At 55.2% G+C, this 57,671-nt stretch carries 50 protein-coding genes (2 of these 50 only partly in view); 20 read left to right on the top strand and 30 right to left on the bottom strand.

Translation table 11 applies throughout. From position 1 onward, the window contains the following. Nucleotides 1-219, top strand: the 3' portion of a protein-coding gene (locus Q399_RS0115290) for a beta-N-acetylhexosaminidase (RefSeq protein ID WP_051686054.1). 2,163 nt of this gene lie to the left of the window's left edge; 219 of the gene's 2,382 nt are visible here — the last part of the coding sequence; the start codon falls outside the window, past its left edge; the stop codon is at nt 217-219. A gap of 18 nt (nt 220-237) precedes the next feature. On the opposite strand, the gene Q399_RS0115285 is transcribed toward Q399_RS0115290, so the two are convergent. Further along, the gene (locus tag Q399_RS0115285; RefSeq protein WP_031569883.1) at nt 238-873 is read right to left on the bottom strand and encodes a hypothetical protein; all 636 of its coding nucleotides are present in this window, start codon (nt 871-873) and stop codon (nt 238-240) included. A 238-nt stretch (nt 874-1,111) separates the two neighbouring features. On the opposite strand from Q399_RS0115285, the gene Q399_RS0115280 reads away from it, so the two are divergent. Together Q399_RS0115280 and Q399_RS0115275 are read left to right on the top strand one after the other, a co-directional pair. Then, nucleotides 1,112-2,032, top strand: a complete 921-nt coding sequence (locus Q399_RS0115280) for a tetratricopeptide repeat protein (RefSeq protein WP_157836329.1) — start codon at nt 1,112-1,114, stop codon at nt 2,030-2,032. 74 nt (nt 2,033-2,106) lie between these two features. After that, on the top strand, nt 2,107-2,985 hold the full coding sequence (locus Q399_RS0115275; RefSeq protein ID WP_157836328.1) for a tetratricopeptide repeat protein: 879 nt from the start codon (nt 2,107-2,109) through the stop codon (nt 2,983-2,985). A gap of 64 nt (nt 2,986-3,049) precedes the next feature. Here Q399_RS0115275 and Q399_RS0115270 read toward each other — a convergent pair whose 3' ends face one another. The 4 genes from Q399_RS0115270 to Q399_RS0115250 all read right to left on the bottom strand — a co-directional run bounded on the left by Q399_RS0115270 (nt 3,050) and on the right by Q399_RS0115250 (nt 8,665). Continuing rightward, a complete protein-coding gene (locus Q399_RS0115270; protein WP_031569877.1) occupies nt 3,050-5,356 on the bottom strand; it encodes a TonB-dependent hemoglobin/transferrin/lactoferrin family receptor in 2,307 nt (768 codons plus the stop codon). A gap of 120 nt (nt 5,357-5,476) precedes the next feature. After that, the gene (locus Q399_RS21705; RefSeq protein ID WP_051686052.1) at nt 5,477-6,877 is read right to left on the bottom strand and encodes a DUF2271 domain-containing protein; all 1,401 of its coding nucleotides are present in this window, start codon (nt 6,875-6,877) and stop codon (nt 5,477-5,479) included. 1 nt (nt 6,878) lies between these two features. After that, nucleotides 6,879-7,841: an EF-hand domain-containing protein gene (locus Q399_RS21700; RefSeq protein ID WP_051686051.1), complete on the bottom strand. Its 963-nt coding sequence runs from the start codon at nt 7,839-7,841 to the stop codon at nt 6,879-6,881. Nucleotides 7,842-7,867: 26 nt separating this feature from the next. Further along, nucleotides 7,868-8,665, bottom strand: coding sequence for a DUF4198 domain-containing protein (locus Q399_RS0115250; RefSeq protein ID WP_031569872.1), 798 nt, complete (start codon nt 8,663-8,665; stop codon nt 7,868-7,870). Between the two features lie 220 nt (nt 8,666-8,885). Here Q399_RS0115250 and Q399_RS0115245 point away from each other — a divergent pair, with 220 nt between their 5' ends. The 3 genes from Q399_RS0115245 (at nt 8,886) to Q399_RS0115235 (ending at nt 11,048) form a co-directional block, all read left to right on the top strand. Beyond that, the gene (locus Q399_RS0115245; RefSeq protein ID WP_031569870.1) at nt 8,886-9,437 is read left to right on the top strand and encodes a nucleotidyltransferase family protein; all 552 of its coding nucleotides are present in this window, start codon (nt 8,886-8,888) and stop codon (nt 9,435-9,437) included. A 98-nt stretch (nt 9,438-9,535) separates the two neighbouring features. Next, entirely contained in the window at nt 9,536-9,970 is a 435-nt protein-coding gene (locus Q399_RS0115240; RefSeq protein WP_157836327.1) for a hypothetical protein, read from the top strand. A gap of 52 nt (nt 9,971-10,022) precedes the next feature. Continuing rightward, the gene (locus Q399_RS0115235) at nt 10,023-11,048 is read left to right on the top strand and encodes a S41 family peptidase (RefSeq protein WP_031569868.1); all 1,026 of its coding nucleotides are present in this window, start codon (nt 10,023-10,025) and stop codon (nt 11,046-11,048) included. Between the two features lie 67 nt (nt 11,049-11,115). Here Q399_RS0115235 and Q399_RS0115230 read toward each other — a convergent pair whose 3' ends face one another. From Q399_RS0115230 to Q399_RS0115210, 5 genes are all read right to left on the bottom strand, one after another. Next, on the bottom strand, nt 11,116-11,784 hold the full coding sequence (locus Q399_RS0115230; protein ID WP_031569865.1) for a DUF799 domain-containing protein: 669 nt from the start codon (nt 11,782-11,784) through the stop codon (nt 11,116-11,118). Then, nucleotides 11,781-12,122, bottom strand: coding sequence for a DUF4810 domain-containing protein (locus Q399_RS0115225; RefSeq protein WP_031569863.1), 342 nt, complete (start codon nt 12,120-12,122; stop codon nt 11,781-11,783). Before Q399_RS0115225 ends, Q399_RS0115230 begins: the two co-directional genes overlap by 4 nt. A 26-nt stretch (nt 12,123-12,148) precedes the next feature. After that, nucleotides 12,149-12,820: a CsgG/HfaB family protein gene (locus tag Q399_RS0115220; RefSeq protein WP_031569862.1), complete on the bottom strand. Its 672-nt coding sequence runs from the start codon at nt 12,818-12,820 to the stop codon at nt 12,149-12,151. 174 nt (nt 12,821-12,994) lie between these two features. After that, nucleotides 12,995-13,960 carry a porin gene (locus tag Q399_RS0115215; RefSeq protein ID WP_031569861.1) on the bottom strand — a complete coding sequence of 322 codons (966 nt, stop codon included), beginning with the start codon at nt 13,958-13,960 and terminating at the stop codon, nt 12,995-12,997. Next, nucleotides 13,953-15,263, bottom strand: coding sequence for a dicarboxylate/amino acid:cation symporter (locus Q399_RS0115210; protein WP_051686050.1), 1,311 nt, complete (start codon nt 15,261-15,263; stop codon nt 13,953-13,955). Before Q399_RS0115210 ends, Q399_RS0115215 begins: the two co-directional genes overlap by 8 nt. 77 nt (nt 15,264-15,340) lie before the next feature. On the opposite strand from Q399_RS0115210, the gene Q399_RS0115205 reads away from it, so the two are divergent. Further along, nucleotides 15,341-15,550, top strand: a complete 210-nt coding sequence (locus Q399_RS0115205; protein WP_031569857.1) for a hypothetical protein — start codon at nt 15,341-15,343, stop codon at nt 15,548-15,550. A gap of 96 nt (nt 15,551-15,646) precedes the next feature. On the opposite strand, the gene recQ is transcribed toward Q399_RS0115205, so the two are convergent. The 12 genes from recQ to Q399_RS0115145 all read right to left on the bottom strand — a co-directional run bounded on the left by recQ (nt 15,647) and on the right by Q399_RS0115145 (nt 34,574). Further along, nucleotides 15,647-17,461 carry a DNA helicase RecQ gene (gene recQ, locus Q399_RS0115200; protein WP_245612897.1) on the bottom strand — a complete coding sequence of 605 codons (1,815 nt, stop codon included), beginning with the start codon at nt 17,459-17,461 and terminating at the stop codon, nt 15,647-15,649. 130 nt (nt 17,462-17,591) lie between these two features. Continuing rightward, nucleotides 17,592-18,599: a LacI family DNA-binding transcriptional regulator gene (locus Q399_RS0115195; RefSeq protein ID WP_031569854.1), complete on the bottom strand. Its 1,008-nt coding sequence runs from the start codon at nt 18,597-18,599 to the stop codon at nt 17,592-17,594. Continuing rightward, a complete protein-coding gene (locus tag Q399_RS0115190; protein WP_051686049.1) occupies nt 18,599-19,984 on the bottom strand; it encodes an MFS transporter in 1,386 nt (461 codons plus the stop codon). Before Q399_RS0115190 ends, Q399_RS0115195 begins: the two co-directional genes overlap by 1 nt. 10 nt (nt 19,985-19,994) lie before the next feature. After that, nucleotides 19,995-22,532 (bottom strand): glycoside hydrolase 5 family protein, encoded by a 2,538-nt coding sequence (locus Q399_RS0115185; protein WP_031569850.1) that lies wholly within the window; start codon nt 22,530-22,532, stop codon nt 19,995-19,997. 2 nt (nt 22,533-22,534) lie between these two features. Then, a complete protein-coding gene (locus Q399_RS0115180) occupies nt 22,535-24,097 on the bottom strand; it encodes a sodium/sugar symporter (protein WP_031569847.1) in 1,563 nt (520 codons plus the stop codon). Between the two features lie 115 nt (nt 24,098-24,212). Beyond that, nucleotides 24,213-25,265: an aldose epimerase family protein gene (locus Q399_RS0115175; protein WP_051686047.1), complete on the bottom strand. Its 1,053-nt coding sequence runs from the start codon at nt 25,263-25,265 to the stop codon at nt 24,213-24,215. Continuing rightward, the gene (galK, locus tag Q399_RS0115170) at nt 25,262-26,422 is read right to left on the bottom strand and encodes a galactokinase (protein WP_084164389.1); all 1,161 of its coding nucleotides are present in this window, start codon (nt 26,420-26,422) and stop codon (nt 25,262-25,264) included. The genes Q399_RS0115175 and galK overlap by 4 nt, the downstream gene beginning before the upstream one ends. After that, complete coding sequence (locus tag Q399_RS0115165) at nt 26,419-27,528, bottom strand: UDP-glucose--hexose-1-phosphate uridylyltransferase (RefSeq protein ID WP_051686046.1); 1,110 nt, start codon at nt 27,526-27,528, stop codon at nt 26,419-26,421. The genes galK and Q399_RS0115165 overlap by 4 nt, the downstream gene beginning before the upstream one ends. Next, nucleotides 27,521-28,603, bottom strand: coding sequence for a UDP-glucose 4-epimerase GalE (gene galE, locus Q399_RS0115160; RefSeq protein ID WP_051686045.1), 1,083 nt, complete (start codon nt 28,601-28,603; stop codon nt 27,521-27,523). The genes Q399_RS0115165 and galE overlap by 8 nt, the downstream gene beginning before the upstream one ends. Nucleotides 28,604-28,616: 13 nt before the next feature. Then, nucleotides 28,617-31,046 carry a glycoside hydrolase family 2 protein gene (locus Q399_RS0115155; RefSeq protein WP_084164387.1) on the bottom strand — a complete coding sequence of 810 codons (2,430 nt, stop codon included), beginning with the start codon at nt 31,044-31,046 and terminating at the stop codon, nt 28,617-28,619. 76 nt (nt 31,047-31,122) lie between these two features. Next, entirely contained in the window at nt 31,123-31,830 is a 708-nt protein-coding gene (locus tag Q399_RS0115150) for an SDR family NAD(P)-dependent oxidoreductase (RefSeq protein ID WP_031569837.1), read from the bottom strand. Between the two features lie 86 nt (nt 31,831-31,916). Further along, on the bottom strand, nt 31,917-34,574 hold the full coding sequence (locus Q399_RS0115145) for a TonB-dependent receptor (RefSeq protein WP_031569836.1): 2,658 nt from the start codon (nt 34,572-34,574) through the stop codon (nt 31,917-31,919). 551 nt (nt 34,575-35,125) lie between these two features. Between Q399_RS0115145 and Q399_RS0115140 the strand changes: the two genes are divergently transcribed. The 7 genes from Q399_RS0115140 (at nt 35,126) to Q399_RS0115105 (ending at nt 43,915) form a co-directional block, all read left to right on the top strand. Further along, nucleotides 35,126-35,614, top strand: coding sequence for a fasciclin domain-containing protein (locus Q399_RS0115140; RefSeq protein WP_031569834.1), 489 nt, complete (start codon nt 35,126-35,128; stop codon nt 35,612-35,614). A gap of 301 nt (nt 35,615-35,915) precedes the next feature. Beyond that, complete coding sequence (locus Q399_RS0115130) at nt 35,916-36,905, top strand: GGDEF domain-containing protein (RefSeq protein WP_084164384.1); 990 nt, start codon at nt 35,916-35,918, stop codon at nt 36,903-36,905. Between the two features lie 693 nt (nt 36,906-37,598). Further along, the gene (locus tag Q399_RS0115125) at nt 37,599-38,198 is read left to right on the top strand and encodes a hypothetical protein (protein ID WP_157836325.1); all 600 of its coding nucleotides are present in this window, start codon (nt 37,599-37,601) and stop codon (nt 38,196-38,198) included. Then, the gene (locus Q399_RS0115120; protein ID WP_031569826.1) at nt 38,195-39,370 is read left to right on the top strand and encodes an efflux RND transporter periplasmic adaptor subunit; all 1,176 of its coding nucleotides are present in this window, start codon (nt 38,195-38,197) and stop codon (nt 39,368-39,370) included. The genes Q399_RS0115125 and Q399_RS0115120 overlap by 4 nt, the downstream gene beginning before the upstream one ends. A gap of 2 nt (nt 39,371-39,372) precedes the next feature. Beyond that, a complete protein-coding gene (locus tag Q399_RS0115115) occupies nt 39,373-42,480 on the top strand; it encodes an efflux RND transporter permease subunit (RefSeq protein ID WP_031569824.1) in 3,108 nt (1,035 codons plus the stop codon). Nucleotides 42,481-42,497: 17 nt separating this feature from the next. Further along, complete coding sequence (locus Q399_RS0115110) at nt 42,498-43,016, top strand: hypothetical protein (protein WP_051686043.1); 519 nt, start codon at nt 42,498-42,500, stop codon at nt 43,014-43,016. 95 nt (nt 43,017-43,111) lie between these two features. Next, nucleotides 43,112-43,915, top strand: a complete 804-nt coding sequence (locus Q399_RS0115105) for a substrate-binding periplasmic protein (protein ID WP_157836324.1) — start codon at nt 43,112-43,114, stop codon at nt 43,913-43,915. Here the strand turns inward: Q399_RS0115105 and Q399_RS0115100 are convergent. Further along, nucleotides 43,912-44,838, bottom strand: coding sequence for a tetratricopeptide repeat protein (locus tag Q399_RS0115100; protein ID WP_031569818.1), 927 nt, complete (start codon nt 44,836-44,838; stop codon nt 43,912-43,914). The two genes, Q399_RS0115105 and Q399_RS0115100, sit on opposite strands and share 4 nt — an antisense overlap. A gap of 117 nt (nt 44,839-44,955) precedes the next feature. Continuing rightward, nucleotides 44,956-45,945 carry an SLAC1 family transporter gene (locus Q399_RS0115095; protein ID WP_051686041.1) on the bottom strand — a complete coding sequence of 330 codons (990 nt, stop codon included), beginning with the start codon at nt 45,943-45,945 and terminating at the stop codon, nt 44,956-44,958. Between the two features lie 97 nt (nt 45,946-46,042). Here Q399_RS0115095 and Q399_RS0115090 point away from each other — a divergent pair, with 97 nt between their 5' ends. Together Q399_RS0115090 and Q399_RS0115085 are read left to right on the top strand one after the other, a co-directional pair. Beyond that, on the top strand, nt 46,043-46,936 hold the full coding sequence (locus Q399_RS0115090) for a LysR family transcriptional regulator (protein ID WP_031569814.1): 894 nt from the start codon (nt 46,043-46,045) through the stop codon (nt 46,934-46,936). A gap of 149 nt (nt 46,937-47,085) precedes the next feature. After that, a complete protein-coding gene (locus Q399_RS0115085; RefSeq protein WP_031569812.1) occupies nt 47,086-47,613 on the top strand; it encodes an REP-associated tyrosine transposase in 528 nt (175 codons plus the stop codon). A gap of 119 nt (nt 47,614-47,732) precedes the next feature. Here Q399_RS0115085 and Q399_RS0115080 read toward each other — a convergent pair whose 3' ends face one another. The 4 genes from Q399_RS0115080 to Q399_RS0115065 form a co-directional block, all read right to left on the bottom strand. After that, complete coding sequence (locus Q399_RS0115080) at nt 47,733-49,601, bottom strand: BamA/TamA family outer membrane protein (protein ID WP_031569811.1); 1,869 nt, start codon at nt 49,599-49,601, stop codon at nt 47,733-47,735. Nucleotides 49,602-49,603: 2 nt separating this feature from the next. Continuing rightward, nucleotides 49,604-51,274: a phosphoethanolamine transferase gene (locus tag Q399_RS0115075; RefSeq protein WP_211253350.1), complete on the bottom strand. Its 1,671-nt coding sequence runs from the start codon at nt 51,272-51,274 to the stop codon at nt 49,604-49,606. Continuing rightward, nucleotides 51,267-52,049, bottom strand: a complete 783-nt coding sequence (locus Q399_RS0115070) for a phosphatase PAP2 family protein (protein WP_157836323.1) — start codon at nt 52,047-52,049, stop codon at nt 51,267-51,269. The genes Q399_RS0115075 and Q399_RS0115070 overlap by 8 nt, the downstream gene beginning before the upstream one ends. A gap of 182 nt (nt 52,050-52,231) precedes the next feature. Continuing rightward, nucleotides 52,232-53,059: a polysaccharide deacetylase family protein gene (locus Q399_RS0115065; protein WP_031569803.1), complete on the bottom strand. Its 828-nt coding sequence runs from the start codon at nt 53,057-53,059 to the stop codon at nt 52,232-52,234. A 134-nt stretch (nt 53,060-53,193) separates the two neighbouring features. On the opposite strand from Q399_RS0115065, the gene Q399_RS0115060 reads away from it, so the two are divergent. The 3 genes from Q399_RS0115060 (at nt 53,194) to Q399_RS0115050 (ending at nt 55,595) form a co-directional block, all read left to right on the top strand. After that, nucleotides 53,194-53,658: a hypothetical protein gene (locus Q399_RS0115060; protein WP_031569801.1), complete on the top strand. Its 465-nt coding sequence runs from the start codon at nt 53,194-53,196 to the stop codon at nt 53,656-53,658. A 143-nt stretch (nt 53,659-53,801) separates the two neighbouring features. Then, the gene (locus Q399_RS0115055; protein WP_031569800.1) at nt 53,802-55,148 is read left to right on the top strand and encodes a hypothetical protein; all 1,347 of its coding nucleotides are present in this window, start codon (nt 53,802-53,804) and stop codon (nt 55,146-55,148) included. A gap of 75 nt (nt 55,149-55,223) precedes the next feature. Then, nucleotides 55,224-55,595, top strand: a complete 372-nt coding sequence (locus Q399_RS0115050; protein WP_031569799.1) for a VOC family protein — start codon at nt 55,224-55,226, stop codon at nt 55,593-55,595. 3 nt (nt 55,596-55,598) lie between these two features. Here Q399_RS0115050 and Q399_RS0115045 read toward each other — a convergent pair whose 3' ends face one another. Both Q399_RS0115045 and Q399_RS0115040 read right to left on the bottom strand, forming a co-directional pair. Then, nucleotides 55,599-56,192 (bottom strand): class I SAM-dependent DNA methyltransferase, encoded by a 594-nt coding sequence (locus Q399_RS0115045; protein ID WP_031569798.1) that lies wholly within the window; start codon nt 56,190-56,192, stop codon nt 55,599-55,601. Beyond that, on the bottom strand, nt 56,189-57,151 hold the full coding sequence (locus Q399_RS0115040; RefSeq protein WP_084164380.1) for a LysR family transcriptional regulator: 963 nt from the start codon (nt 57,149-57,151) through the stop codon (nt 56,189-56,191). The genes Q399_RS0115045 and Q399_RS0115040 overlap by 4 nt, the downstream gene beginning before the upstream one ends. 142 nt (nt 57,152-57,293) lie before the next feature. On the opposite strand from Q399_RS0115040, the gene ampC reads away from it, so the two are divergent. Then, a protein-coding gene (gene ampC, locus Q399_RS0115035; RefSeq protein WP_031569796.1) for a class C beta-lactamase crosses the window boundary here: on the top strand, nt 57,294-57,671 show its start. 771 nt of this gene lie beyond the right edge of the window; 378 of the gene's 1,149 nt are visible here — the first part of the coding sequence; its start codon is at nt 57,294-57,296; its stop codon lies beyond the right edge, outside the window.

Genomic DNA, 57,671 nt, shown 5'->3' with positions numbered 1-57,671 from the left:
CAGCAACAACAGCAGCTGAGTAGCGTCGCAGCCAAATCGGCAGAACTGCAGCGGTTGCTGGTACAGCAACAGCAGTTTAGTCAAATCATCAGCGCGAAGTTGTCAGCAGCAGAGCAGGCCGAAGCTTTGCTGCAGCTATTAAAGCCGCAGGCGGAACTGCTGTTTGCACCAGCCGCGGCAGCACTCGACTGGGCCGACCGCTGCGCGGCAGCGCTTTAGTCCGAGCGAAAGTGCAGTTTACTGTATAACTGTATTGGCGCTGAGGCTCAGCACCAGGCTGTTATAAAGCTCGCCATTACTTTGAAAGTTATAAAAACTGCCGGAGCCAAAGCGTAGCGGTTTACTGTGTTGCAGAAACTCGTTGAACAACTGGTCTGGTTGCTGCACCGGCGCCACCACCAGACAAAAATACTCACCGCAATCAATCCGGCTGAGCGCAGACTGGCGGAAAGTTTGTACCTTCGTTTGCAGTAATTCGGTCAGTTGCCGCTCGGCGGCAAGCGATGCATCACTGCGCGGCTCTGCCCGCAGCGCTTTGGCAAAACTATCGATGCGGCCTGCGTCATTCAGCTGTTTCATACCATTGAGTTTTAGTACCAGTTCCCCGCCGTCAAACTGGACAAAATCGGCTGGCTGCGGCACTGATTTGTCGCTTACGAATCCTTCCGAAATACTGCCACCGACCGCAGCACCCAGCACTGTCGGCTGCGGCGTTTGGGTTTGCGCTTCAGCTGCAGATCGGGGCTGAATTGAAGTATTGCTGACAGCAACTGTTGCAGGTAACGACGGATATTTTTCATTCATTTGCAGATAAAAAAAGCTGCAAGTACTGAGAAACAGCAGACCAGCGAGCACAAGATATAAGATTTTCACCACAGAAGTCCTTGTCGGGAATGGCACAGCAGACCGGTTGCAATTGGCAGAAACGCCACAGCACCATAACAAAACATTGATAAAAAGAAAATTAAAGAAAGTTTCGATATGTTTCTTTGTTCAGGCAAAGAACGCTTTGACTTTCACAGTGATTGACCAAACAGCTGCCAGCAGGTAAAACAGCAAAAACTTAATTGATTCATTGTGTCGTATGAAGCTGTGTTGGCTGCTGTTCTGTATGTTGTGGTCTGTGATGATGACAGTGGCTCAGGCGGCTGAGCACCTCAACGATCATGAAGCTTTTTGCCAAAGCGCGGCGCGGCAGGATTGCCTGGCATTGCTGCAGCAACAGTTGGACAGCGCTAAGCCTTTTTCGGTGCGCTGGTATCAGCTGAAATCCTATCAGCTCGATTACCTGTTTGATAAACATCTGGACCAGCAACTGGCGCAACAAACGACCCAGTTATTGCAACTGGAAGACATGCCACCGGTGTTTCGCACGCAGCTGTATTTCTATCAGGCCAAAATTCTGCACAGCAATGGCCAATTGTTGCAGGCGCAGCATTACGCTGATTTGGCTGCTGCAGACCTGGCGCAATTATTTCAGGCCTTTGCTGACCCGCTGCGATTGGTGGAGCTGGCCAATCTGCAAACCGTGATGGGGCAACAAACGCAGGCCTGGCAGCTGTTGATGCAGGCAGAAGCCCGCTTTGCCAAAAGCAAAGATCCGGTATTTTTGTTTGAGCTTTATACCAACAAAGCGCTGGTGCAGCAGGCAAACGGGCAGATGGCAGACGCTGCCTATGCGCGCAAACTGGCATTAGACACCATTTTACCCAGCGGCGACGACGGCAAAATCAGCGTCGCTTACGGCAATCTGGGCCGGACTTATCAGTTACTCGGCCAATATGGGTTGGCGCAGCAATATTACCAGCAGGCCTTAGCGCGGATGAATCCGGGGGCGGACGATGTGCGCCGGCAAATGCGCTTATTGCGCCTTAGTCAGGTCCATTGTCAGTTGCAGGATCTGGCTGGCGCAAGGCAGATATTCAGTCAGGTCGAGCCGCAGCTGGTCGAGACGACTTACCAGTCACTTTATCAATACCTGCACCAGCAGCTTGTTGCCAGCAAGGCAATAGCGCAGTGCGACGCCGATTGACGATGATCGTTGGCTGAGGTACAACCAGACTGATGAAATTAAACCTAATTCCCCTCACACTAATGTGCAGCAGTTTGCTGCCAGGCGTTCAAGCGGCTGAGCACCTGAGTGATCATGAAGAGTTTTGCCTGCAGCAACCGGCCACGCCCTGTGCCGAATTGTTGCAGCAGGCGCTTTCGCAGACACCGCTGCATACGTTGCTGTGGTTTAAGCTGCAGTCGTACCGGCTGGATTATCTGTATGTGAATCATCAGTTCCGCCAATTGTATGATGAAAGCAATCAGCTGCTGAAAATTGCCGATGCGCCTGTGGCCTTTCGCACTCAGCTGTATTTTTATCAGGCCAAAACTTTAATAGCCCGCGGTGATGACGCCCAGGCGGCTTATTACACTGAGCTGGCGAGCCGGCAGCTTGAGGCGATTTATCAGGCTTTTGCTGACCCGATGCGGGTGCTGGAGCTGGCGAATTTGCAGGCCGTTGCCGGGCAAAATGACAAAGCCTGGCAGTTGCTGTTGCAAGCAGAGCAGCGTTTTGCCAAAAGCCGCGATCCGCAGTTTGTGTTTGAACTGAACAGCAATAAAGCGCTGGTCCGCCATGCTTTGAAGCAGCTTGATGATGCCGCTTATTATCGCAAGCAGGCACTCGATGCGATCCTGCCCAGTGACCGTCATCACGACATTATTGTCGCGCACGGTAATCTGGCACGCACTTATCAGCTGCTCGGGCAGTTGGGGTTAGCGGTGGATTATTATGAAAAATCATTGCCTTATATGCGCCCCGGCATAGACGATTTGCAGCAGTCCATTCACCGGCTGCGCCTTAGCGAGCTCTATCTGGCACTGCAGGCACCGGCCAAAGCGCGCGGTTATTTGCAGCAGGTTGATGTCGCGGTTCTGAGCGACCATCATAAAGCTTTGTACCGGGAGCTTAGTGCTGCTGTTGCGTCTGGTTGATGGCCAGCACTGTGACAAAAAAGGCAGAGATCGCTGGATCTCTGCCTGTTGGCAAAGACGCAGTTTAGAAGCTCAGCGTCAGGCTGACCTTGCCATAACGGCCACTTTCCAGATAACGCCGGATGCCATCACCACTGACACCGCCGCGCACCGCGCCCACTGATTGCGTGACATATTGCAGCCGCTCCCAGCGATAATATTCCTGGTCCAGCAGATTAAACACCCCGGCGGTCAGCGCCAGCTGATCCAGCACTTGCCATTGCAACGACAAGTCGCTGACGAAGGCGCTGTCACTTAAATAAGGCGTGGCAGCTGTTTGTGCGCCACTGCTGTTATAGACCCAGGCGTCTGAGCTGCTTTTTGCCGCCTGATAACGGTTATTCAGCAATAACCGGATATCGTCATTGAGCTGATAACCGACGCCCAGCACGGCACTCCATGGCATCACGCTGAGCAGCGGCTCGCCATTTTGTTCTTCACCGCTCTGGTAAGTTGCTGCCCAGTTCAGCCGCCAGTGGGCGTCTGGTTGCCAATGGCCTTCCAGTTCAATGCCTTTCACCACGGCCGAGTCGATATTGACCGGCATGCTGTACACAGCGCCATTTTGTTTGCTGCAGACGCCGCGCACACAGCTTTGGTAGACGGTGGTGGGGTTGATGGTGAACTGGCCGCTCTGGATCATGTCGCTGTATTTATCGCGAAATAACGACAGCTGATGTGCGCTGTTATCCAACGTCAGCTGGTACGACAGCTCCAGATTCAGGCTGTGCTCGGGTTTTAATGCCGGGTTGGCCTGCGCCGTCGGTAACGTCACGGTATTGCCGCTGACCGCTTCCTGCAAACTGGTGGTGCTGGTCTGCAGATACATATCTTCGGTGGTCGGCGCGCGGAAACCCCGGCCGGCCTGCAGGCTCAGGCGTTGCCGCTCATCGAGCTGATAATGCAGCTGCGCCTGATAACTGGCCGCGCCAAAATCGACGGCTTTGACTGAACCGGTTTTATCCTGGTAAGTCGCCGACAACTGTGGGTTGTAATCGATTGAATCGTAGCGCGCGCCAAGGCCGAACGACCAGGCCGTGTCGGTCAGGCTCAGCAGGTTACGGGCATAGATCGAGCGGGTGCTGATATCGGTGACCGGCACAAAAGCCGGGTCCACTTCGGTGGTCGCGAGTGTTGAGGTCTGGCCGACAAAGCGGCGGTCTATCGCGACTGAGCTGACCGTTTTGTTTTGCGCCTGCAGACCATAAGTCCATTGTTGTAGCAGTTTTTCTGTGTTCAGCTCTTTATCAAAAGCGGCGGTCCATTGGGTCAGTTTCTGCCGGAAATCGCGGTCTTCTTCGCGGATGCATGGGCTCACATTCTGTGGGCAGGTCGCAGTGACGGTCATCCGCGTCAGGCCGTGGTTGCGGCTGTTTTGGTGGTCAAATTTCAGCTGCAGCGTATCAAATAAAGCCAGGCCGGCCAGATAGTCATATTGCAGGCTGTGTTTGTCGCGGTTGCTGTCATCAAGACCGGTGCGGCTTAAGTAGGTTTGGTCCTGCCGGGACAGGTTCTGCAAGCTGCTGTCAGTTTGGTAGCTGTCGAGGCTATAGCCGATTTTGTGCTCCGGCAACAAGCTGTATTGCAGCTTCAGTAATAAATTCCGGCTTTGTGCGCTGAGCGGGTCGGCGCTGGTACTACCCGGGCCTGTGACGGTGCTGTGGCGGTCATAACTTTGGCTTTCTTCACCATCGCGACTGCTATACACGAGCAGGCTTTCTAAGCGGCCGGTGCGGGCGGCGCCGGTGATGCTGTGCAGCCATTCACTGTTATTGCCGCTGTATTGGCTTTTGAACTTGAGTGCGCCGTCGTCACCACTGGAATTGAGGAAATCGGCCGGATCTTTGGTCAAAAACAGCACGGCGCCGCCTAAGGCACCACTACCGGCACTGATGGCGTCAGCGCCTTTGAGAATATTGACCTGCTTTAATGCATCCGGGTCGATGCCACCAAGGCCGGAGCGGAAAAACTCATAAGGTGCATGGCTGTCCGGGTCCATGGTTTCGCCAAGGGCTAAGCCATCCACGGCAATTTTGACGCGATCACCTTCGACACCGCGGATATTAAAACCGCTGGAGCCAAAGCGGCCGATGTCAGTCAGATTCACGCCGGGCACCATCCGCACTAAATCTGTGAGATTGCTGATTTGCTGGCTGTCGATATCTTTGGCACTGACCTGCTGTTGTTTTAATTGCGGGCTGGTTTTGATTTCGCTGGCTTTGATTTCGACAGCCTCCAGCGTTTTGGCACTGGCAGCATCGGCCGCAAAGACTTTGGCGGTCAGTAACACAGGGCTTAACGCCAGCATCAGCAATGAATAACGGGGTGACATGTTCGATTCCTTATCAATCAGATGTTTCATGGTCAAATGGCTGTTTTGGGTAGTACTCAGCCAGGCCCTGCCAAAAGGCAGTGCCGGTTATTACAAAAAGCAGTCGGGGGTTGTTGTCGCTTAGCCGGACGGATGCACCGCGGCGGTCGGCGTGGGGTCGCCGGCCGGGCGAACGTCCACGCGGACCTGACCCAGCTCGTGCTGGCCCTGCAGCACCAAGGGGTGCGACAGCGGCCAGTGCAGCGGCAATTTCAGTTGCTCGCGGCCGCCGCCTTCGCGCGCGGCTTCCAGATGTAAGATGTAATCGCCGGCTGGCAGCGGTCTGCCGTCAGCCAGACGGGCGTCCCACAGGAACTGATGCACACCCGCTCTGCGCGTGGCGCCTGCCAGCTGGTCGAAGGGTTGGCCTTTCTGTTGATTGGCCTGACGCCACCAGCTGCGCAGTTCCGCATACCAGCGTGGCTGTTCCCCGAGCAGCAACAGCTGCGCCTGCCATTGGCCATCCTGACTGAGCCAGGCGCTGACATAAGGCCGTTTTGCCTGGCGCGGCTGCACCGGCAATTCCAGTTGCAACTGCAGCTGTTGGCTTTGCTGATAGGCCGTCGCCGCTTGCAGCTGATCAAACCAGCTGGCGGATGCCTGCAACTGTGGCGCTGCCGTCGGGTCTTGTTGCCATTCACGCCACAGCGCTGCGTCGGTCTGCTGCAGAGATTGCGTGCGCGCTTTGGGATTAACGGCAGTCAGCGCCTGCGCCAGTAACCAGGCGCGGCTGAAGCTTTGACTGGTCACTGCCACAGCAGGCCCATATTGCACCGGCCAGGCTTCCAGTGGATGCCAGACGGCGTCAGGGCCAATCGCATGATTCACGTTCGCCTGCAGCAACACTTGCTGCTGTAAACGGATGGCGGTCAGCGGATTTTGTGTCGGTTGACCAAATGCCTGAACCGTCAGCGCCGTGTCTGCAAACTGTGCGCGCCAGTGACCAAATTGCAATTGCAAGCTGGCGTCTGGCCACAAGGTTTTGGCTTGGGTGAGCAGATTATCCAGCAACACTGCCTGGGCAAAACCTTGCAGATCCGGCAGCAACCGCACTGCATCACTCTGCAGACTGAGCAGCTGGCGTGCTTCGCGGCGCAGTTTCACCCGGTCCGGTAATTCGCCGCTGGCAGCGGCTTGTTGCGATGCCAGACCCCATAACTTGCGGGCCGCGCCAAAGCGGCAATGATAACTGCGCTGCTGTTGCCACCAGGCCTCGCATTGCTGCCAGGCCTGCCGCAATAACACTGCATCGGCTGGCCAAGTTCCCGTTGCGGCAAATTGCTCGGCGGCGGACCAGTACCGGGCGTCTGCGAGCCAGGGCCATTGCTGCTCCAGATACTGTTGCAGCTGCAGTTGCTCAGCCTTGCTGATCTCTGTGCCTGTTACTTCCAGCCGGACAGGGAGCGGGCCGGGGCCCGGTAGCGTGACTGTGGCAGCCTGCGCCAGGCTAGTGCAGAACAGCAGGCAACATGCAGTTTTCATATCAAGGCGCCGTCCTTGTGGTCTTTTTTGCTTTGTCACTGGTCGCTGGGGCACTCTCTGCTTCAGGTAGTGCTTCGCTGGCGCTGACCAACCGGTTCTGGTCGGTATCCCAGCGGCTGAACATGCGTTGGCCAGACTGATGATATTCAGCCGCACTCAAGATGCCGTTTTCATCCTTATCCAGCGCTTTAAACCGCACCTGTGCCTGTTTTAACTGTGCGCTGCGGGTGCTGGCGATTTGCTGGTCAACCCGGTCGGTAAATTCCTGCATGTATTCCTGCGCAGACAACGAGCCATCCTGGTCGGCGTCCGTGCGGGCAAAGGCTTGCTGGCGAATCTGTTGATATTCAGCCGCGCTCACTTCGCCATTTTTATCCGTGTCGTACATGGCCAGCATGCCGCTGACGCTATGGGTGGTTGGCATCACCAGCGCTGGCCGGCGGCGGGGTTGCTCGGCGTTATTTTGACCACGCCGCTGTGGTACCGGATCGGCCTTGCTGTCTGTTTTTGAAATCTGGCCATCCTTGTTACTGTCGATAAAACGGAAGGCGCTTTGGCCCGACGACTGATATTCAGCGCTGCTGATGCGGCCGTCCTGATCTTTGTCTACCGCAGCAAAACGCACCTCGGTTTGTTTCAGCTGGCCTTTGCGGTCTGCCGCCAGTCGCTGGTCCAGCCGGTCGGCGTATTCGGCCTGATAACCGGCGACATCGATCTGGGCGTTGTGCCTGAGGTCCATCAGGGCAAGGCGGTGCTGGCGCTCAGTGAAAAATTCACTGTGGCTGACCTGACCGTCGCCGTTTTGGTCAAATTCGGCAATAAAATCAATCTTGGCTTGCAGTGTTGGCTGGTGGGCACGGGTTGGCGCTGTGTTGTTGGTCTGCTGCGCTGTCGCGGGCTGGCCGAGCAGATACAAGCTGCTGACCAGTAAAAAATGCCGGATGGTTTTGGGTTGCATCATCATAAAGTTCTCCTGAAATATGGTTGTGCTTATTCCGCCGCTTCAAACACCACAGTACTGGTGTGGCTGTAAGTCGGTGCTTTGGCGCCTTGCGGGGCTGGGGCGCGGTGGCGGGCCAGCAACAGGTAAGTGCCGGCCTGTGTCGGTGTCAGGCTGAATTCGCCTTTTGCATTGGTCGTGACTGGCACTGGTGCGGTTTTGTTTTGGCCGGCGCTGTGGTTGCCGGTTTGGTGCAGTTCAAGTTTGCTGCCGGCCAGTGGTTTGCCGTCCAGCAGTAAAACGCCTGTAACCGGCTGGCCGGCGTACAGGTCATTCGGATGGCTCACAAACTGCAGCTCCAGGCCTTTGCCGCTGGCTTTTAACGCAGTTTGGTCCGGTTTGCCTTTGCTGATATAAGTTTCAGCGCGGGTCACACTCTGAAAATGCGCTTTGAGCGTGGCACCTTTGGGCAGCACAAACTTTGGGTCCCGGCTGTTTTCGGTTTTGCCGTTTAATTCATAGCTATGAAACACCGCGCCCAAGCGCTGGCCAGTGCTGTATTTGTAAGTGCCGTCGGTTTTCAGTTCATCATCCAGCACAGTGCGGCTTTTCACTGCGACCAGCTCTTTTGGCGCCCGCGGTTGACCGTCCGGCCCGGTGACCTGAAATTCACTTTGATCAAACTTGGCTTCCGGCAGAAAAAACTGCTCAGCAAATGCCGCTTCAAGGCTGACCCAGCCCCGCACCGGTTCAAAACTGGCAGGCGCCAGATAAGGCACATGAGCCTGAGCAGCGCTCAATGGCAGGGTACAGCACAGCGCCAACAACAAGGGTTTTACTGAAATCACAGAGGGTTACCTTTTAATTGAGAGTGGTTCGCATTTGCATTATTAGATCAAATGAGAATTATTCGCAATAAAAAGTGTGCATGTGACCCCATCTGACGCATTTGGCACAAATCCACAAAGCAACGACCTGATTCTTTTTGCGCAACACTGCCGGAAGCGTAAAAGTTCGACCTCTGGCGATAGAAATGGCAAGCTTCGTACAAATTTCCCGGAGGGGCGTATGGACGATTGGCAAACAAAGACTGCAGCGCTGCTGCAGGCGGACCCCTGGCGGCTGGATTGCTTGCGTGCGGTGCGGGCGCTGCAATTGCCGGACTGGTATCTGGCGGCTGGCTTTTTAAGAAACGCGATTTGGGATGCGATGCATCAGTTGCCGCAGACGCCACTCAATGACATCGACCTAGTGTTTTTCGACCCGCTGGACCTAAGCCTTGATCACGAAACTCAGCTGGAACAACACTTAGCCGCGCAATTTCCCGGCCAGTGTTTTGAAGTGCGCAACCAGGCGCGGATGCATCTGAAGCATGGTCATCCACCTTATCAACATTGCGGCGACGGCATCCGGCGCTGGGTTGAGCAACCGACCTGTGTTGGTGTGCGTTTGTTGGCGGACGACCGGCTGGAGTTTTACGCGCCTTTTGGCCTGGCGCTGAACTGGTCGCTGCAAGTGACAATAAATCCTGATTTCCCACGGCCGGAGGTGTTTGCCGAGCGGGTGGCGGCAAAACGCTGGTTAGAGTTATGGCCGCAATTACAGATCAATCATCCTTGAACTTTCCACTTTCCACTTTCCACTTTGCAAACCCCACCTTGTAAACAAAAGGCGGGCCCCCAGATCTACATTTCAGCCCATGACCAGACCCAATCCTGATGCCTGCTCCCCACGCTCCACAAACTGCTGACACAACAATACCAACCGGTGCAACCTGGCAATTGGCTGTGCTGCTAAGTACGTTGTGGCTGGTCTGGTTACTGGCGTTGACGCTGGCTGCGCCGTTGGGGCCTGAAGTTACCACGCAACCGGCACAGATCACATTGTGGCAAAGCCTGCCGGATCAGACGGAACCAATGTTGCTGCAGGCGCAAAGTGAGCGCAGCAGCCCGCAGTTATTCCTGCATGCCAAACAACAAGCTGTGTATGTGCTGGTGGCGGAGCCTGTGTTGCTGTTGCTGCGCCTGTTGGCGTTGTTATTGCCGGTGGTGTTGGTGGTGGCCTGGTTTATCCGCGCCGGACCCAGGCGCAGTTTCCGGCTTGCGTTGTGGCGGGATGCCAACCTTTGCTGCAAAAGGCAGCTGTATCACTGAAACCTCTTATTGCATTTGAAAAGTTAACTTTTTCCAATCAATAGAGGTATTTATGTCAAATTCTAAAAAATCGCCGGTGAAAAGCCGCTGGCGTTTGCTGGTGCTGCTCGTCGTATTGTTGATCATTTTCGCTCAATCCATCGGTGTGCCAGTCGCCGCACACACTGCTGCTCCTGTTAAAGCTACTGAAACGCAGCAAAGACTCACGACCGCTGAGCGCAACACCGCACTGACGCAGCTGGCTAAAGTGTTAGCAGAGCATTATGTGTTGCCCGAGAGGGCAGCGCAGCTTGCTCTGGCGCTGCTTCAGGCCGAAGCGGCTGGCCGGTTTCATCATCTGCAAAGTAAACAACAGCTGGTCGATGAAGTGGGGCACTGGCTGCGCAGTGTGGGTAAAGACGGCCATCTGGGGCTGGAGCTTACGCAAAACTATGGCGAAGTCACGTATATCCGCCATGAAACCGAGGAAAAACGCCGCAACAACTTTGCTTTTGAAAAGCTTGAGATCATGCCCGGCAATATTGGTTATCTGAAACTAAACAAGTTTGTGCAGGCGGACGCGGCTTTTGATGTGGCAGCGCAGGCGCTGCAGTTTTTAAGCAGAACTGATGCACTGATTATCGATTTGCGCGAAAGTGCCGGTGGCTCGCCAGAACTGGTGCGTTACCTGCTCAGTTTTTTTGTGCCGGCCGAAACCTTATTGTGGCAACTGGAAAGCCGAAGCACTAACCAACCGGAGGACATCAGGGCGCAGGTGGTGCTGCAAAAACAGCTGCAGATGCCGTTGTATGTGCTGCAATCCGCCAACCAGGTCAGTGCCGCCGAGTTTTTCAGTTATGCCCTGCAGCAGCAGGGACGCGCCACAGTGATTGGCGAAACCAGTGCCGGACTTGCCCATTACACTGGCGCGATGGCGGTGACTGATTGGTTATTTGTGCGCATTCCGCTGGCGCGGCCAGTTTTCCCGCAAAGCGGCGATAATTTTGAACAACGTGGTGTAGTGCCGGATGTCCAAGTGCCGGCGGTACAGGCGTTGCAACAAGCGCTTGCGCTTACGCAACAGCGGCGGGTCAATTAAACATCTTGTGATAAAAAAGCCCTCGTTGATACGAGGGCTTCATGAACTTCAGGCAAAACAAGCCGAATTATTTCACCGGTTTTTCTTTACCATGATGTGGTGAACGCGGGCCATATAACAGGCCATTGTGTACTTGAGGCGATAACAGCCGGTTGGTGGCGATGGCCGCGATATCAAAGCCGGTATCGAGTGCTGTTTCCATAATCTGCGTCACTGCTGCTTCGACTAACATGCCAACAATACCGCCGCCGCCATTATTGTTTTGCTCGCTGCTGGACGCACTGGCTTTGCCTTCCCATAACAGCGCATTGGTTTTGCTGTCGGTTAAGCGGGCTTTGACCACGACCACCGTATCGCTGGACAACACCGCATAAGAAGTGCCGTATTCCTCAATGTCGATATACAGCACCGCATCGGCGCCAAAAATCTCGTTGAGTTTTTTTGGTGCCACGGCGTGGATATCTTCTGCGACTGTCAGGCCATTGTTTTTAAAGGTTTCATTGACCAACGCCACCGGAAATACGTAATAACCGGCTTCAGCCAGCGGCACTGTCACGTTCGCCAACACGCCATATGGCGCTATCACTTCTGAAGTGTGATTGGTCGGTGGCAGCACCAGAATTGACTTCGGATTACTTTGTCTAAAGGCGCTGTAATCCATCGGTGTATCGGTAGTGGCACAACCGGCCAGCAGTAAGGTCAGCACAAAAGCCACGGATAATTTCAGAGTGCTCATGACTGACCTGCCTTGGCGTTTTTCAGTAAAAAGTCGATAAACCGGGTCGATTCAGGGTACAGCTGCTTTTCTTTTTGCAGATAACCGAGGCCAGTATCGCGCTGACCACTTTGCAGATACAAAAAGCCCAGATGCGCATAGATGCCCGGGCCGACCTGCAGCTTATTGCGGTTAGTGTCGCGGATAGTTTTTTCCAGCGCTTCGATTTGCTCGGTAACCGTTGAATCTTCGTTTTTGAAGTGCTCGTAGACGTTGGTCGGATAAGAACCGTAATGATACAGCGGCTTAGTGCTCTGACAGCCGCTGAGTGCCGCGACAGACAACGCGGCAACCAGCATTATTTTTACTTCCATGTGTTTAGGTCTCACTGTGGTTGCCATTGGTTATTGCTAATGCCATTGACCAGATTATTGACCGCTTCACGTAACGCCAGGTCTAACACTTTGCCATTTAATGTGGCGTCGTAACCTGCGCTGCCGCCAAAACCAATCACTTCGCGGTTGGACAGGCTGTATTCACCGGCGCCCATTGCCGAGAACACCACTGCAGAAGTTTCTACGTCGACGATATTTAACGCCACTTTGGCGTAAGCGATTTGTTCTTTGCCTTTGCCTAAAATGCCGAATAGTTGTTTGTCGCCGGTTTGTTTGCGGCCAAATTCTGTGACGTCGCCAGTGACGACATATTTAGCGCCGATGACATTTTGCTTCGCGCCGGCAAATTGGGCTTCCTGCGACAGTTCGGCCATATTGGCGCGGTCCATCACCAGAAAACGATTAGTTTGTTGTAAATGTGTGATCAGAATGGTTTTGGCCTGCGAGCCTAACTGATCGATTTCGGCATTAAAAATGCCATTTTGGAAATTAGAGCGGTTTTGAAATTTACCAACCACCAGTTTGCTTTTTGGCCCCTGATACGGCTGGTAAGCGGCATTGACTTTAGGGGCTTCGATAGTGCGGGACGATTCGGTGGCGGTACAGCCGGCTAACACCACCAGGGGTAACGCCAGCGCTAAGGTACGGAAGGTACTTTTCATGTAAATTTCCTTTTTCGGTGAAAGTTGCAAAATAGTAACAGGACTCTTGCAGTTAAACACCGGAAATTTAAACTCTTGCTGAACGAACGGTGTTTTTCTGTACGATAGCTTCAGTTGATAAAAAACACGGGCGCAGTCATTGATCGCGCCCGTCGGAGAAAATCTCAGCGGTACTTAAAACACCCAGCGCACGCCCAAAGCGGCGGCGCTGTCGTGCTGCGTTTGCAGGTCAAGCCGGGTGGCCAGCAAATAAGCGGTCAGGTCTTCGCTGAGGCTATAGTCGGCGCCAACTGACCAGCTGTTGCCTTCTTCGCTATGCCGGGTGCGGCTGTGGTCCTGCATATATTGCAGTTTGTAGGCAATGGCATCGCGTTTTAACTGCAGTTCTGCCAGCCAGGCGTTGCCACGCAGCGGTTTGGTTTGATGTTCACTATGTTGCCACATCAGGCCGCCGGACAAAGTACCGAGGCTGGATTCACTCAACAGCGCATGTGCCAGTAGGCGGTCCGCACTGATGTTGTTGAGTTCATTGGCGCGGGCATAAGCGAAATAATAGGGCGCTTGCTTAAAAGCGGCATCGCCGTAGCTGAGAGTCCAGTCGTAGCCACCGGCGGTTTCGTCACTGGCACCGGTCTGGTAAGTCGCGCTCCATTGCCATAAACCCAGTTTCGGGCTTTGGTAACTGACGATATTTTCCAGCCGATCCTGGCCCGGCGTCAGCTGCGCCATATCAGCTAAGGTCTCGTTAAATAAGTCGATTTTACCTTCTGACTTTTTAAACTTGCTGTCGTTTTTACCAAAAATCAGTTCGCCGTAGGTTTTGCTGGCAATACCGATATAAGTATTGCGGCTGCCAAGCCTGTGGCCTTTATTGCTGTCATCGAGGCCATTGACCTGCCACTCGTACACGGCAATCAGCTTTAAATCGTCAGTCAGCGCCTGGTCGGCTTTGATTCCCAGCCGGCTGAACGGCGCTTCGATTTGCCAGCCTTTATCGGCGTAGCGCAGCAAATCGGCGTCGGCATACAGTGCCTGCAGGTCGAGTTTGCCGTAAAAATCCCAGTTAAAATCGTCGGCCTGCAGCGGTGCTGTCGCTCCGGCAAGCAACGCGGAAACTACCAGTAAGCGCTGCTTATGCATTTTGCGTCTCCGTGTTAGTGACGATGACTGGTGTGGCCGCCGGGCCTTGTGCCAGTTCGCGGTTGAGCGTGTCGCTATTGAGCTCACCGCACCATTTCGCCACCACTAACGTTGCCACACCATTACCAATCAGATTGGTTAAAGCCCGCGCTTCTGACATAAAACGGTCGATACCGAGAATTAACGCGATACCGGCCACCGGTACAGAGCCAACCGATGCCAGTGTCGCAGCCAGCACGATAAAACCGCTGCCGGTGACGCCCGCCGCGCCTTTGGAGGTGACCAGCAACACCGCCAGTAAAGTCAGCTGCTGGGTTAAATCCATCGGAGTATCAGTAGCCTGTGCAATAAACACCGCCGCCATGGTCAGGTAAATCGCGGTGCCGTCTAAGTTAAAGGAATAACCGGTTGGGATCACCAGGCCAACAGTTGACTTGGTGGCACCGAGTTTCTCCAGCTTGGTCATCATCCGTGGCAGCACAGATTCACTCGATGATGTGCCGAGCACAATCAGCAGTTCTTCGCGGATATAGCGGATAAACCTGGTGATAGAGAAACCGTGATAACGCGCAATAGCGCCGAGCACGATAAAGATAAACAGCAAGCAAGTGGCATAGAAAGTCGCCATCAGGCCAGCTAATGACCACAGTGTACCGATACCGTATTTACCGATGGTAAAGGCCATGGCGCCAAAAGCACCGATAGGCGCCACTTTCATCAGCATATGCACGATGGCAAACAGCAGTTCTGAGCTTTTTTCGATATAAGTGAACAGGATATTCTGCCGGCCGCCGAGGCGCTGCAGCGCAAAACCAAATAGGATGGAGAAAAACAGCACCTGCAGCATGTCACCACGGGCAAAAGCGTCAAACACGCTGGTTGGGATGATATTCAGCAGGAAATCAGTGACTGTCTGCATCTGACCCGGCGCTGTGTATTTGCTGATGGACTGCTGATCCAGGCTCGCCGGGTCAATATGCATGCCGTTACCGGGCTGCACCACGTTAATCACCACCAGACCAATTACCAACGCGATAGTCGAGACAATTTCAAAATACAGCAGGGCATAACCACCGGTTTTACCAACCCGTTTCATATCTTCCATACCGGCGATGCCAATCACCACAGTACAAAAGATGATGGGCGCGATAATCATCTTTATCAGCTTGATAAAGCCGGTACCGAGCGGCTGCATCGCCGTGCCGGTGTCCGGATAAAAGTGTCCGAGTGTGATACCGATGGTGATGGCGAGCAGCACCTGAAAGTAGAGGCTGGAAAACAGCCGGCCTGTTGCTTGTTTCATCTTGTTCTCTTTTTAGGTTGGCGGAGGAAATCTCCCTGTCGCGTTGACTTAGGCAAAGGCTGGGCCAGAACTTGGTTGTGGAAAATATTGTTATTTATTATATGTTTATGTTTCTGGTGAAGGTTGTTGTGTTTGCCTTTGTGTGGATTTCCACACAGCCTGAGATGGGAGTTGTCACTTTTTTCGCCGGTGGCGGGTGTTGTTGGTTTTCCTTTATGGTAAGACCGCATCGCAAAGAATTCACTTCTATCTTTGCCCTGCGTCAGCAACAAGGAACTTATCTTTAGGTGAAATCCTTGCGAAGCAGACTAGCCGCAAAGGCAAAAATGATTCATGAAACAGAAACCACCGTCCGCAGGGCAAAAAACCGCGCAGCCGGACACCTACTGATCCAAATACTCGGCAATCAAATCCAGAAACTCATCGCCGTAGCGGCTGAGTTTGGTCTGGCCGACGCCGCTGATGGCGAGGAAGTCGCTGCGGCTGGTGGGCATTTGCTGCGCCATTTCGATTAAAGACGCGTCGCTGAATACGACAAAAGGCGCGACGTCGGTGCGTTCGGCGATTTGTTTGCGCAGCGCGCGAAGTTTGCTGAATAACAGCCGGTCGTAATCCTGTTTTTGCTGCGCTTTGCCGGCTTTTGGTGAGGTCGGCGCGTTTAAGCGTGGAATGGCCAACTGCAGACTGGTTTCGCCTTTGAGCACAGGCCGGGCGGCAGGTAATAACTGCAGCACCGAATGCCGGGTGATGTCTTGTTGCAACAAACCGTAGTGGATCAGCTGGCGCAGTACTGACAGCCAATAATCGTGGCTTTTATCTTTACCGATACCATAAGTGGACAGTTTGTCGTGGCCGAGTTCAGTGATTTTCTGGCCCTGACTGCCGCGCAGCACGTCGATAACATGGTGCATACCAAAGCTCTGGCCGACGCGAAACACACAGGACAGCGCTTTTTGTGCCAGCTCAGTGCCGTCAAAGCGTTGGGGCGGGTCGAGGCAAATATCGCAGTTACCGCAGGCCTGCTGACTGGCTTCGCCGAAATAATTCAGCAGCACCTGGCGGCGGCAAGTCTGAGCTTCAGCAAAAGCCGCCATCGCATTAAAACGCTGTAGCGTCACTTCAATCCGGTTTTGGTTTTCGTCGGTTTCAATCCATTTACGCGTACGGGCAGTGTCAGCCGGGTCAAATAACATGATGGCTTCAGCGGCAACGCCGTCACGGCCGGCGCGGCCGGTTTCCTGATAATAGGCTTCGATGGTGCGCGGCAAATCAAAATGCACGACGAAACGAATATTGGGTTTATTGACGCCCATGCCAAAAGCGACAGTGGCGACAATCAGCTGCAGCTGGTCGCGTTTAAACTGGTCCTGTATCAGCGCACGTTGTTCGTTGCTAAGGCCGGCATGATAAGCACCAACGGCAAAGCCTTTGCCTTTTAGCTGCTCGGCCAATTCGTCGACTTTTTTGCGCGACGAGCAATAGACAATACCGCTTTGATTTTCCTGGCTTTTCAGCAAAGTCACCAGCTGTTCCAGCGGGCGGAATTTTTCCAGCACTGTATAGCGGATATTGGGCCGGTCAAAACTGCTGATGCTAATAAACGGCTGATACAGGCCCAGTTGCTGGCGGATATCCTGCTGCGTGGCCGGGTCAGCTGTTGCAGTCAGGGCCAGAATGGGCACTTGCGGGAATTGCTGTTTCAGTCGCGATAGCGCGATGTAATCCGGGCGGAAATCGTGGCCCCATTGCGACACACAATGTGCTTCGTCGATTGCAAACAGACTGACGCCAACTTCGCCAAGGCGCTGTAAGAATTGCTCTTGCAGCAGGCGTTCCGGCGCAACGTACAGTAGCTTAATCTGGCCATCGCGCAGGCGGCGGAACACGTCCAGCACCTGTTCGCGCGCCAGGCTGCTGTTGACAAAATCAGCAGCAATGCCCATTGCCTGCAAACCGTCGACCTGATCTTTCATCAGCGACATCAGCGGCGACACCACCACAGTGACGCCCGGCAACAACAAGGCCGGCAGCTGATAACACATCGATTTACCGCCGCCGGTCGGCATCAGCACAAAACAATCGCGGCCGGCCAGTACCTGCTCAATGATCTCAACCTGACCAAAACGAAACTCGCTATAACCAAAGGTTTGTTTCAGCGTTTGGTGCAACAGATCGGGAATAGAGGATGCTGGGTGCAAAGCGGCGGTTACCTTGGTTAGCAAATGTCGGCGGTTAAACAAGGCCGATATTCTACTGTAAAAATGGGATCAGGTCTTGCTCCTTACGCCCTTCGCGCACGGAGCAAGACCTGACCCCATTTTGGTATTTTTATTTGGCGGTGGCTACCGAATCCCGCTCCACCAGCTGCGATAAAAACAAATGGGTGCGATGCGCCGGTTCTGCTGGCGGGTTGCTGGATAATTCAATGGCGAGGCGGGCGGCGTAGCTGGCCATTTCTTCGACCGGGTAGTGCATGGTGGTGAGTTGCGGCCGGCAGGCGCGGGCGACAATCAAGTCATCAAAACCCACCACCGACACATCTTCCGGTACGCGTAAGCCCGCTGCAAACAGCGCGTGAATAGCACCGACCGCCATTAAATCGTTGTAGGCCAGCAGTGCGGTGAAATGCACTTTTCGTGCAAGCAAAGCCTCAACCGCCTGCATACCGCCTTCGATATTAGCGGTGGATTCTTCAATGGCCTCATCTTTGAGTGTGATTTGCGCAGCGCTCAGCGTCTGGCGGATGCCTTGCAACCGCGCGCCGGGGTCACGGTTTTGATAAATACTGGTGATGACGGCGAAGTCGCGGTGGTTTTTCTCCAGCAACATCTGCGTGGCATAAGCAGCGCCGGCGATGTTATCAAGCCAGACACAACGATGGGCTATGGCCGGAATGTAGCGGTTGACTAGCACCAGGCCTGGGATCTCTTCGGCCAGTTTAATCAGGGTTTTTTCATCGGAGTATTCACTGTGCAGCACTATGGCCTGGCAGTTGTGGTCGCGCAGTGAATTGATGGCATCCAGTTCCGACTGGGTTTCATACATCGAATTGGCCATCAGCAGTTTGTAGCTTTGTTCGCGGGCGGTTTTTTCCACGCCGGCGGCGAGCGTGCCGAAAAAGGTCATCGCCAGTTTTGGCGTGACCAGGCCAATGGTGCTTTTGGTTTTGCTGACTAAGGCCTGCGCATTGCTGTTGGGCCGGTAACCCAGCTCTTTGATGACTTTTTGCACCCGGGCGCGGCAAGCGTCACCGACTTTATGATTGCCATTGATGACGCGCGATACGGTCGCAATCGACACGCCGGCGACGCGGGCGACATCTTTGATATTGGCCATCAGCGGTGTTCCTCCAAAAACTGCAGCCGCTGCACGTGCCAAAGCACCAGCAGGGCAAAAAAACTACAAAGCACAGTGCCGCCACTTAATAACAGCCGCATGGCGTTCAGCACGCCGTCGGCCTGCGCTGCACCGGCGCTGGCGGCAAAACCAAGCGTATTTAAAGCGAGGCCAGACAATAACATAGACAGCGCCGCGCTGACACTGACGACCCAATGATGCAATGCCGACACTGCACCATAGGCCGTGCTGCCGGCCGGTTCGGTTTGGGCTAACAATGGCGGGATCAGCATCGCCATCGCAGTCCAGGCCGCACTGCAAAGCACGGCGTCGAACAGCAGCCAATAGGTCGGTTCGCCCTGATACAACCACCATTTGGCAGCGCCACCGAGTAGATTCAGCAAAAAGACCCAATACAAAGTACGTACAGCACCAAAGCGCGCGTTACTCCAGCCAAGCACTGGGACAAAAGCCAGACCAGCCAAAGCATAGCCACTGGATAACAAAGCTTTCCACCAGGAACCCGCGACCAAATCGGCCTGGTTCATCGCATACACCAGCAGGTAATAATCCAGCGTCGCAACAAAAGCGCAGCCACAGAGTTGCAGCAGGCATAACAGCATTAACCAGCGCAGCAGCGGCCGCTGGCGTAACAGGCTCAGGCTGTCGCGTGGCGCGACCTGAGGCTGTGTTGCCGGCGCAGCCTTGTGGTTTGAAGCGTGATTTGTCTCGCGGGCGCGAAACGCCAACAATAACCCCGGCAGCGCAATCAGCAAAGTACCGGTCAGGGCGCCGACCCAGCGTACGCCTTGCTGAAAACTGCTGAATAACGCCAGTTGCGACAGAGGCACCAGCCACTGATAGCCCAAAGAGCCGAGTTTTTGCACCGCGCTGGCCAGGCCAAACACTGCCGTGCGCTGCTGTGGATCTGGTGTTTGTTCAAACACCAGGCTCGATAGCGGCACCGCCAATAGCGGCAGCGCCAGAAAAAATAACAACGAAAGCAGCGAGAAATAGCCCAGCTGCCACAGCGGCGGCCAGTCTGCTGGCACCTGCCACATCAGCACAAAACTCAGGCTTAAACCCAACACACCGGCCAGTAAAAACGGCCGGCGCCGGCCAAACCGGCTTTGGCAGCGGTCTGACGCGCGGCCGACAAAACCACTGATACTGCTGCCGAGCAGCATAGGCCCGGCGATCGCCAGACTGAGCCAGACCGGGTCCAGCGCCAGTGTCATCTGATAAAACGGCACGGCCAGCACCAGCACACTTTGGTTGGCAAAAAACAATGCCAAAAAGCCAGCGGCTAACAAGTAGCGCTGGACTTTTTGGTTGCTGGCGGCACAGTTCGTGTCGGCCTGGCTTGTGCTGGCTCGGTTTGGCAATCAGGCTCCGTTAACGCATTAAACTTACTTCGGCAATTTCCAGCGCATTATTGCCGTCGCTGGGCGCGAGCAACTGCCACTGAGTGCCTTGCAGCTGCGACAAATCACCGAGGCTCTGGCCCTGATGCGTAAGCGTTGCCGGCATAAAAGTCGGGTAGGCCTGAGTCAGCAGGGTGGGCGTGGCCTGCAGCGCACTGAGCGGTACCAGCTGATAACGCCAGTCGGCGCTCGCTTCCAGGTCAATACCAAAAGCCAGCCCGTCTTGATTCAGCAGCGCAAAACGCACCGGCAGACTCTCTTTCACTGCACGCATTTTGATGGCGACCTTAGTGTACCCGGCTAATTCGCGTTGCGTCAGCCCCATCACAGCATGGGTTTCTGTGCGCAGCAGGGCTAAAGGCGGCTGTTGCCAGTCCGGCGTTTTGGCAGGGCGCAGGCGTAATGCCAGGCCTTGCTGACGCTCGCCAGCCAGCCATTGCTGAGTCACTTGCGCATCTTTTGGATAAAGCAAAGTGGTCTGGTCGACGCGCGCATCAAATAGCGGCACTGCAGCACCGGGTTGTTGCAGCAAAGTGCTGAAATGATGTTGCTGGTTTTGTGGGAAATCCCAGTCCGACGGCAGCGCTTCGACTGCGCCGGGGAAACTCAGCGCTTTGTTGCTGTCTTTGACTACCAGCTGATATTGCAGCAGGCCGCTTTGTGCCGGCAACTTCAGCCTGGTGCAATAGCGACCCAAATCTTCCGCCTGCATCGGTTGTTCTTGCACCTGACCTTCACCGGCGAGCCGGTAAAACAGGCTGACTTTCAGACCGGATACCTGAGCGGCAGACAGCTGCGCACAGACCGGCAGCGGTTGGTCGATCGGCCATTGGCGCAGTGGTTGATGGACCAGCAGCGCTGGTTTGGTGGTGATGTCCGGCAATAAAAATGGCCGCGTTTGCGTTTGGGCTTGTGCCAGCAGCGCTGCAGTTTTTGCCAGCAGATAACGGCCTGGCGTCAGTGTTACTAAGCCGTTTTTCACAGCGAGCTGAGAGCCATCGGCACGCTGCAGCAGAAAATTTTTGCCCAAATCGGCCAGCTGAATCGTCATGTCATGGGTACTAACCGACAGCCGCACCGCTTCGCGTTTTAAGCTGGAGTTCTGGTGCGGGTCGTCCAGTTCAGTTGCATCCGGATACACTTCCAGCTGCCATAAACCAGCCTGTTGTTGGTCGAGAAAATAAGCGCCACTGCCCTGATATTGCACCAACGGCGAGCTGCCGACACCCGCGATATGACGCAGTTGGTCTGCATTCACCGGCTTATCAGTCGTACTATGGCTGTGATAAAAGCGGCTGCCGTTATTCAGCAGCGCCAGACCTGTGGCCGGGTCTAACCGGACATTCAGCGCCGCACCGCCAAATTGATTGGATGCCGGATAAGTTCCGGTATCCGCGCCGCGTGGCAGGCTACGAAACACCTCGCCGGCAATTAAAAAGCTGATGGCTTTGGCCGGGGTGTACAGCAGATTTAAATAATGCGTGTTGTATTCAGCATTGCTGGCGGCCAGCGCCGCCGGGTCGTAGGCAAACTGCGTGGCCCACTGAAAACCGGCCGTGCGGAAACTGCGCGCCATCGCCGGGTACAGCAACGGCGCTTTGACATCAGCGGCATCAAATTCGTAAATCAGCCGCGCTTTGCCGGCGCACGCCGCGATGTCTTTAAATGGGTTGTGATAAGACGCGACTGACCCCAGCACATTGCTCTGCAGGCTGCTGTATTTTAACAATCCGGTTGGATACCACTGAAACGACACTCCATCGATGTTGCTTTCACACAGCGCTTTGGCAAATTCCGGCCAGTTGCCTTGTTCACTGCTGTTGTAAAACAATGGCTTAGTGACACCAGCGGCGCGCATGACTGTGATCAGGTCGTTCACGTACTTAGTTACAGTGCCGGCGTCAGCGTGCTTTGGTTCGTTAAAGAGTTCAAACGCCAGAATATTCGGGTCTTTGGCGTAGGGCACGCCATCGCGGTTTTTATGCGCCATCAGCTGAGTTAAATAGCGGTGCTGCGCTTTGATCGCATCGGCTTTTTCGTTCATCTGGTTTTTACTGTACAGCACGGAAAAACCAGGCTCTTGCGGGTCCGGCGCCGGATAACCGCTGCCCCACCAGCCAATTGGCGTCACCACAGCTTTGATGTTGTAGCGTTTGAGTTCAGAGAGCAGAAAATCAAACAGCTTGAGATGTTCGTTCTCAAGCAGATTGCCGTCTTGGTCACTGATTAAACGGTCCCACAAATGGATGCGGTAGGCTGTTACGCCTAAACGTGCCAGGTGGGCCACATCCAACCGGATCATCTCCTCGTGTGACAAACCCATGGCTTTGACCGAACGATAACCAAAGGCAAACGGCAGGCTGTAGTTGGCGCCAAATAGCGCCACTTCTTCAGGTTTGCCATTCGTATCGGTTTGATACCAGATACCGTCTTTGACATAAGAGTCGCTGGCGGAGGCGCTGAGTGACAGCGCCGCCAGTGTCAGCAATGTTATTGGCTTGAATCGCATCATCACCACCACACGCTGTAGAACACCACCAGCACCAGGACGACCAGTGCCAACGACAGGCTAAAACCTTTGCTGGTACCGAAACTGATGTCATTGAGTTCCACTGCACCGGTCTGATTTTTATTGCCTTGCAGCAGAGACACCACAATCGCCAGGCCCAGACAGAGCAGGAACACCAGACCCACCCGGTCCATAAACGGCAGCGCCGGCCAGAACTGATAAAACAGGAAGCTGAATACGGCAGACCCCACTGCAGCCAGCAGCGCAGCATCGGCGGTGGTTTTTTTCCAGAACATGCCCATAAAAAACAGCACCACAATGCCTGGAGTAAAGAAGCCGGTAAATTCCTGAATATATTGGAAGGCCTGGTCAAAATCGCCGAGCAGCGGTTTGGCGGTGAACAGTGCAATCAACAGCGACAGCAAACTAACCGCACGGCCAACTAACACATAATGTTGCTGGCTTTCGCTTGGTTTGACCTGGGCATATAAATCCATGGTGAAAATAGTCGCCACTGAGTTGGTCATCGATGCCAGGCTCGACAAAATCGCCGCGACTAAAGCCGCAAAAATCAGGCCCTTCAGGCCAGAAGGCATCAACGCCATCATTTGTGGATAGGCCTGATCCGGCTTGGCTAAATCCGGCAGGATCAGCACGGCAGCAATGCCCGGCAACACCACAATGACCGGCATTAACAGCTTCAGAAAGGCGGCAAAAGCGATACCTTTTTGCGCTTCCTGCAGGCTGGATGCGGCCAAAGCGCGCTGGATAATGTATTGGTTAAAACCCCAGTAACTTAAGTTCATCACCCACATACCGCCGACTAAAACCGAAATACCCGGCAGGCTGGCATAATGCGGATTGTCCGGGCTTAAAATCATGTCGAATTTTTCCGGCGCTTTGGCAAGCAGAGTGTCAAAACCAGCCAGTACACCGGCGCCGGCACCAATCATGTCGAGTGCCAGATACGACATAAACAGGCCACCGAACACCAGCAACACCACTTGCAGAATGTCAGTAAAAGCCACGGCTTTAAGGCCACCGTACAGCGAATAGCTGACTGAGAATAACGCCAGCAGCACCATACTCCAGAACAGGTCAATGCCGGTCAGCGCATTGACCGCCAAAGCACCCAGCCACAGCACGGCGGTTAAATTGACAAACACATACACAGCCAACCAGAAAATCGCGAGTGTCGTGCGGACGCGGTTATCAAAACGCTGCTGCAGGAACTGCGGCATCGTATAGATTTGTTTTTTCAGGAAAATCGGCAGGCAGTATTTACCGACTAACATCAGCGTCAGCGCCGCCATCCATTCGTAAGAGGCGATACCCAGGCCAATGGCATAACCCGAACCGGACATGCCGATGATTTGTTCGGCGGAAATATTCGCGGCAATCAACGAGGCGCCAATGGCCCACCACGGCAGGCTGTTGCCGGCCAGAAAGTATTCGTTGGTGTTTTTATGATGGCCTTTTTCTTCGCGCGACACCCAATAGGCGACGAATAGCAGGCCGAGGATGTAGACGACAAAAATCGTCATATCGAGTGTTGATAAAGTCATAACCTGTCCTTTTCCCTGTGTCCTTGCAGCCACAGCTTTATTGTCTTCGCTCTGTTGCAGCGTTGCGTCAGCAAGGCTGTTGGGAGCTGGTTTTTATAAACTTCAGCCAGATGCCTCAGCTAAAGCGGTAAAAAATCTGTTGTTGATACAGCTCGCCTGGTCTCAGCACAGCCGATGGGAAATCTGGCCGGTTCGGTGCGTCCGGAAAATTTTGCGCTTCTAAGCAGATGCCCTGATAAGGCGCAAAAGGGGCACCTAAATAGGTGCTGACATAAACCTGTACGCCGGGCTGGGAGCTGCGTAATTCCAGTGTGCGCTGCGCTTTGCCGCTGCCAAAACTGAGTCTGGCCTGCAGTGGCACTGTGTCCTTTGCTGGCCGCGCGACAAAGCGATTTACAAAGCAGTGATCCAACCCATGCGGTAAATCAGTGCTTTGCCGGCACAAAGGCCCCACCGCTTTTGGCGAGCGAAAATCAAAGGCATGCCCGCTGACAGAGCGCACGGCGTCCGGCAGCGGAATACCGCTGGTGTCGACCGCCAGATACTGTTCGGCCATTAACTCTAACTGATGCGCTGCAAGCGCTTCCACTGTTTGTTGCGGCGCCAGGTTAAAGTAACAGTGATTGGTCAGATTAATCACTGTTTCGGCGTCTGTCGTTGCAGTGAAGCTCAGCTGTAATTCGCCGCCGGCCCGGCCCTGACTGTCAACAGTATCCACCACCTGCAGACGCTGCTGCACTCTCAAAGTGCCGGGAAAACCCTGGTCGCCACTGGGGCTTATCAGTTCCAGCAGCAAGCTGTCGGCGCTGTGTTCCAGGACTGTCCAAACCCGCTGTGCAAAACCTTGCGCGCCGCCATGCAGACAATGTGGTGGCTGACTGGCGCTCAGCGGCCAAGTCGCGCCGCTGCTATCGCGATACGCAGCATTAGCGATGCGGTTGGCATACCGACCCACACTGGCTCCGAGCGCTGCGCTGTCAGTCAGATAAAACTGCGGGTCGGCCTGTGATAACGTCAGCTCCTGACCATGCAATTTGATGCTTTGCACACGAGCGCCATAAGGTAATACAGTGACTGTGAGGCCACCGCTGCAGCTGATGGCATGCGGTGTCAGCGCTGTTGGTGCCAGCTGCTGCGTCAGGCGCTGCGCGTCGATCAGCGCGTTCATAAAGCGCGGGCTCCGGCACTGGCCTGACACAGATAAAAAGTCGGCTCAAGCCTATGCGCCGCCGGATAAACTTTGCTCAAGTGCTGGCAGACCGGCTCGACTAAATCGGCTGGTAACAGCGCGACCACACAACCGCCAAAACCACCGCCGGTCATCCGCACGCCGCCGCGTTCGCCGCAAATGGCCGCCACTTCTGCCACCAGAAAATCAATGGCCGGCACTGTGATGGCAAAATCATCCCGCATCGACTGATGCGACTGCGCCATCAGCGCGCTTAAGGTTTTGATATCAGCGTTTTTCAGCGCCACAGCTGCGGCTTCAGTGCGGTTATTTTCGCTGATGACATGGCGGGCGCGGGCATAAATCAGCGGATCGAGCTGAGATCTCACCGCTTCCAACTGTTCCGGCGTGACATCTCTGAGCGCTTTGATGCCAAAGAATCTGGCGGCCGCTTCACACTGCTCCCGTCGTTCGTTGTAAGCACTGTCGACCAGACCGCGTTTGACGTTGGAGTGGATGATGAGGACCTGTAACGACTCCGGCATCGGCACTGTCTGATAGTCGAGGCTGCGACAATCCAGCAGCAGCGCCTGACCGGCTAAACCGGCGGCACTGACCAGCTGGTCCATAATGCCGCACTGGCAACCGGCAAACTGATGTTCAGCCTGCTGGCCATTGAGCGCATTGTCGCGTGGCGACAGTGGCGCGCCTGCCAGCGTGCTGAGACCTAAACCCAACACCATTTCCAGCGACGCTGACGAACTTAAGCCAGCACCTTGCGGCACATTGCCGCCAACCACCAGCTGGCAGCCTGGCAGCGTCAGACCGCGTTGCTGTAAGCCGGCGACGACGCCGCGGACATAATTGGCCCAGCGTGGTGTCGCAACGGGCTGAACAGTTTCAGTTAAATCAATGACATGCAGCTGTTGATAATCCGCCGCGAAGATTTCAATCTGGCTTGAACCCGGCACCAGACGGCTCGCCAGCACAGTTTCAAACTGAATGGCGCAGGGCAGCACAAAACCGTCGTTGTAATCGGTGTGCTCGCCAATCAGATTCACGCGCCCCGGCGCACTGAACAGCTGCGTGGCATCCGCGCCAAATTCACGCTGGAAAGTTGTTTTGACCATGTTCTGAAGAACGCCGGACAGACTCATGCTCTGACTCCTGTTGCTGCCTTTTTATAATGAGTGGCTGGCAAGTCACGTAAGCGCGCTGCAGCCTGTTCCGGGGTCATATCACGCTGGGTTTCGGCCAGCATTTCATACCCTACCATAAACTTTTTCACGCTGGCGGAGCGCAGCAGCGGCGGATAAAAATGCGCGTGCAGCTGCCAGTGTGCATTTTCAGTGGCTGGGTCAGTGGCCTGACCGTTTGGCGCATAGGGCGCGCAGTGCCAGCCCATCGAATAAGGGAAAGAGCACTGAAACAGATTGTCGTAACGAATGGTCAGCGCCTGCAGAATTTCCGCGAGGCTCAATTGTTCTGCTTCGGTCAACTGTTCCAGATGCTGCACGGCGCGCTTGGGCAGCAGCAGCGTTTCAAATGGCCAGCTGGCCCAATAAGGCACCACCACCAGCCAGTCGGCATTATCCAGCACCAGTCGCGAGCGGTCGGCCAGCTCCAGTTCGGCATAGCGCTGCAATAAATTCTTGCCATGTTTGGCGAGGTAAGCCGCCTGCTGTGCGTCTTCGCGTGCCGGTAGCGTCGGAATGCCTTTACTTGCCCAAATCTGGCCATGTGGGTGCGGATTGGAGCAGCCGTTGATCGCGCCTTTGTTTTCAAAGACCTGCACCCAGCCGTAGTCGCGTGATAATTCCTGATATTGGCCAATCCAGCATTGGATCACGGCCTGAATGTCGCTGATGCTCAGTTCCGGCAGCGTTTTGCTGTGATCCGGCGAATAACATATCACCCGGCTGCAGCCCTGTTCGGCCTGTAATTGCAGCAAATCTTCCTGATTGACGACCGCATCCGGTGTCTGGGTATTGAGCGCCGCAAAGTCGTTCTGAAATACAAACGGGCCCTGATACTTTGGGTTATGCGCGCCATTAATCCGCACATTGCCAGGGCACAGATAACAAGTGTCGTCGTAAGACGGCTGCACGCTGTTGTCGGCCGCTTCGACCTGGCCTTGCCACGGCCGTTTGGCTCGGTGCGGCGATACCAGAACCCAGTCGCCGGTCAGCGGGTTGAACCGACGGTGCGGGTGCTCGACAGGGTCAAAAACAGGTGGTGTAACGGCGGTATTCATTTCAGACATCAGCATTTTCCTCTACAGCAGTGCCCACAGCTTGATTGGCAGTGCGATAGCCCTGCGGATTTTGTTGTTGCCAGCGCCAGGTGTCGCTGACCATATCAGTGAGATTGAGCTGCGCTTGCCAGCCCAGTTGCTGCCGCGCTTTGCCGGCATCGGCATAACAGGCACTAACATCGCCGGGGCGACGTGGCGCAAAATGAAGGGGGATGGGGTGGCCCGACACCTGGCGGAAGGCTTCGACCATCTCGAGCACTGAATACCCCTGGCCGGTGCCGAGGTTAAACAGATGCTGGCCGGCTTGGTTGCAGAGCTGCTCCAGCGCGCGGACATGGCCGTCGGCCAAATCCAGCACATGGATATAGTCGCGTACGCCGGTGCCGTCCGGCGTTGGGTAGTCGTTGCCAAACACTGTGAGTGCTTCGCGCCGGCCGACCGCGACCTGGCTGATAAAAGGCAATAAATTATTCGGAATACCTTGTGGGTCTTCGCCAAGCTGACCCGACGGATGCGCACCGACCGGGTTGAAGTAGCGGAGTACTACCGCAGAAAATGCCGCATTGGCAGCGCAATAATCGGCGAGAATGTGTTCCACCATAAACTTGCTGCGGCCATACACACTTTGTGGGCCGGTTGGCGATTGTTCGGTCAGCGGTAATGACTGCGGGTCGCCATAAACAGTCGCCGATGAGCTGAATACCAGACAGTTCACCTGATACTGCTGCATCACATTCAGCAGCGTCACAGTACCGGCGACATTATGTTGATAGTATTTCAGCGGTTCGCGCGCCGATTCCCCCACTGCTTTTAAACCGGCAAAGTGGATCACCGCATCAAAGTGTTGTCCGGCTGCGGCCTTGGCCGCAAACACGGCAGCAAGCGCCTTGGCATCACAGATATCGAGCTGGTGAAAATCAAAGCTGCCGGGCATGCCCTGGCTCAAATTGCTGAGCCGCTTCAATACTTCGGGTTGGCTGTTGCTGAAATTATCCACCAGCACCAGCTGATGGCCGCGCGCCATCAATGCCAGCGCGGTATGAGAACCGATATAACCGGCACCGCCGGTCAGCAGGATATTCATCCGTTGTGCTCCGTTAGAATTGAATATTGGCAACCGGCAGTCCGGCGGCGCTGACGGTTAAACGCCCTTTCAGGCCCGCGGCACTGGTTTTCACCAGCACCACACCAACGCCACGCTCAGTGACTACGGGTTCCGGGTTGACGATATCGAGCTCTGCACTTTGGAAAGTCAGCGTCACGCCGCTGGAACGCACCGGATTGCCTTTGCCGTCGACCAGCTGCGCTTTGACAAACACTTCATCAAAAGCTGCCGGCGCCGGACCTGTGTTATCAACTTGAATCTGAATAGCGGCGGCCGGTCCTTGCGTGTGTACCTGATGTTCAGCCACCACTTTGCCGTTGATCAGCGCTTTGGCTTCGAGGGTGCCCGGCACAAAAGCCGGCAGGCTGAATTCAAATGGCGGCCGGGCGATACGGTCGGACATTGAGTGTTCGCCAGCTTGTCTGTTCGCAGTGCGGGTCTCTACCAGCTTGCCGTTTAAGTACAGCGCCACTTGTTCGGCATTGCTGAATACCCGCACCTGTGCATTTTGTCCGGCAACAACGCCTTCGCCGCTCCAGTCGCTGGCGATAAACACCATGGGGCCAGAAGGGTAGAGGGCTGATTGCTCGCTGGCGGGCCGCTGGCTTTGGAACAGGTAATAGCTGTATTTCGGCTCGCGGTAGATGCTCATCAGGCCCGAGGCTTCCAGGTCATCGGCGTAGCCGCGGTTGTAGTCAAACATCACCCAATAACCGTCTGCAAAGGCCGGTGTGCGCAGGTTGTCGTTATGCGCTTCCTGCAAGTTAGTCGCTTGTTGCAACAGGCGGGTTTCGCCGGCCGACAACAACTGGCGCGAGGTGCGCGCTTCAGCTTTTAAACCCTGCCACTGATGCTGGGCAAAACCGGCGTCCTGCGCGTAATACTCCCAGTCACCATATTCGGAGACGATGTAAGGCTGCGTCGGTGGCGTGTAATGTTGCAGCCGGTGCTGGCGGGCCTGCAGATACAAATCAAAACCCGGCATCCAACCAGCGGAATAGGCCCAGGGCGCTTCTTGTTTCACCGTCTGGTGCAGACGCTCGATTAACGCCGGCGCCATCGCGGTTTCATTGAGCGAACACTCAAAGGCCAGAATGCTTGGATGATTGCGGCTGCGGCGAATGAGGTCGCGGCAGTTTTGCGCCATCAAATCAGCAAATGCCGGGTCCATGGATTGGTACTGCCAACCGGGAATGGCGTCCAGCAGCAATAAACCCAGGCGGTCGGCCGCGTCCATAAAGGCTTTGGACTGTGGATAATGCGATAGCCGGACATAGTCAAAACCGGCCGCTTTAATGCGCACGGCGTCACGCTCGTCGGCCAAAGGCCCGACGGCATAGCCTAAATGCGGAAATTCCTGATGGCGGTTCACACCACGTAAAAAGGTTTTTTCGCCGTTTAACAACAGCTGATGCCGGGTATTAAAAGCGATGGTGCGCAGGCCAATGTTACGCTGTTGCCGCTCCAGCAACTGCTCGCCCTGCCACAGTTCAGTCACCAGTTGATACAGCGCCGGTTGCTGTGGGCTCCAAAGCTGTGGTGTGTTGATAGTCAGCTGTTGCTGCAGCGTTTGTTTTTTGCCGGCCGCCAGGCTGATTTGCGCCTGAGTTTGGCTGACTAATGTGCCGTTTTGCAGAATGCGCTGGCTGAGCCGGGCTGAGGCTGGCGCCGTTGCAGCCGATTGCAGTTCAGTCGCCACCATCACAGTGGCTGACGCTGTGCTGATGTGTGGATAACTGACCGCCACGCTGCCGCCGGCGACAGTGTCGCTTAATTGCTCAGAACTGATGTGCAGCGCCGGGCGCAGCGCCAGTGTGACTGGCCGGTACAGGCCGCCATAAGGATTAAAATCAAGCTGTTTGAGCGGCTTTAAACCGGTCAGCGCATGATCGCGGTTGTCCAGCCGCACCAGCACTTCGACCTTTTCCGGCTGCTTGGCTTGTTGCTGCAGATAAGGCGTTAAATCGACGCTAAACGGCAGATAACCGCCGAGGTGCTGGCGTAAATGCAGGCCGTCGACATACACATCGGCCACATTCATCGCACCGCCGAACTGCAACCACAGCTGCTGGCCAGCTTGTTGTTTCGATAAATCCAGCGTGGTTTTGTACCACATAGTGCCTTGCCACTGGTCATTGACCACCAGCGGTTCGCGTTTGGGCGTATGTGGCAGCCGCACCAGTTCCCAGTGAGCGTTGGCGGCCGGTAACTGACCGGCGCCCAGGGCGTCTTTGCTGAATAACCAGTGATGTACTGTCAGGTCGCAGGCGCTGGTCTGGATCTGGGCCGGACAGGCTGCAACCAAAGCGGGCACAGCTGGAGCTTCAGCTTGTGGCGCGGCACTGGCTTGTTGTCCGGCAGAGGCATGGCCGCACAGTAATAACAAAGTCAGCGCTGAAAAAGGCGTAAAAAAACGCGTCATGAAAAATCCTTGCACTAAAAAATGATGAACTGGCTTAAGCCCGGTTGTGTTCAACTTTTGCCAAGTCGCGTTCGACTCATGCCCAGTTGCGTTCCACTTGTGGCCGCAGTACCAGCTCGTGCCAATGGGCGCTGGCCGGCGCCTGCAACATCGCAAGCGCGGCGGCTGCGACATCGTCTGGCGTTAAATATTCAGGCCGCGCCTGCGGCCGGAAACCGGTATCAACGCCGCCGGGAATTAAATGCAGCACCCGCACACCGCTGTCCTGCAGTTCCCGCCTCAGTACTTTGCTGTAACTTTCCAGCGCGCTTTTACTGGCGCTGTATGCCGCAACACCTGGGTTGGCAAAACTGACGCAGGTGCTCAGCACCTGCAAAATGGTGCCGTGGCCACGCGCCAGCATGCCGGGCAACAGACATTCCTGTAGCAGCAGTGGCACCCGAAAATTCAGGGCCAGCATTTGCTCCAATGCCGGCCAGTCCGGGTTTTGCGCCGGGGCACGGCTTAAGTTGGCGCCGGCACAGTTCACCAGGCCATCGACCGGACAAGCGGCTTCGGCCTGCTGACAAAAGGCAATCAGCTCGGCCGGGTCGGTTAAATCAAAGGCGGCGTTAGACACCAGCTGCTTTGCCGGTGCTACGGCCAGCACCTGGGCGCAGGTTTCAGCCAGCTTTGCGGCATCACGGCCGTGCAAACTGAGGCGATAACCGGCTTTGGCCAGTTGCAGCGCTAAGGCGCGCCCGATGCCGCCAGATGCGCCGGTTAACAGCAAATGTTCGGCCATCGTTTGCTCCTTGATTTCGTCAGATCCGGCTTGCGCCAGCATGGGAACAACACCGGCAGGCTGAAGCAGCCTGCCGGGACTCAGGGTTACATCGAGTAAGAGAAACCAATCAGGAAACGGCGGCCCCAGTCGAGGTAGCTGCCAATCCGGCTTGGGTCATTGTCGAAGTAAGAAGTCGAGGCTTCGTTGGTCAGGTTCTGGCCCTGCAACATCAGCTTCAGCTGGCTGTTCACTTCGTACGACACACTGGCGTCCAGCGTGGTTTCTGCGTCTATGCTGTTGATTTCAGACGGTGTCCAGCTGCCGACGCGGGTAAAACCGCTGCGGTAGTTGTACGACACTTTGGCGTCGAAACCGGCTTTGTAGTACCACAGCGTCAGGTTAGCGACGTCTTTGGACAGGCCACCGAGCGGCAGCGGATTGTCTTTTGGCACAAATTCATAAACGTTGCTGTCGGTGTAGGAGTAGTTGGCGTAAAAACCCAGGCCATCGAACGGTGCCGGCAGGTTTTTAAACGCCTGCTGATACATCATTTCAAAGCCTTTGATTTGACCGCCGTCGCCGTTGACCGGGCCGGTGAAGTCATAAGTCACGCCGTTTAATGTCAGCTTGTCGGTGCTGCTGCCAATGTGGCTCTTTAAATCTTTAAAGAAGGTGGAGACGGTCAGCGCCTGATCTTCCGACAGGTAATATTCCACGCCGATATCCAGCTGGTTCGCCACAAATGGGTCTAACAGCGGGTTACCGCCCGAGCCGGTTTTAACCGGGCTTTGTGAATCGAGCTGGAAGCCGGTACGCATTTCCACCAGCGGTGGCCGCGCTAAAGCGCGTGACAGGCCAACCCGCAGTTGGGTTTCATCGGTCAGTGCAAAATTCAGGTTCAGCGACGGCAGCACTTCGGTGTAGCTATGATCGACGCTGACTGGTGAATACTGGTTGTCTTTAAACTGGTAGCCAATGGATTCAGAGTCAGTTTTCACTAAACGTACGCCGGCGTTCCCGGTGTAGCTAAAGCCAAATAACTCGGAGTTCAGCCGAACCATGCCGTACACCGCCTGGTTTTTCTCGCTGACAAACCAGCTGTTGATGCGGTCCTGATCGGTTTTGCTGTAGGCCGAGCGGTTGTCGATGCCGCCAAACGCCTGCTGTACTAAATCGCCCCAGTTGTTAAAGCCATACATATCCGGCGACTGTAAACCACCACCTAAGGCATAACGGCGGCCGTAGTTACTGACGTTCGGGTTCTTCACCGCCTGCCACCAGCTTTGCACGTCGTTGTCTTTTTCACGGTCAGAGAAACGGCCACCAAAAGACACACTGTCAATCACGGCATGATCCAGCCGGCGTTCGAAGTCAAGTTTCAGGCTGCTCATTTCGTCAGTTAAATCGCGGTCGCTGTCGACCGTCATGCCGTTCACTTTGTAGTATTCCGGCTTGCTGATGTCCTCGTTGACCACCACGCCTAAACGGCCACCGGCAGTGGACCACTGCACGTCGAGCGGCGTTGGGCCTGAGTAAGTGGAAGTGACGTTGACCCAACGTGATTTGATGCTGGCTTCGGAGTAACCGAGGTCGGTACTGATGGTCCAGACATCGCCTTCCCAGACCGACTTCAGGCCAGTGCTCAATAATTCATTGGCCTGGAACCAGGTGGCGTTGTTGGCCGAATGCGCGCCCCACAGCAGACCGCCGCCGGTCAGCTGCTGGCTGCCATCGGCTTTAGTCATAATTTGCGGTTTGGCGACTGAGTTGTTGTAGTTCCAGTTGCTGCCACCGCCCCAGTTGCCCCAGCCGTCGAACCAGAACTGGTCTTCCAGCTCTTCGATATCAAATTCAGAATAAAACAGGTCGTATTTCAGGTTCAGCTGGTCGCTGGCTTGCCATTCCAGGATGGTCATGGCGCCGGTACGCTGGTTGTCGCCGAGTTTAGTCGCGGTTTTGCCGCCCCATGGCGCAGCTTCGCGGATGCCGTCACCGTTGACATCGCCCTGATCGGCGGTGTTTTTGTTGTACGCCCAGCTGCTGGTTTCGCGTTGCAGCGACGGCTGGTCCTGATAAGTCAGGCCAAGCACCACACCAAATGTCTCGCTCCACTGGTCGACATAACTGAAGCTGCCTTTATGGCCGCTGGCGTCAGCGCCATCGATGTCGTGGCCCAACTGATAGTCCATCAGGTGGCCGGTCACGTTGATGATACGTTTGTCTTTCGCCAGCGGGCTGACAAAGTTCATATTCACCAGGCCTGAGATGCCGCCTTCGACCTGACTGGCCAGCGGGCTTTTGTACACTTCCACTGAGTTAATCAGTTCAGCCGGGAATTGCTCATAACGCACTTCACGGCTTGGTTCGGCGCTGACAATCTCGCGGCCCTGCATAGTCGCCATATTGAGGCGCGGGCCCATACCACGAATGGAGATACTGCTGGCGTTACCGCGGTCGCGTTCTGCTGCCACGCCCGGCAAGCGGCCTAAGGCGTCAGCGATGGTCACGTCTGGCAGTGAACCCAGGTCATCTGTGGAAACGATTTCCACAACTGAGTCCGCTACTTTTTTCTGTAATAAGGATTTACCAAGGGTGGCACCGAAGCCGCGGACTTCGATTTTTTCAATCGCCACTTCTTCTTTTTTCGCTTTGTCGGCAGCTGTTGCTGCAGTGCCTTCTGTCGTCTGCGCCTGGCTGTAAGCGCTGAAAATCGCCGAGCTGACCGCTAGTGCCAGCATCGATTTTTGCCACATTGTCTTCATAATCCACCCTTGTCGTACCGGTTATTGTTGTGTTGCCTGCCTGTTATCCGGCAGTGCGCAGCGTTGCCCTGAACCTGCTGCCGCTTTTTTCAACAGCAGTTCACCGGCGGATTTATAGCATGAAAGGGAAAACGTTTTCCAATGGATTTTCAATGAGTTTTCACGGATGAGTTTAAATAATTGAATTTATTTGAATTAAAGTGTGGAAACGCTTGCTTTGCAGGCGCGGACATTTGGCAATGGCGGGGAAACATCGGGTAGGTATCGGGTAGGTACCGGCGAGCGAAGCGTCGCCGTACAATTTGTCGCCGCCGTACATGGGCACGTTGGGCATCACACGCTGGCCACCACGTGGCATACATGAGGCTGTTGGACGTCACACGTTGGACGTCACACGTCACCTGCCAGAAAAAGTGTAACTTTTTCACCGTGCGCATTACGTTTAAACCTGTCCCCGGTTCAGCGAAATCGAAAAAATATAGTTTTGATCTCAACAGGAATCAGTAGCGTTTAGTCAGAGGATTTTTTGTGCAACCTCAAAGGAAACGAAAATGAAGCTCTCTGTACTGTTCAAATCTGCCGTATTCTCTGCAACTTTGTTAGTCGCTGGCGCTGTTCATGCGGGTAGTGCCAAATCTGATATCGTCGACACCGCTGTTGCCGCCGGTAGTTTTAATACACTGGTGACGGCCGTAAAAGCCGCCGAGCTGGTCGACACGTTAAAAGGCGCAGGCCCATTTACCGTATTCGCGCCAAATGATGCCGCGTTTGCCAAAGTACCGGCTGACACTTTAAAAGGCCTGCTGGCTGACAAAGCCGCGCTGGCAAAAGTACTGACCTACCACGTGGTGCCAGGCAAAGTGATGGCGGCAGATGTGGTGAAGCTGTCAACCGCCACCACAGTACAAGGCCAGGCGCTGAAGATTGAAGTCAAAGACGGCAAAGTGTTTGTCGACGGCGCGCAAGTGATCAGCACCGACATCGAAACCAGCAACGGTGTGATCCACGTCATCGACAGCGTGGTGCTGCCAAAAGGCTAATTCTGAGTTTTATTGTAAAAAGCCCGCCGGCAGTTTCGCTCCCGGCGGGCTTTTTGTTGTGGCAAACCATGTGTTGGGCGTCACACGTTGGACGTCACACGTTGGGCGTCACACGCCGTACATGATGTCAATCTGCGCGCTCGGTTGAACACCAACGATAGCGATATTGATCATGCGCAATGATTCCGAATTTTTTACCCGGAATGCCGGGAAATAAGCTGCAAATGGCTGCTTTATGCGCGAATTGCAGTTATCGTTATTCAGGTTTACCTTATATGCATACACAAGGATGGGGTCCGTGATGAACGCATGCCGCGCAAGTGCAGATAGTCCGGGAGATTGTGCAAAAGACTGTGCCGCAGATTGTTCCGCGCTGCAGGATAAGCACAACAGCTATCTGGCGATCAGTACCATTCTGAATAGTCTGGATGCCCTGGTGTACGTGTCGGACTTACAGACTTACGAATTAATCTATCTGAATGATTATGGCGCGAAGGCATGGGGGCAAATCGCCGGTCGCAAGTGTTATCAGGTGCTGCAGGCCGGTCAGGATGCACCTTGTCAGTTCTGCACTAACCACCTGCTGACCGACGCCACCGGAAAACCAGTCGGTGTGCATGTCTGGGAGTTTCAAAACACTATCAATGGCCGTTGGTATCAGTGCCGCGATCAGGCCATTGTCTGGGTCGATGGCCGCCTGGTGCGGATTGAAATCGCCACCGATATCACGGAACGCAAAGCCATGGAGCAGCAACTGGCAGCAGCCAAAGCGCTGGCAGAAAAACAGGCCAGTACCGACGAACTGACCCAGCTCTATAACCGCCGGGCGTTTTTTGCTTTAAGCCGCCACTTATTCCATCAGGCGCACCGCGCCGGTCAAACCCTGGCCGTGGTGATGTTCGACTTAGACCACTTCAAAAGAATTAACGACCAATGGAATCACGCCGCCGGTGACGCCGTGCTGGTGAAAATCTCCGCCTTGGCCCGCAAAATCCTGCGCGGCTCCGACCTTCTGGCCCGCATCGGCGGTGAAGAATTCGCAATTTTGCTGCCAGACACCGACGAAGCCGCCGCCTGGCATCTCGTGGAGCGGCTACGCGCCGGTTTTGAGCAAGGCACCGCCAACGACGACATCCAATGCACCGCCAGTTTCGGCATCACCTACCTGTCAGACTTCCCAGCGGAATTTGACCCGGAAACCCTATTAGGCACCTTATTACATCAGGCCGACGTGGCGATGATGCAGGCAAAAGCCGAGGGCCGGAATCGGGTTTGTGTGTTTGGTGGGTGACGGGGCGATCATCTGACTTTTTGCTGTCTCGATCTTTAATTGACCAAGTTCCGGCCGCTGCGAACCTTTGATAATAGAAAAATCTTGGGGCGAATCCGCAGCAAACGGCACGGACGACTACAACGCAGACACGCCGTAGATACATCCCTGTAGGCTCCTCTGCGGCATCCCTGCCGCAGAGGGTCTGCTTTTGTAATCATCCGGCCGTTTTGCGAGTTCATTTGAATCTTCGTTTTGTGCCAAAAGCTGACATTGGAAAATGTACGCCACGTGGTGGCCAGTACGCTTCGCTTACTGTACCTACCTTCCAAATGTAACCGTAGGTACGGCAAGCGTCAGCGTCGCCGTACCCAACCCGGTAAGTTTCTGCAATTCGCTCATAGCAGCCAGCCCAAACCCCAACAAACCCGGCATCGGCATCCGCGGAGTGAGCGATCAAGAGTGAGCGCGGGAGGCGCGAACGGGCGAACGTAGTGGTGGCGGTGTTGGGTTTGCCACTGTGTTGGGTGTTTGCGGTTTTCGCGGCGTATCAGAACTATGAATTTCGGGTAGGGCCATCATACGAACATCGTCCCTACTGCAAGCACCTATTTACCAACCCCAACATGACAACTTTGTCATCTTGCTGTCAGGTCGTTGTTGGGCGGGCTTTGGCACACTGCCAGTCTCGGAATATTTCTGGACTGGGGTTTTATGATGGTTTGGGGTTTGGTCAGGCGCTGGGCGCTGACAATTTGTCTTACTACGATGGCACCACAACACGCGCTGGCTCATGGCGGCGAGGATCACGGTGATGAAGACAAAGCGGCGTTGACGCTGCCGGCAGAAGGGCAGAGCCGGCGGGCTTATGCCAGTTCGGAATTGTTTGAGCTGGTGCTGGTGGCGCCAGAGGCTTCAGAGAATAACGCCAGCCTGCAAATCTACCTCGATTATTATGCCGACAACAGCCCGGTGAAAGACGCGGTGATTGAACTCAGCAGTTCAGCTTTTAGCGGCACCGCCAAAATGCTGCAGCCTGGGTTGTACCAGCTTGATGTCAAAACCTTACCGGCCACGAGCCACGCCATCGCGCTGACGATTGAAGCGGGCGATGATATTGACCTGCTCAATACCAAACTCGATTTAACCCCACACAGCACCACCGTTGAACATCAACACAGCTGGACTGAATACAGCACCCAGTATGTGATTGGCGTCGGTGTGCTGTTAGTTGGTTTGCTGCTGTGGCGGCTGTCACGCCAGCGCAAAACCGCAGGCAAAACTCCTGGCAAAAAAATGGGGGCAGCAGTATGACCCTGCGAAACATCCTCAGCACCCTGGTGCTGTTAGCACTCAGTCAGCAACTACTGACCCAACCCGCCAAAGCCCACGGTGGTGAAGACCACTCGCATAGCCCGGCCCCGCTGGCGCAGGCGACCGGCGAGCAGCCGCGCCGGTTGAGTGACGGCAGTTTATATATCCCCAAATCCGCTCAGCAGTTATGGCAACTGCGTACTCGTCTGGTGACAGCGGCGCAGCTTCCACAACAAATTGAATTACAAGGCAAAGTGATAGTTGACCCGGCTTTTGCCGGCTTAGTCGAAGCGGCGCAGCTGGGCGTGTTAAGCGCCGGGCCGGATGGCTGGCCGACGCTGGGGCAAAGCGTAACAGCTGGTCAGGTACTGGCCTATTTGCAGCCGGTCGATACCACGCTGGACCGCAGCAATCAGCAGGCGTTATTGGCCGAGCTGGACGCGCAGATTGCACTCGCCAAAGACCGGGTGCAGCGTTTTAGCACACTCGGCGCTTTGGTGCCGCGGAACGAACTGACCACAGCGCAGATTGAACTAAAAGGCCTGCAGGCGCGGCGCAGTTTTGCTGCCAAAGGCACAGGCGGCGGTATTGCCGTGGTGGCGCCGGTTGCTGGCGTGGTCAGCACAGTGTTTAAACAAAGTGGTCAGGTGGTGGATAGCCGCGACGCGCTGTTTCAAATCATCGACCCGGCGCAGCTGCTCGTCGAAGCGCTGGCCTATCCGGCGCTGCCGGCGCACGGCGGGCTGAACCTCAACGCCGACAGCCACGCCAGTGCCCGCTTTCCGGCGGCAGCTGAATCGCAGGACAGCCATGCTTTTAGTTTAAGTTTCCGTGGCAAAAGCCTGCAGCTGCAACAACAAGCGCAGCCGCTATGGTTCAGTATCGATAACAACAAGCCTGCCGCCACGCAGGATTTAACTGTCGGTCAGCCACTGTTAGTCGAAGTCGCCACTGGCAAACAAATCAACGGCATGACAGTGCCGCGCAGCGCGCTGCAAAAACTCGACAACGGCGAAACCGCGGTTTGGGTACATCAGGCCGCAGAGCGCTTTATCGCGCAAAAAGTGCGGGTCGAACCTTTCAGCGCCAGCGAAGTGGTGGTGGTCAGCGGTTTACATGACGGCGACCGCGTGGTGGTGCAGGCCGCGTCGTTACTGGCACAGGTGAGGTAAGCATGTTTAACGCGCTGATCCGGCTCTGTTTGCAGCAACGCCTGTTTGTGCTGGGTGCGGCTTTGATCTTGCTGATTTACGGCAGTTTCAGCCTGCGCCAGCTGCCGGTTGATGTTTTTCCTGATTTGAATAAACCCACAGTCACGCTGCTCACCGAAGCCGGTGGTATGGCGCCGGAAGAAGTGGAACAGCTGGTCAGTTTCCCGCTCGAAACCAGCATGAACGGCATGCCGGGCGTCAGCCGCGTGCGCTCGGTGTCGGGCGTTGGGCTGTCGGTGCTGTATATCGAATTTGACTGGGGTTCCGACATTTACCGCAACCGCCAGATGGTGGCCGAACGCTTAAGCCTGGCTGGCGAACAGCTGCCGGAGGGCGTGGTGCCGCAGCTTGGGCCTGTGTCGTCGATTATGGGCGAAATTCTGCTGCTGGCGATTCCGGCCGACCCAGACCAAGTCAGCCCGATGCTGGTGCGCGAATTTGCCGACTGGGTAGTGCGGCCGCGTTTACTCAGTATTCCTGGCGTGGCGCAGGTGATCCCGATCGGCGGCGAAGTGCGGCAGTACCGGGTCGAGCCTGTCGCCGCACAAATGGCGGCGCTGGGGGTGAGCCTCAATCAAATCGAACAGGCGCTGACCGGTTTTGGCGCCAACAGCAGTGGCGGTTTTTTAGAAGCGCAGGGTCGCGAGTGGCTCATTCGAAATATTGGCCGCACCACTGATTTAGCGGATCTACAGCAGTTAGTTGTGACTGTACAAAATGACCAGCCGGTGCTGCTGAGCCAACTGGCCAACGTTGAAGTCGTCGCCGCCACCAAACGCGGTGACGGTGGTTACAAAGGCAAACCGGCGGTGATTTTGTCGGTGCAAAAACAGCCGGCTGCCGACAGCGTGGCGCTGACTAAACAGATTGAAGCGGCGGTGACGGAACTCAGCAAAGGCTTGCCAGCAGGCGTCGAAGCGCCGGTGTTTTTGTTTAAACAGGCTGATTTTATTAATAATTCGATTGATAACGTCATCGAAGCGCTGCGCGACGGCGCTGTGATGGTCGCTATCATCCTGTTTATGTTTTTACTCAATAGCCGCACCACGGCGATTTCGCTGCTGGCGATACCGCTCAGTTTATTAACCGCCGTATTGGTGTTCCGTTATTTTGGCTTGTCGATCAATACCATGACGCTCGGCGGCCTTGCGATTGCGCTCGGCGAGCTGGTCGACGACGCCGTAGTCGATGTAGAAAACGTGCTGCGCCGCTTAAAAGAAAATGCGCAAAAAGCCGTGCCTGCGCCGGTTTTGCAGGTGATTGCCGATGCATCCGGCGAAGTACGTAGCGGTGTGGTGTACGCCACCTTGATTGTGGTGCTGGTGTTTGTGCCGCTGTTTGCGTTGTCGGGCATTGAAGGCCGGCTATTCAGCCCGCTCGGTATCGCTTACATCACTTCGATTTTGGCCAGTATGTTGGTGGCCATTACCGTGACGCCGGTGCTGTGTTATTACCTGCTGCCGGGCCTGACGCAAAAACAACATGGCGACAGCGCGCTGGTGCGGCTACTGAAAAAACGCGACGAGCAGCTGCTGCGCTGGTCTTTTGGCCATGTGCGTAGCTTGTTGGCAGTGGCGTTGATTGCTGTGGTGGCTGCAGCCAGCACGGTGCCGCTGTTTGCCCGTAGTTTTCTGCCGGCCTTTAACGAAGGCACGCTGACCATCAACCTGTTATTGCAGCCGGGCACGGCGCTCAGTGAGTCGAATAAAATTGGCGCGCTGGCCGAGCAGTTATTGCTGCAGGTGCCGGAAGTGACACAAGTCGGCCGGCGCACCGGCCGCGCTGAACTGGACGAACATGCCGAAGGTGTGCATTACGGCGAAATTGATGTCGACCTGAAACCTTCAGAGCGACCACGTGATGAAGTTCTGGCTGAAATTCGCCGCGTGTTATCGGTATTACCGGGCAGTGTCAGCGTCGGCCAGCCGATCTCACACCGGCTCGATCATTTGTTATCCGGCGTGCGGGCGCAGATTGCAGTGAAAGTATTTGGTGACGACATTGCGACATTGCGCGCGCTGGGTGCCAGTTTGCAGGCCGAGCTTGGCAAAGTTGAAGGTGTGACCGACCTCACGCTGGAAAAACAGGTGCTGATCCCGCAGCTGAAAGTGCGGGTCGATTATCAAAAAGCCGCTGCTTATGGCGTGGCGCCGGGCGAGCTGCTGCATAGCCTGCAGCAACAAATCGACGGCGTTAAGCTCAGCCAGCTGGTCAGCAATGAACGCCGTTTTGATTTGCTGCTGCGCCTGCCGGACAGCACGCGCGAACCGCAGGCGTTAAGCGGTTTACTCATTCAGACACCCAAAGGCGCAGTGCCGCTGGCGCTGCTCGCTGAAGTGGTGGAATCAGACGGGCCGAACCAAATCAGCCGCGAAAATGGCCGGCGGCGTATTGTGCTGTCGGCGAATGTGGAAGGCCGAGATTTAAGCCATGCCGTGACGGATATCCGCGCAGTGCTGGCCGCCAGCCAACTGCCAGAGGGGTATTTCACTGTGCTGGAAGGCCAGTTCCAGGCGCAGGAGGAAGCCTCGTCGCTGATTGCGTTGCTATCACTAGGGTCATTACTGGCGATGTTGCTGGTGCTGTACAGCCGCTATCAGTCGCTGCGTCTGACCTTGATTATTATGGCGAATATTCCGCTGGCGCTGATTGGCAGTGTGCTGGCGCTGTGGCTGAGCGGTCAGCCGCTGTCGGTGGCAACGCTGGTTGGGTTTATCACACTGGCCGGGATCGCGACGCGTAACGGCATCCTCAAAATCAGTCATTACATCAACTTATGTCGTTTTGAAGGCGAAGTGTTTGGCCAGGCGATGATTATCCGCGGATCCTTGGAGCGCTTAACGCCGGTACTGATGACCGCCTTAGTTGCAGCTTTTGCGCTGTTGCCGTTGCTCTTTTCCGCTGACGCGCCGGGCAAAGAAATTCTGCATCCGGTAGCGGTGGTGATTTTTGGCGGTCTGGTCAGTTCGACCATTCTCGACACCATCCTGACGCCGCTGATGTTTTGGTTATGGGGCCGCGAGCCGCTTGAGCGCTTGCTGGCAAATACTGATAAATCTGAAGTCTATTGATAAAGAAGGAATCAATGATGGTTAAGCCATTAGTAAAAACGCTGTTGTTGACTGCCGGCCTGTTCAGCACTGCTGCTTTTGCTCATACCGACGAGTACTTAGATACTGTGGTGGGCCCAAACGGTGGTCAGCTGCGGATGGCGGGTGCTTATCACTTTGAGCTGGTACTGGCTAAAGACGCCAAAGCCGGCGCGCCGAGCGCGGTCAAGCTGTATGTACTCGACCACGGTAACAACCCGCAGCCAGCCAAAGATGCCAAAGCCACAGTGCTGATGGTGTCGGGTAAAACCAAGGCCAAAGCAGAGCTGCTGCCAACAGGCGAAAATCTGTTAGCCGGCAGCGCGGCTTACACCGCGGCAGCAGATTTAAAAGCCGTGGTCAATATCAGCATCAAAACCGACCATGGCGAAATCACCGAACAGGCGATGTTTACACCCTTTAAACCGGTGCCGGCCAAAGCTGAAGCTGAGCATGAACATGGTCATGAACACGGGCATGAACAAGCGCACGAAGACGAAAAAGGCCATCAACATTAATTATTTGCGCTGAAGAAGCTGATATCGGAACAGCTTTGCCAGCGAGGCCGGTTTTGTTTTATGCTGACTGCTGGATTTTTCAGCAGGGGCTGCCGATGCCGGTCGTAAAGCTGTGGTGCAAGTGGTTGTTGTGGCTGGTGTTTATCGCACCGGCCTGCGCGCACGCTACAGCGCAGCTCCAGCTGGCCACTGAACAGCATCCGGTGCGGATTGCGGCTGAAGATAACTGGCCGCCATTTTCTGACGAAAACGGCAAAGGCCTGTCTTCACAATTGGTTAGCGCCGCATTTACCCGTAGTGGCTACAAAATTGAGACCCTGGTGGTGCCATATGCCCGCGCTTTGCATTACACCGCCAAAGGCAAAACCGAAGCCTGCTGGAATGTGACACGCCAGGCCAACACCGAACGTGATTATCTCTTACATCAACAGCCGCTGTTTCAGGCGGCTTCTTCGTTTTATTTCCATGGTTTTGCGAAAAACTACCGGTCTGTGGCAGAGATCCCGGACGGCACTGTGGTCGGGGTGATTCTGGGTTATGAATACGGCGATTTGTTTGAACAGCATAAAAAGCGTTTTCAGCTGGTAGAAGTGTCGACCCATCCGCAGCTGATATCGTTATTGCAACACGACAAAGTGGAGCTGGCGATTTTCTTTGATGAGGTGCTGGCGTATTACCTGGCACAGCCCGCCCTGCGGCAAATCCGCTTACAAAAAGGCCAACTGAATCATGTCAGCGATATTTACGTTGCCTTTAGCCGCGTATCACCACGCAGCCAGCAACTGGCCGACGCGCTCGACAAGGGCTTAGCCGAACTGCGCCGCTCCGGCGACTATCAACGCATCCTGCAGCAATTTAAACAAAACCCAAGTGCGGGAGCTGTATTGGGGCGGCGTTAACGCTGCAGCAGCAAGCGAATGTGCGCTAAATCGGGTTTGCGATGCGGTGGCAGCAGGTTTTGATTGACCTGGTCGAACAATTGTTGCGCCTCGGCCTGCCGCTGCAGCTGCCATAAAGTCTCAGCGCGATACAGCTGGCTTTCTGCCTGTGCTATCGGTTCTCCGGCCTGACGGTAATCATCAAAAGCCGTAACAAAATGCCGTTCGGCATCCTGCCATAATCCTTTGAGAGCGCTAACCCGTGCCAGATTAAAATGCGCTTCAGCGCGCAGCGCCGGATGGCCGGTTTTCTCGGCCCAGCCGAGCGCCAGCTGACGGTGCTGCAGTGCTTTGTCGGTTTGCTGCAAATAATTGGCGAAGTGACCAAGGTTATTCTGCAGTTCGTACTGAAACTTAGCGTCCTGGCTGGTTTGATAACGTTTTTCCAGCTGTGCCAGCTGATCATAACAGTGCTGATAGTTACCATCAGCGTACAGCTGCACGTTATAAAGCCGGATAAAGCTCATGGGGTCAGCCGTGCTTTGCTGCCAGTCGCTCATCAGCGCCACGGCTTTATCGAGATATTGCCGGCTCTGCGGTTTGTCACCGCGCACATAGAGCAACTTGGCGTGATAGATATAAATGCGCGCCAGGAAAGCGGTCGGCGCATGCTCTTCTTTGACAAACGCCGAAGTGAGCGCGAACAACGGTTCTGCCGATTGCTGGGAGAACATCGTATCCAGTTTTAATAACTGCACTTCATACCAGAGCCGGCTGCGCGGTTGAATTTGCGTCAGTGCGGCATCGCTGGCTTCGACACAATGGGTATAGGATTGCAGACATATTTGCTGCAGCTGCGCCAAATCAATTGCCGGACGCGCCTGAGCCGGCTGAGTGCTGCAAGCCAGCATCAGCAAACTGACCAGATGCCAATATCGTTTCAACGCCTTATCTGCTCCGCTGCTTATTTTCAGTCTGAGTATATCCGGCGCTGTGGCTGCTGTCCTGCCCCTGAAATCTGCAATATGGTTTTTGTTATCCCACAGTAGCGGCTGGTTGTGCTACACCGTCTGTGGTGCTGGCCGCCAAACTTTGCCCAATTGCCACAGATAACGGCTTAGTACATAACCACAGACGGTCAGTGCCACAGCAAATTCCAGTTGCGCCAGCGCCAGTTGCCAGTGCGCCAGCTGTTGCAGTAAAGGGGCACTTTGCTGTGACAGGTAACCTGACAATTTCAGCAAGGCGGTGGCGCTAATCACCAGCGGAAAAGTGCAGGCGGCAAAAGCCGGATTGAAGCTGCCGCGCAGCAGCTGCGGCAGTTGCCACCAGACGCGTAACGTCAGCAGCAGCGCCAATGCGCTTAATCCCAATAACAGGCTGACCGGCAACGCCGCCGCGAGCGGCAGGCACAGCAGACCAGCTAATGTCAGGCTGCCGGGCGCGGCCAGAATTGCCAGCAAAGGCCGTTGTGGCAGAGGTAAAGGTGTGCCACGGCGTAAGCGGTACAACATCAGCGGCAACATCAGCAGATAAGCCAGTAAACCGGCACCGGCCAGCAGCTGCAATAGCCACTGCGGCGCACTGACTGGCGCTGTCAGCACGGCCACGACAAAACCAATAGGTGGAATAAACCAGGCCGGCACTAAATCAGTCAGCGCAAATTGCGCCAGGCGGTGGCGGATAAAACCAGTCAGTAACGCCAGATGCCCGGCCAGCGCCAGCCACCAGCACAGAGTGGCCAACGCGGGGTTGAATGACTGCCAGGCAGCAGTTTGCACCAGTGTCGCCATGCACATCACCGGCAGCAGACTGCCCGCCACCGGATGCGCCAGCTCTTGCTGTAACAGCTTTGGAGCACGCAAAAACTTCAGCAATACGGCCAGCAGCAGCGGCAACGCCAGTAAGGCAGCGCTGAGCTGGACTTTGCCATCGAAACCAAATAACTGATCAGCACACCAGCCGAGGCTGGCGAGGCCGAGCGCTAAACCTGCGGCCGCAGTCGGGACGCGCTGCAATTGAATATGGCTGAGAAATTGAAACTGGCGCATTGGAGTACCTCACAAGTGGTAGCAATGGCGCTAGCTTAGGTTGCTTTAGATGTTTAGAATATCGATATAAATTTAACTAATCATTTAGAAAAACTATATGAACATCAGTTTTCGACAGCTCAAAGCTTTTGTTGCTGTGGCGCGGCTGGGCAATTTAGGCGCCGCCGCCGACCAGCTGTGCCTGACGCGCGGCGCGATTTCGCAGGCGTTAAAAGAGCTGGAAACTCAGCTTGGCACGCCGCTGTTTGATCGCGCCCATCCGCATTTGTTGCTTAATAGTGAAGGCGCATTGTTATTGCCGCTGGCGGATGAAATGCTGACGCGGCTGGATGATATCGGCGCGCTGTTTGCGCACAGTGGCGACAGCGCCGGTAAAGCGCTGCTGCGCATCGGCGCCAGCCAGACCATCGGTAATTATCTGTTGCCGGGTTTACTGGCCCGGCTGGGGCCGCAGTGGCAGCTCAGTGTCTTTATTGCCAATAGCCAGCAACTGGCCGAACGGCTGCTGGCCTTTGAGCTGGATCTGGCGCTGATTGAAGGCGAAGTCACGCATCCGCAGCTGCATAGTGAAGCCTGGCAGCAGGATCAGATGGTCTTAGTGGCAAGCCCGGCGCATCCGCTGGCGTTGTCGATCACAGCGACGGCAAAAGTGCTGAGTGCCGGGGATTTGGCCGGGCAATATTGGGTACTGCGTGAACCGGCGTCCGGCAGCCGTGAGCAGTTTGATAAATACCTGCGGCCACAGCTGACCAACCCCGGTACTGTGCTGGAACTCAATACCTTAGAAGCGGTGCTGAACACAGTGCAACAAGGCCTCGGTATCACGCTGGTGTCAGAACTCGCCGCGCGCGACCGGCTCGCCAGCGGCGCCTTAGTTGTGTTGCCCTTTAAACAGCCGATGCCGCGTCAGCTGCATTTATGCTGGCACCGCGACAAATACCTGTCCGCGGCCAGCCAACGTTTTATCCGGTTTTGCCGGTTGGGGGATTGATATTTTGGGGGGGGACGTACGCCACGTGGTGGCCAGCGCGCTTCGTTTGCCGCACCTACGTCCTGTTTGGCATTGTAGGTACGGCAAGCAAAGCGCCGCCGTACAATCAACTACAATTCATACCGATCATCCCTATCGGAGGCAATGGAATGCCAAACTATCGTCGTGCCCGTAATACAGGTGCCAGCTGGTTTTTTACCGTAAACCTTGAACAACGGCGGTTGCAGCTGCTGACTGAACAGATCGATTTGTTGAAATCCTGTATTCGACATGTGCACCAGAAAAGGCCATTTTTAATCAATGCTTGGGTCGTTTTGCCGGACCATATGCACTGTATCTGGACCTTACCTGCAGGTGACTGCGACTTTGCCGGTCGGTGGCGGGATATTAAAAAAGCATTTTCGCGTGCTATACCCGTCGGCGAATATCGCACTCCCAGTAGGGAGTTACGGCGAGAACGCGGGATTTGGCAACGGCATTATTGGGAGCATTTAATCCGTGATGCCAGTGATTACCAGCATCACTTTGATTATGTCCATCGCAATCCGCTGAAACATGGCTGGGTCAATCGGGTGCAGGACTGGCCCTATTCCACCTTTCACCGCTATGTAGCTGCAGGCATCTACACTGCCGATTGGTGCGGGGACAGCAATAGTCAGATTGACGGCGACAGTTAGTTGCTGGTTACGACATCAGTACTGTTGTGGTAAACGTACGGCGGCGCAGCGCTTGCCGTACCTACGTTTTACTCTCGATTGTAGGTACGGCAAGCAAAAGCGCCGCCGTACGCCAACAGTTAAAACCTGTTACTGACGTTCAGCTCAATCTCCCAGCTGTCGACGCCTGGGGCTGAGGTCATTGGTGTGGACAGGTCGATGTGCACCACGTGGTTGTTGCTGGATTTGGACGAATAGATCCGCATGCCAACACCGACACTACCTAACCAGCGGTCGGTCAGGTTTTGCCGTAATAAGTCGCTGTTGCTGCGGTAGATGGCATCCATGGGCGGCGGCGGCGACATTGGCGTGATCATATCAATCCCCAAAGGCAGGGCAAAACGCGCAGCAATAGCAGTCGGATTGAGCTGCGCCGGATCTGCGACGCTGCCGCCGTTGACGCGGCCCAGATCAGCAAAAGCGACAAAACCCAAATCCAGCATCTTGTACAGGTTGATACGCGGATACCAGCGCAATTCGCTGGTCAGTACCGTTTTACTGATGCCGTGCTGATACTGCAGCGGATAACCGCGCAGACCGCTGTCGCCACCGAGTTCCAGCGGCAGGTCGGCAAAATTGCGGTTGCGCCGCGTCAGCTCTGCTTTGTTGTACCAGGTAAAATCGCGGTTCAGCTGATAAAAATCTTCCGCCTGAAAGCGCCATTCGCGTAAATCGCCGCCTTGCAGGCCGTCGATGAAATCAAAACCGCCTTCGAGTAACACCAAATGCTGGCGGTCGCCAAAGCCTTTGCTGCTGTGCCCGATCAGACGGTAACCCAAGGAGGTGTCGGCCTGCAGTTTGTTGCTTTGCACACCGGCCTTCAGGCTGTGGTGCCAGCCGAGATTAATGTCTTCGGCGCGGTCGATAAACAGAATGTCCTGCAGCACCCGGTAGTCGTGCTGTTTGTATTCAACACCAACCCAGGGATAAGCCCAGCTGCGGTCTTGTGGCAGCGCTAAGGTTGGTTGCAGCAGCGCCGGGGCAAAACGCCAGTCTTCGCTCAGTACACCGGCCAGCAGCCGGGTGGAAGCGCGGTCCTGATAGGACCACAGCATGCCGGCGCTGAGGTCAACGCGGCGGTGATCCGTTTCAAAGATGTTTTCCAGCGCGCCGTTATGAAACACCTGGGTTTGCTGCAGGTCGCTGAGCCATTCAGTGCGGTACATCCAGCGGCTGTCGTCCTGATAAAACGGTTTTTCCAGTTGTAGTTGCTGCACATGGCCGTCGTCATTGTTGGTCCATTCGGCGGTCAGATAACTGTGGGCGAACCAGTCGCTGCCAGCCGAGCCGGTGACCAGTGACAGCGGCATTTCCAGTTTAAATTCATAGCCGCTGCGCTGGGCGTCACTCTGGTATTTGACTGAGGTACGTACACCAAAACCGAGGAAGTTATCTTCTTTAAAACCAAAGGCATATTTGTTCTGGCCGCCACTGCGACCGAGGCCAAAAGACGGCAACAAGCTCCAGTTGTCCGAAGTTTCAACCACCACATCATAACTTTGGTCGGCATTACAGGTTGGGCTTAACCGCACTTTGGCATCATGCAGATATGATTTGTCGCGCAGCAGCCGTTCGGCTTCGGCCAGATCGCTGACGCTGATTTCCTCGCCAATGGCAAAAGGTAATTCGCGCCCGACTGTGTCGGGGCGGGTGGTGACGTGCGCCCAGTTGGCAAAGTGATGCAGCCAGATGGCATCGGCGTCTTCGACAAAAATCGGCTCGGTGCGAATGTGGATCTGCCCGACGCGGATGCGGCGTTCGTCTGTTGTAGCTGTAGTCTCTTTGCTGCGCGCTGGTTTTTTATGTAGCCAGTCACAGAACAATTCACTGGAGACCGGCTCCACTTGTTGTGGGGTTTCGCCGGCAACAGCGCTGCCTGAGACAAACAGTAAAGGGGCTACAGCGCTGCAGAGCGCACAGTGCAACACCGACAATCGCAGGGAATGCATACTTACCTCCTGCTGCAGGCAGCAAACAGATTCAGTTCGGGCCGGAATTCTTTACTGGTACGGGCAAACAGCGCCGGCAGGCTGTGAAATAAATTATCGTGGCTAAGTGGCTGTTTTTGCTGCTGCTTCAGGCAATCATAGCTCAGTGGTTTGCCGTTTGCCGGATCAAAGTGCTGGCCAAAACTTTGTGACATCCACCAAATCAACGGCACGCCGGTTTGCGCTTTGGGTGCCATCCAATACGGCAGACCGTGCAAATAAACACCGTTTTCACCGAGCGATTCGCCGTGATCAGAAATATACAGCATGGCGCTGTCGGGCAAAGATTGCAGCTGCTGGATCACGCTGGCAAGTAAGTCGTCGGTTGCCAGCAGGCTGTTGTCATAGGCATTGATAATGTGTTGTGGCGGGCAATGATTCAGCTCTTTATCGGTACATTCCGGGCCGAATACCTTTTGCTGTGCCGTACTTCTGCGGAAATATTCCGGGCCGTGGCTACCAAGCTGGTGCAGCACAATAATGCGGTCTTTGCCCGCAGGCTGCGCCAGCTCACGCTTGAGTGCCTGCAACAGGATGGCGTCGGTGCAGCCATCACTCTGGCATTCCGGCAGTTCAAACAGCATCTCGTGTTTGACCCGGTCACAAACGCCTTTGCAGCCGGAATTATTGTCATACCAGCTGACTTCCACGCCGCTGCTTTGCAGGATATCCAGCACATTGCTGCTGTTTTTTGCCGTGGTTTCATCATACCGCTCGCGGCCCATCCAGGAAAACATACAAGGCACTGAATGCGCGGTGGCGGTGCCACAGGAGCTGACCTGGCTAAAGCTGATGACCGGTAACTGGCTTAAGCGCGGATTGGTTGGCCGGCTGTAACCATTCAGTTGAAAATGGTCGGCGCGGGCGGTTTCCCCCAGCACCAGCACCACAGTTTTCGGCGCTGCGCTGGGCGCAAGATTACGCACATCAGTGCCAAGCACCTGAAAAGTCGGCGGAAAATGTGCGGCGATTTGTTGCTTAGTCACTGAAATACTGGCCGACAGCGGGCTGATCGGCAAGGCAAAAAACTTCACGTCGCGGTAGTTACGGAAAAAGCTGGCAAGTTCAGCATATTGCGTTGCGGCCACAGCACCAATGCCGCTTACCAGCAACAATAGCGTCAGCAGCCACTGTGCGGCAGAGCGACGCCAGGATTGGCTTTTAAACTCAATTTTTAAGTTGAGCCAGCCCAGCAGCGCGAACCAGCCGGCCGTGGTGAAAATCAAATCCGGATTGAGTAAACCACTGGCTTCGGCGATGTCGGTTTCCAGCACGTTTTGCAGCATGGAGCGGTCAATCACAGTACCAAAGTGGCTGATAAAATAATGGCTGATGGCGGCGATAAGGAAAAAGCCAGACAGCAGACTACGTTGCAGCCGTGGTAAACCGGGCACACTCAGCAACACAAACACCAGACTGTTCAGCAACCACAATACCAGCAGCAGAACAGCCTGCAGGCCATATTGGCCCGGAATTTTTTGTTGCACCTGCGCCAGAAACGGCGCGCAAAATAACGCGGTCGTTAATAGCGCCAGCAGCATGGCGTAGACGCCCGGCAACATCACAAAGCGTTGGGTGCGGGTCAGAAAAAAGCTGTGGCTACGCTGCAGCCAGTGCAGAGTCAGTTCAGTCATTTTGGATAACCTGAGAATATGAAGTTGGTAAAGAAACGGGGCTTAGACGTTGGCGTAAGGCCGGCCAATAGGCACACAGACATGCCATGCTCCAGCACCAGGCTGCACTGGCGATGTCATGGGAAATAAAATGTGCGCCACGGAGTTGCTGCACCAGGCCCAGACCAAAACCGAGCGTCAGGCTCAGCATCAGCGCCGGCCGTGCCAGCGTCGGATACAGCTGTAAGCAGAAGAAGTACAAACCAAGCCAGGCGAAACCGATGCTTGCATGGCCGGCCGGAAAACAGGCGTTGGGCGCGCGGTTGGCGGGCCAGCTGCTAAATAAACCGGTGAAGGACTGCGTGCCGCCAAAGGCCTGTAAATCCCAGGGACAATCCATCGGCAGGCTGTGTTTGATGATGGCGACACCGGCGAGGCTCAACGTCAGGCTCAATAACAGGCGACCATGCGCCTGCTGGTGGATGCTGGTCCACCGGCTTGCCCGCTCTGTCAGGCCACGGGCGCGTCGATATTGGTGCAGGCTAAGTCTCAGGACAAAATGCAGTAACAAACCGGCGATAAGCAGTTGATTCAGGTTGCGCACACCGCGGTGCAGCACATCTTCCGTCAGCCAGTGATGCTGTAAAGCCCAGCTTTGATCCTGCAGCTGATACCAGAATGTGCTGAGCGCAAAATCAAAACCAAGGCCATAACAGAGGCCAAACAGTGTAACCAGCACCAGCAAAGGGCGCAGCAACAGTTGTTTAGCAGGGGGGAATACAGTAGTCAGCGACACAAAGCACCCAAGGGCAGTACGGCAATGTACCAAGCCTAACGGGGCAGTCTTAAAGTAAACTTAAGTAAACAAATTATCTGTAGGTGATGCAGCAATGGTCAGTTGGTTGGTATCGCAGGTCGGTGTTAAAGGTCGGTGGCGCTTTGCTTACCGACCCTACGCGATCATTGGTTGAGTTGCAGTCAGGGCTTTTGGTGTTGCTGTGCTTTGACATGCAGCATCAGGTTTAAAAAAGTATCAGTCCAGTATTCATCTTTATGTACGGCCAGAAACTGTAGTAACTCGGCGTGCGCCGCGGCCGAGATTTGCAGATGGTCGCCGCCAATACCGTGAAAAGTGAAATTGACCATAGTGCCTTTTTCGCCGGCGGCTTTGACCCAGGCGATCAGCTGTGCGCCTGTGACATCACTGGGGGCTATCACCGGCACGGCGTGGATATTCAGTCGCTGCATATCCGCCACCACGCCGCCGACTGTAGTTTTCATCGCAACAAAATCCTGCGTCAGCATTGGTAAATAGGGTGTGCCGGCAGCCAGCTGATCGGTGCAGGGCGCAGTGAAAGTGCGTTGGGTGTTGCCATCAATGGCCTGTAAAAAGGCGTTCCCTAAGCGGATTTCGTCCACTAAGCGCGCTGCCGGGATCCGGTCTAAATCCCGATCCGGACTGACCCAATCCCGGTTCGGCAGCGATTTGGCACATTGATGAAACAGTGAATGATTCCCCAGTTCATGGCCCTGCGCTGCAGCGGCGCGCCAGTCGGCCAGGCGGGTTTGGATAGTTTCTGCTGAGAGTGGCAGATAAAAACTGCCTTTGAGGCCTGCCGCGTTTAATTGCGGGATGGCAGTATCGAGTTGGCTTGGCACTGCATCGTCATAAGCCAGGCTCACCGCCGCTTTGGCGCCATTGGGCCAACTGAAGGCTGATTTGGCCGGGGGCGTTTCAGCAGCCAGAGCCTGGCCACAGAGCATGATAGCTGCCAACATCCATGATTGTTTTGCCTGTGTCGGCATGTGCGCACTCCTGTGGGTTATGTGTTGCTGAGCTGACCAGATCCCGGATTTTCCACCACTTATCCCTTTGGATAACGATGGATCGCCAGAGCGCTGCAGGCTGAATACACTGCTTTTTTATCACAAGGATGTGTATGTTGCCTACCAGATCACCCGTTGCAGCCGCTGTGTTTGCGTTGATATTTCTGAATGCTGTTTGGAGCGTTGCTGCGAATGAGCAGGCGACAGCCGTCAACACTTTATCTGCCGGGCAAATCGCTGCCAAAGTCCAGCAGGCGACGGTTGCGTTAAATGATGTCGCGCGTAAAGGCGCCACCCAGGCTCAGGCTGACCAGCTGTTTGCGCTCTACAGTGCCGATTTTGTCTATCAGCATGACAAATACGGCGGGATTTATCCGCGTGAACAGCTTTACCGCAATACATTACGGATGATCCAGAACGGCGGCGACAATACGCTGACCGACCGCTATCAGTTGCTGCAGATCCTGCCAGGTGAGTCGTCAGCGGCGGTGCTGCGGCTGACGCGCGACGGCCAGCAGCATTTGTCGGTGTTTGAATTTAGTGGCGATAAAATCAGTAAAATCAAAGAGTATTGGTAATATGGAACGCCTGCCGTCGTCAGGGCAGGCCATTGTGGCCTCAGATTCAAATCCTGTTACGAAAAACCAGCAGTAGCGCGCGCAGTACATGATAAGTTAAGCCATATCTGTCTTCAGTATCCTGACGCAAGCGGAGTCTGAACGTGAAAATTGGCTGGTTTTCCTGCGGTATCGCTTGGCTCTTTGGCATGGCCAGTACGATCACTGTCACTGCACAGGAATATCCGCGTGAGCTGAAGTTCACGCCGGTCGAGCAGCAGATCTGGCAGCTGACCATGCAGCGTCCCGTCGCACCAGCGCCGCACATTCTCGAAAATCTTCAGCAGCTACCCGCGGCAGAAACGCCGGCCTGGTGGTGGCTGCAGCGCTGTCGTTTTGCCCTGCAGGCCGGTGATAAAACCGCGCTTGACAGCGCCCGCGCTGCACTCAAACAACTGGAAAATCAAAATGCTGCCAATGAATTTGCCGGCAGCGCCGCTGGTTACAAATGCCAGCAACTGAGTAAATTCAGTGCCGGCGAGTCGCTGGATACCCGGCAACTCAGTTTTCTCGCATATCACAGCCTGACCGCACGCGATGCGCCGGCACTCCACGCCTGGGTTGGGCTTGATTATGCCCGCGACGCGCTGCAAAGCGGTTTTTATGACAGTGCCGCCAATGCCGTTGGTTTGGTGCTGACTATTGCCCGGCGTAATCAGTTGCCACAGCTCGAAGCCGACAGTCTGGCGGTGCAGGCCGACATTCAGGCTGCTGCAGAGCAATATCCGGAAGCCCTGCGTACTATCAATCAGGCCCTGCCGCTGCAGACAGAGCCCAGGCAATTACAGCACCTGCAACTGACACAGGCCGATATTCTGCTGGCGACCGGGCGGGGGCAGGAAGCGCAGGCGTTATATCAGACGCTGTGGCAGCAACAATTTTTACAAGCCGGGATGGCGTTGCTGGCGCTGTATTTACAGCAAACGCCTGCTGATACGACGCCAGATTTGCTGATGCAACTGAGCAACGAACTGCAGCAACATGCGGCGCAAAGCGGCGACCGCGAATGGATTGCCATCAGCCGGTTACGCCATGCGATGGTGTTGCTGGTTAGCGGCCAGCCAGCGCAGGCGCAACTGCAGTTTGACGATGCCAGCGGCTGGCTGCTGCAGCACCGGCTGGCTTTGTATATACCGGAACTGCAGCGCTGGGCGCTGCTGCTGGCAAAACATGGTCAACAGCAGGCTGCTTTTAACGCGCTGCAGCAAAACCTGCGCTTGCAGCGTCAGTTAGACGCTGACGAACACAACACGCAGGCGCAGCTTAGCAGCACATTGTTAATTGCCGAGCAGCGTAGTCGCGAGTTGAAACTGGTGGAGCTGCAGCAGCAACTGAAGATCAGCCGCGCTGAGGTGCAGGCCAGGCAACAACAGCTGTGGCTGCTGACTGGCCTCTGTGCTGGATTAGCGCTGTTGTTATTGGGGCTATTGTGGCGACGGATTTATCGCTGACGCTGGTCTGAATCTTAGGTTGCAGCGTAAACTCGCCTGCAAAATCTCACCTGAATCCCAATACGGAGCACGCATATGATTAGTTACGTCACTTTAGGCACCCGCGATTTACAACAAGCGGCTGATTTTTATACCAATCTGCTGGCTGATTTAGGCGCAAAACGCCTGATCAACATGGACCGGATTGTGTTTATCGGTAAAAACAATAAAGAGCCGATGCTGGCGGTCTGTGTGCCTTTTAATAAAGAAGACCCGCATCCGGGCAACGGCGTGATGCTGGCGATAGCGCCGGGTTCCAAAGAGTTAGTCGACCAGCTGTATCACAAGGCGCTGGCGCTGGGTGCCAGCTGTGACGGCGCACCGGGCCAGCGTATTCCGGGCGTGTTTTACGGCGCTTATATCCGCGATTTGGATGGCAACAAAGTGTGTTTTAACCACTTCGGCTAATCGTTAGACTGGTTTTCGGGCGGCGAAATAAAAATTGCCGCCTTCGTCCTGATACTGTGCCTGCAGCTGTAAGCCGGCCTGTTCCAGCAGCTGCTGATAAGCCGCAGCGCCGAGTGACACCGACTCCAGACCAGTCAAGACATCCACCCAACGACAAGCCTGCGCTGGCGCACTGAACAACCACAACCCACCCGGTAATAAAGCAGCCGCGACTTTAGCGAACAGCTGACGCTGCGCCGCCTCTGGCAATAAAAACAACACCCCGACACAAAGCACACCGGCGTACTGACGCTGAAAAAAATCCGAGTCTTCCAACTTTTCACAAACCACCTGTGCCTGCGGCAACAGTTGCTGATACGCCACTGCTAAAGTGGGTGAAGCATCAATGCCATACAGGCTAAAACCACGTTCTGCCAGCACTTTCCCCAGCGGCAGCCCGCTGCCACAGCCAAGGTCCAGCACCGCAGCGCCCGGTGGCAAACCTTGCGCCCACTGCAACACAGTCTCCACACCAATGTTGGATTGTTCGCGCCAGTGGCGAAACTCTGCCGCGTGAGTTTCGTAACCGTTGGCGGGGTCTGTGGTTGGATTGTTCATTTGCTCTCCAGCGGTAGATGAAGGGCGTTGTGCTTGTCTTCCTTTGCAGACTTGAGTAGCGCAATTGCAGGTGGCGACTCTGTATTGCTTGCCAGCTCCGCACTCAGCCACTGGGCAAATTCGCGCATGGCGTTGGTTTCTGCTTTGGATTGTAGTCGGGTTAACCAATAACTGCCGAAGCTGATTTCCTGCGGAAATGGCCGCACGATAGCGCCTGTTTGCAGCAAATGGCTGAACATACGCGCCGGCGCTATCGCAATACCGAGACTTGTTTTTGCCGCTTCCAGCATAGTGACACTGGAATCAAACACGATGACCGGATGGGTCGGTGGCAATTGCGGGCCGCCGGCTTGTTGCAGCCAGCCGGCCCATTCGTCGCGCCGGTACGAGCGCAGCAATGTGTAGTTTAAAAGATCCGCGGGTTGTCGCAGCCGGGCAGCAATATCGGGTGTACAGAGCGGTGTCAGCGGGCTGTCGCACAGATACTGTGCGGCAGTGCCGTGCCAGGCGCCGTCGCCAAAGCGGATGGCAAAATCCAAACCTTCGGCGGCGATATCAACGCGGTTGTTATTGGTGGAGATTTGCAGTTCGATATGCGGGAATTTCTGATAAAAAGCACTGAGGCGCGGCAGCAAAAAGCCAATGGCAAAAGTGCCAACTACACCGATTTTCAGCTTTTCCTGTACTTTTCGGCCAGCAAAATAATCTAACAGCTGGGCGATGCGGTCAAAAGATTCATTCAGCACCGGCAGCAGCGTTTCCCCTTCCGGCGTCAGCGCTAAGCCGCGCGGGATACGCAAAAACAGCGGGCAATTGAGTTGATCTTCCAGCAGTTTTACTTGTTGGCTCACCGCCGAATGCGTGACATTCAGCTCGATAGCCGCATGGGTAAAACTTAAATGCCGGGCGGCGGCTTCAAAAGCGCGCAGTGATTTCAGTGGGATATAACGACGGGTCATCGGCTTGTTGCGCCTTTCTGTAAGTTTTTCTAACAGCTGATATGCAAATTAACCGTTTGTCCGGCGAAGTCAACTGGCGCAAGCTATCGATAGTGCGGGCCCGGCACTTCATTTCAACCAATTTAACCGCAAAGGAAATTATATGCATTGCAATAAAACTCTGTTGGCGCTGACCTGTGCACTCTGTTGGGCCGGCCCGGCTCTGGCACAAACTATTGAAAACGAAGCCGCACTGAAAACCGCTGTCAGTCAGCAAGTGTCATCCCTGATGCAGCAACAGCAAATTCCCGGTATGGCGGTGGCTGTACTGTGGCAGGGCAAAACATTTTTTTATAGCTTTGGTCAGGCCGATGTGGCGGCAAAAACAGCCGTGACACCGGATACGCTGTTTGAACTGGGTTCCATCAGCAAAACTTTTGCCGGCGTGATTGGCGCCATGGCGCTGGAACGCGGCGACATTAAGCTGACTGACCCTGTTGCCAAACACTGGCCGGCTTTAACCGGTAAACAATGGCAGGCA

The organism is Rheinheimera texasensis DSM 17496 (assembly GCF_000711985.1).
Classification (GTDB): domain Bacteria; phylum Pseudomonadota; class Gammaproteobacteria; order Enterobacterales; family Alteromonadaceae; genus Pararheinheimera; species Pararheinheimera texasensis.
The sequence above is the reverse complement of the archived record's forward strand: the minus strand, read 5'-3'. Positions and strand labels throughout refer to the sequence as shown.

Bases quoted from the DNA above. Each gene is read 5' to 3' on its own strand.
- Q399_RS0115280 (WP_157836329.1), top strand. From the start codon at position 1,112: ATGTTGTGGTCTGTGATGATGACAGTGGCTCAGGCGGCTGAGCACCTC.
- Q399_RS0115270 (WP_031569877.1), bottom strand. From the start codon at position 5,356: ATGTCACCCCGTTATTCATTGCTGATGCTGGCGTTAAGCCCTGTGTTA.
- Q399_RS21705 (WP_051686052.1), bottom strand. From the start codon at position 6,877: ATGAAAACTGCATGTTGCCTGCTGTTCTGCACTAGCCTGGCGCAGGCT.
- Q399_RS21700 (WP_051686051.1), bottom strand. From the start codon at position 7,841: ATGATGATGCAACCCAAAACCATCCGGCATTTTTTACTGGTCAGCAGC.
- Q399_RS0115245 (WP_031569870.1), top strand. From the start codon at position 8,886: ATGGACGATTGGCAAACAAAGACTGCAGCGCTGCTGCAGGCGGACCCC.
- Q399_RS0115240 (WP_157836327.1), top strand. From the start codon at position 9,536: ATGCCTGCTCCCCACGCTCCACAAACTGCTGACACAACAATACCAACC.
- Q399_RS0115235 (WP_031569868.1), top strand. From the start codon at position 10,023: ATGTCAAATTCTAAAAAATCGCCGGTGAAAAGCCGCTGGCGTTTGCTG.
- Q399_RS0115230 (WP_031569865.1), bottom strand. From the start codon at position 11,784: ATGAGCACTCTGAAATTATCCGTGGCTTTTGTGCTGACCTTACTGCTG.
- Q399_RS0115225 (WP_031569863.1), bottom strand. From the start codon at position 12,122: ATGCTGGTTGCCGCGTTGTCTGTCGCGGCACTCAGCGGCTGTCAGAGC.
- Q399_RS0115220 (WP_031569862.1), bottom strand. From the start codon at position 12,820: ATGAAAAGTACCTTCCGTACCTTAGCGCTGGCGTTACCCCTGGTGGTG.
- Q399_RS0115215 (WP_031569861.1), bottom strand. From the start codon at position 13,960: ATGCATAAGCAGCGCTTACTGGTAGTTTCCGCGTTGCTTGCCGGAGCG.
- Q399_RS0115210 (WP_051686050.1), bottom strand. From the start codon at position 15,263: ATGAAACAAGCAACAGGCCGGCTGTTTTCCAGCCTCTACTTTCAGGTG.
- Q399_RS0115195 (WP_031569854.1), bottom strand. From the start codon at position 18,599: ATGGCCAATATCAAAGATGTCGCCCGCGTCGCCGGCGTGTCGATTGCG.
- Q399_RS0115185 (WP_031569850.1), bottom strand. From the start codon at position 22,532: ATGCGATTCAAGCCAATAACATTGCTGACACTGGCGGCGCTGTCACTC.
- Q399_RS0115180 (WP_031569847.1), bottom strand. From the start codon at position 24,097: ATGACTTTATCAACACTCGATATGACGATTTTTGTCGTCTACATCCTC.
- Q399_RS0115175 (WP_051686047.1), bottom strand. From the start codon at position 25,265: ATGAACGCGCTGATCGACGCGCAGCGCCTGACGCAGCAGCTGGCACCA.
- galK (WP_084164389.1), bottom strand. From the start codon at position 26,422: ATGAGTCTGTCCGGCGTTCTTCAGAACATGGTCAAAACAACTTTCCAG.
- Q399_RS0115165 (WP_051686046.1), bottom strand. From the start codon at position 27,528: ATGTCTGAAATGAATACCGCCGTTACACCACCTGTTTTTGACCCTGTC.
- galE (WP_051686045.1), bottom strand. From the start codon at position 28,603: ATGAATATCCTGCTGACCGGCGGTGCCGGTTATATCGGTTCTCATACC.
- Q399_RS0115155 (WP_084164387.1), bottom strand. From the start codon at position 31,046: ATGACGCGTTTTTTTACGCCTTTTTCAGCGCTGACTTTGTTATTACTG.
- Q399_RS0115150 (WP_031569837.1), bottom strand. From the start codon at position 31,830: ATGGCCGAACATTTGCTGTTAACCGGCGCATCTGGCGGCATCGGGCGC.
- Q399_RS0115145 (WP_031569836.1), bottom strand. From the start codon at position 34,574: ATGAAGACAATGTGGCAAAAATCGATGCTGGCACTAGCGGTCAGCTCG.
- Q399_RS0115140 (WP_031569834.1), top strand. From the start codon at position 35,126: ATGAAGCTCTCTGTACTGTTCAAATCTGCCGTATTCTCTGCAACTTTG.
- Q399_RS0115130 (WP_084164384.1), top strand. From the start codon at position 35,916: ATGAACGCATGCCGCGCAAGTGCAGATAGTCCGGGAGATTGTGCAAAA.
- Q399_RS0115125 (WP_157836325.1), top strand. From the start codon at position 37,599: ATGATGGTTTGGGGTTTGGTCAGGCGCTGGGCGCTGACAATTTGTCTT.
- Q399_RS0115120 (WP_031569826.1), top strand. From the start codon at position 38,195: ATGACCCTGCGAAACATCCTCAGCACCCTGGTGCTGTTAGCACTCAGT.
- Q399_RS0115115 (WP_031569824.1), top strand. From the start codon at position 39,373: ATGTTTAACGCGCTGATCCGGCTCTGTTTGCAGCAACGCCTGTTTGTG.
- Q399_RS0115110 (WP_051686043.1), top strand. From the start codon at position 42,498: ATGGTTAAGCCATTAGTAAAAACGCTGTTGTTGACTGCCGGCCTGTTC.
- Q399_RS0115105 (WP_157836324.1), top strand. From the start codon at position 43,112: ATGCCGGTCGTAAAGCTGTGGTGCAAGTGGTTGTTGTGGCTGGTGTTT.
- Q399_RS0115095 (WP_051686041.1), bottom strand. From the start codon at position 45,945: ATGCGCCAGTTTCAATTTCTCAGCCATATTCAATTGCAGCGCGTCCCG.
- Q399_RS0115090 (WP_031569814.1), top strand. From the start codon at position 46,043: ATGAACATCAGTTTTCGACAGCTCAAAGCTTTTGTTGCTGTGGCGCGG.
- Q399_RS0115085 (WP_031569812.1), top strand. From the start codon at position 47,086: ATGCCAAACTATCGTCGTGCCCGTAATACAGGTGCCAGCTGGTTTTTT.
- Q399_RS0115080 (WP_031569811.1), bottom strand. From the start codon at position 49,601: ATGCATTCCCTGCGATTGTCGGTGTTGCACTGTGCGCTCTGCAGCGCT.
- Q399_RS0115075 (WP_211253350.1), bottom strand. From the start codon at position 51,274: ATGACTGAACTGACTCTGCACTGGCTGCAGCGTAGCCACAGCTTTTTT.
- Q399_RS0115065 (WP_031569803.1), bottom strand. From the start codon at position 53,059: ATGCCGACACAGGCAAAACAATCATGGATGTTGGCAGCTATCATGCTC.
- Q399_RS0115060 (WP_031569801.1), top strand. From the start codon at position 53,194: ATGTTGCCTACCAGATCACCCGTTGCAGCCGCTGTGTTTGCGTTGATA.
- Q399_RS0115050 (WP_031569799.1), top strand. From the start codon at position 55,224: ATGATTAGTTACGTCACTTTAGGCACCCGCGATTTACAACAAGCGGCT.
- Q399_RS0115045 (WP_031569798.1), bottom strand. From the start codon at position 56,192: ATGAACAATCCAACCACAGACCCCGCCAACGGTTACGAAACTCACGCG.
- Q399_RS0115040 (WP_084164380.1), bottom strand. From the start codon at position 57,151: ATGACCCGTCGTTATATCCCACTGAAATCACTGCGCGCTTTTGAAGCC.